This is a genomic window from Paenarthrobacter sp. TYUT067, from assembly GCF_023656375.1.
In the GTDB taxonomy this organism is placed as follows: Bacteria; Actinomycetota; Actinomycetes; order Actinomycetales; family Micrococcaceae; genus Arthrobacter.
Window position 1 is genome coordinate 57,672 of record NZ_JAMOIT010000004.1, and the last position, 57,302, is coordinate 114,973.

The window sequence follows — 57,302 nt, forward strand, 5'->3', positions numbered from 1 at the left end:
GCTACTCAGGGTTGAAAACAGGTTAGGACTTATCCCGGCGAGGGACCGGTTGAGGCGGAACGGCAGGGTCCGACGCCGGTATACAGAACCTCAGCCCGTCGCCCCAAAATCCGCTATTGGTGCAGAACAGCGGCACCGCCTCGTCGCCGACGAGGAGCGTGGGATTCCGCATGCGTTTGGATGATGAGTAGCTCAACTCAACTGCGCCGTCGGCTGACTTGCAGCTATAGGCACCGTTCCACGGACTCAGGTCTTCGCAGGCGTTGAGTTGCCTGGATACGCCGTCCCGGTCCACGTACTCCCAAGTCCTGTCCGACTTCTCGCCCACCTGAATCACAGAGTTTGGAACAGAGCGGGCATAGTCGCGGGTAAATGGGCGCTCGTCACAGCCCGCGGCCGTCAGAGTTAGCAGCGCAAGCAGAGCAAAGCCTATTTTTGTTTCACGACGCATTCCGTTGTCCCCCAAGGCAGGTTTTGATTAGTGCTCCGACGGTATGTCAACCCTGCCGGTGGAACTCGGCTTAGGTGAACCCCGTAGCGTTCGGAGCTGCGAAGCCCGGAACTCCTGAACGGACAGGGTGACCGCATAGAACGTGAAGCCACCAGCCAAAGCAGTCAGAAACAGCGCACCCAACATTGGTCCCTGTCCTTGCCCCAGCGGCGCCAGCAACAGCACAACAGAGAAAACCGTGAGCATGGCGGCAACCACGGCCAGAATCCCCATGCCCCACCACGTGCTGACCTGCGCATGACCGCGGCCAGGCGCAAAACCAATCTCGTCCGCAGGGTAGCTGTGAAGTTCGCCGGTTTTGGTGTTGAGAAGGACCCGCTTCTCCCCTGCTGCAACCGCCGCCTTGTGCTCGGCATACACGGCGTCATTGTGGCGCTCGCGGTCTGAATACATGGTCCGTTTCCTAAATTGCTCTCGAACAGGGTGTCACAACAACCGGGCAATTCCCCGCCTCATTCGCCCGAGCTTGGCGTTGGCCACTTCCAGCGACCATCCTCAGTGATCTCGTAGGCCACCTGACCAAAGAGGAAATCACTCGTGCCGGCCGGGTTGCCACCATGCGCCCGGTAAATGACCTTCGTGGCCACACCTCGCCGCCTCAGGGTTGTGACAAGCCACCAGACCGCGCCACCCGTGCACAGCAGCGGGATGATGACCAAGGCCCACTGACGTACCCCAACCCAGTGCAGGACAAACAACGGGAGCGCATATGCGGCGCCGCCAACGAGCGCTACCTGAAACCCGATCCAAAAGCGAAGCTCACCATTCGATGGCCGATCATCAATGTCGAACAGATAGTCATCCAGTGATTTCACGTAGTCAGTAAACCATCCACCAAGGTGGCCAGCGAAAGTTTTTGGCAGACGTGTAATCAATCGGCCCCTGCCGGAAACAACATGTATGAGCAGGAGAACTGCTCCATCACTCCGTGGGGGAAGGAACCCAAAATGAAGTACCGTCGATCCGGACATGCCAAGTACGCCATTCTCGCAACGCTGACCCTGGCACTTACGCTCGCCGCCTGCGCACCGGCTACCCCGGTCGCCAGTAATTCATTCACCACTGCGGCAGCAGAAACCAGCAGCCTGGTGGATCTCCCCGCAGTCCCTTTGGAAGAAGTAGTTGCTGCTCCGGTTTCCGAACACAACCCCTCCGCACAAGTCAGCAAGCCGGAAGTCGCTGTTCCCCTGGCCAATGCTCCCGTCGTGATCACTCCCGTGCAGGAAGTAAACGTTCCGTCTCCGGCAGCACCGACAACTCCCGCCGAGTCCGCGCCACCTGTTGTACCCGCGCCGCCGGTGGAACCGGCACCGCAGGCAACCAATCCGCCGTCGACCGTTGCTCCTTCCGCGCCAGAACCAGCGCCGATAACACCCACCGAACCGTCAACCCCTCACGTCTCGCCCGATTACCCGCAGATCGGCTTGTACACGTTCCCGGACGGGCACATCTCCTTCCTGCTGCCGGCGGACTGGACCGCTCAAACCGAGCGACTGCCCTTCAACTTGAACGGTAAGCACTACGAAACAGTCACAGCGCACATCCATGACGAAACGGGCGCTGAGGTTGCGCAGATCACCAGCGGTATTTACGGCGGCGTGGTGGGCGGGCCCGTGAACCGCACCATCCTGGACTCCCAGCCACTGACCGGCTTCAATAGCCGACACGGAGCCTCCCACTTCGCCTTCTTCAAGGACGAATATCCCTTTGACACCGAATACACCCGCTACTTCATGGGTGTGGTGACAGATGACTTAATGACTGAGGGCCCGGACAGCACCTCGGCCAGCAGCTTCCTGATCATGGGCAACGGCGGAGCGCAAGCCACCACCAACATCGAAGTTTCCATGACACCCGAAAGCGCTGCGGCCTGGATGGAAACCGAGCAGTACAGCAAGCTCAAGGCCCTCCTGACGAGCCTGCAGTACGCCGAGTAACGGCTCAGGCCCCGCCCGATACCCGCACGCCCGCAGAAAGGTGTACGGGTATCGCGGTGGCCATGCTGGCCGCCGAGGAAACGCTGGAGTCCTCAGGCCGGAATCGCGCCATAGCCCAAGTGCGGAAAGCTCGCGGTATCAGGACCCTGCGCGGCAGGTTGAGGTGTCATGACACCCCTGTAGAATAGGACCGAAGAGGCCCCTGGAGGGAGGTCACCATGTCGGCAGGTACGCCCAGACGTTCGGTCCGTATTGAGGACGAGCTATGGAATCAAGCACACGCCAAAGCGGCCAGAGAAGGGACGACTGTCGCTGAACGAGTCCGCGCCGGCCTTCGAGAGTACGTCCACGGACCAGAGGCCAGACACACCATCGCCGATTCCCTCTTCTACCTCGTCCCTGATTCCCTTGAAGAACTGAACGGCCCATCATCCGGTGTTGTGGAACTACCCATCCACTTGGACTGGGGACCCGAGCGTCACTACGACGTCGCCGATGACGCCCGCTGCAGAACGCTCTACCAGCTGACGCTGCAGAACTCCGGCTCCACCCAGGAGATGGCCCGGATCATCAACGCCGGCAGACTGATCACTTTATGGTCCTCCATGCGCCTCCCGAACCGCTGCCGGCAGCTATGGAATGACGCGTTTGCCCAGCTGCCCACCCACCGCGAAAGCAAGGAACATCCGGCATGGACGACGCTCAACGCGCAGCAACAGAAATAGCCCTTCCGTTCTCGCCGCTGACGGGTTCATCCTCGCCGGCGGTCAGGCACTTGCCGAACACGGTGTCACCAGCCGGATGTCCGATGACATTGATCTCTTTGCCCAATACCGCAGCCACACCCCGGAGACCTTCGCAGCCTCCGTGGACAAGATCACGGATACGCTAGCTGGGGCCGGGTACCTGGTGGAGGTCACTCGCCAATACCAAGAGTTCGCCAGCCTGACCGTGACCAAGGCTGAAACGACCGTAGTGATTGATCTTGGCCACCGCACCCTCGACCCCACGGAGTTCACCAAGTACGAGCTGCCCCAAGCTGAGCTCCCACAGCTGGACCAAACCCTCACCGGCTTCGCAGAGAACATAAGCCAACACCCCCGGTCGGGATCACCAGCAGAACCCGTGGATCTCATAGGACCAGCGCCCCTGACAGGAAAGACACAAACCACTCGTTGCCTGGCCCTAGTCGATGACGAGCAGGTCGCCGACCTCACATTCAAGTACCCGGCAGATGGCTGCCAAGGTGGAGAAACGGATAGCCCTAGCCCTGTCATTTTTTAGGACGGAGAGATTTGCGAGAGTAACCCCTACCTCCCGGCTCAAGTCTGTCAACGTCATACCCCGCTGCTCCAGAAGCTCATCGAGCCGGCAATGAATCATGTCCTCGTCGGCTTGTTTAGCCGGAGCCATCGCTATACCAGCCCCTCGGTGTCGCGCTGCAGTTGCGCACCCTTCGCGAACACAGCGGCCAGGAGCAGAAGGGCGACCCCCAATACCACTGGCAGGAGGTCGACGCTGAAGACTATGTAGTAGTCGAGATTGCCCTTGCCAATTGGACTCTCGACAGTGAGCACATTGTCCAAGCTGTCTACGATCAAGAGTTTGCTGAATCCCAGAAGAATCGGAACAACCACCCCGATCAGGACAAGCACCCCACCCATGATGGAGATAGAACGAGTTAGTGTCGGTGCGAACGGCACCCCACGCAGCAAACGCCAGCACAGCATGATCACGGCCGCACACACCAGCAGAGTGGTTAGCTGCCCGAGGACCGCGGCTGCGGTATTCAGGACCAGCGCGTCTCCAGGAAGGTCGTGGAGGACGAGGTCGATATTGCCTCCATGGAGAACCTGCTGAACTTTGGGGCCAAGAATGCTGGGAGCGGAGGGATCTGTCCTGCTGATGCCCAAGGTTGGCAATGCCACCGTGGTCACCCCGGCAAACGCATATCCAATTGTGGACACAAGCCTAAGGATCGCCGCCACAGCGACTCCACAGGCAGCTACAAGCAGGAGCCACAAGCCCACCTTTGCCACCACGTTAACCGACGTTTTGGTCGAGAATGCAGTTTTCACGCGCCCGCTCCTTATCGTTTATCAATATATTGATAAACGATAACACGTCTGCTTGCCGCATGTCCTTGGAATCGGAAAGTCCGCATCGAATACGCTGATCCAAACGCCAGCTGCCTAGAAGCACTGGAACTTTCATGCGCTGAAACCTCAAGGAGTCCTGTGCCGACTGACATCCCCTGGAACCGCGGTGAGTGGACCAACCAGCCAGCCGCCGTCGTCGAGCAGGAAGGCGACCTCCTGGTCACCGCCGCCGAAGGCAGCGACGCTTGGCGCGTCACGTCTTACGGTTTCATCCACGACACCGAACACGCCCTACTGGCCCCCTTCGCGCAGGAGAGCGCTATGGAGGTTGAGTTCACGGCCGCGTTCTCCCAACAGTTCGACCAAGCGGGCATCTTCGTCCGCATCAGCGCCGAGCATTGGATTAAGGCTGGCGTGGAATTCGCCGACGGCGCCGCTCAACTGGGCGCGGTGGTTACCCACCGCTTTTCGGACTGGTCCCTAGCACCTGTTCCGGGGTGGAACGGTGGCCGGGTCCGCATTCGTGTCAGCCGCTCCGGCGACGCCCTCACCATCCGTGCCGCTGCAGGCAGCAACGACCTCCAACTGGTGCGGGTTGTGCCGTTGGCACCCGAATTGGTGGCCGCTGCCGGGCCGTTCACCTGCGCACCAACACGCTCAGGGCTGACCGTCCCCTTTCACTCCTGGCGGGCTACGCCCCCGGACAGCCAGCTCCACTGAGGCCACCCAGCCCGGCGAACTTGCGGGCTTCACCGTTCATGAGATTATGGAGTTTCCGGCAGCCTGGCATTGACAGTGCTGCGACTCAGTTGGCTCCATAACAAGCCTATGGGGGGCACATCACGGTGGAAGATACTGCAAGTCTTTGGCGCACTGACCCTACGACGTTCCGCGACGTGGTGATCAACCGTCAAGCCTTGGAAGCTGCGCTGGAAGGCGATTGTCCGCCCGTTGAACGAGTCAGGTACTTGGCATTACTCGGCCGGGACGCTGAAGCCCTGGACCAAGGCTTCAAGCTGCTACCGAACTCGCCTGACCGCCGGGAGCTGCTGCTGGTGCTTGCCCACATCCATCAGCGCCAGTACCGCTGGCATGATGCCGCCGTGCTCCACGAAAAAGCCTTGCGAACAGTCCGGTCCCCCGAAGAGGAAGCCTACGTTCGTCACCACATTGCCCGGAGGCTCTTCGACGAGGCCCGCTTCCGTGCTGCCGCCGATGAGTTTCAATGGGCGGCAGACCTATACCGCGTCGCCGGTCAACCTGACCTTGCCGAAGAAAACCGCCAAGCCATGCGGCACGCCCTCCATGTTCACAGTGCCGATCAAGGCGCAGGACGATCCGCGTACGAGCTCTCCTAGCCTGACACGCTCCACAGCGCTTTGCTCCGCTCTGAGGCCACCGACGGACTGCTATGCTCAGCTCAAATCGGAGCCTGAATGGGCGGAGCTGGGGAATCTTGGGGACTTTTGCATCTGCCGTGAAATCGGCTGTACTTGCCGCAGTGTTGGTGGGACCCGCTGCCGTTGCCGGAGTAGCACCAGCCGCAGCCACAGCGCCATCAGAGCCCACACCGCCATACGTTTTTGTGCCGCCCCTTGTGGGTTTGCCTTACGTGGGTTCCGAGCTGACCTTGGGCATCACTCAGTTCCAAAAGTGCAAGACCGAGGAAGCACCTAACGGATTCATCCTTGAGTGGCTCAGTAACGGCGTTCCTCTGCCAACCGAGCGGCAAGGGGAATTCCTCACGCTAACCCCGGAGGACCGGGGCAACCGAATCTCCATGAATGTCCACACCCCGTGCGAAACACCGAGGGTCTTCCACAGCAGGGAGACGCGTCCCGTCGCCGCGTCCAACCGGGCCATGGGGTGGACGGGCCGCGGCAACTTTGAACTGCTGGGACGGACTGACGACGGCGACCTTGTTCTCTATCCGCGGACATACGAGCCGAACTGGGTCTATTGGGGACCTGGCATGGAACTTCTCCAATTCCCCAGCTCCTGGGATGAACCCCGGGTGGTGGGAACGGGCTGGAATATCTTCAACATCGTCTTCTCCCCCGGCGACTTCGATGGAGACGGACACAACGACGTCCTGGGCCGTGACAGCACCGGCAACCTTCATCTTTATCCCGGTGATGGCGAAGGCGGCTGGCTGGCGCTCTCTCAAGTCGGTGCCGGCTGGAATATCTTCGATTCGATCGTGGGACCGGGTGATTTCGACGGTGACGGCATCAACGACGTCCTCGCTCGCGACCGTCAAGGCAAGCTTCATCTCTACCCCGGCGACGGCGAAGGCGGCTGGCTTGCCCCCTCTCAGGTGGGCTCAGGCTGGCAGATCTTCGACAAGATCATTGCCGCCGGAGACACCACCGGTGACGGGACAGCGGACATCTTCGCCCGCGACCGTAACGGCATCCTCTTCCAGTACCCCACGGATGGACAGGGCGGCTGGAGTACACCATCGAGGGTGGGCCACGGCTGGGACGAAATGCCCGAAATCAGCAGCGCCGGCCCCTTCATTAAGTCATACAACATTTCCCGCAGTGACCTCCTCGCTTACAACCGGGACGGAAATCTCTACAGCTACGCCAACCTCGGCGTGGAAGGAGACTACTCGCTTTTCAACCAAGGTCAGATCGGCAACGGCTGGAACATCTTCAGCAGCCTGATCTAAGAAGCCGCGGGACCCCATCGTTCACCGCCACGTCCGATTGCAGCACAGGCCTAATGTAACCTAGTAAGCAACCTGACTATTCGGAAGCGTGGGGGTGCCTGAGTGCCTGATATGGAACGATGGCCAACCAGCCGGCTGCTGTCCACTGCGGCGCGGCTTGTGGAATTGGCATGGAACGACAAATTACGTCCGCTGGGGCTGACCTATCCAGCGGTGCTGACCCTTGACGCCGTGGCGACGGCAGGACCCATTACGCCCGGGGATCTTGCCCGGAGCGTCCGCGTGCAGGCCCAGACCATGGGCCCGCTACTGACCAGACTCGAATCGCGTGGGTACATCAGCCGTCAACCCAACAGATTCGACCGACGCAGCCAACTGATATCAATCACTGACCTGGGCCTGTCACTGCTGGAGCAATCCCACCAACAGGAGGACAACGTATTGTCCGTGATCAATCTGGACTCCGAGGGGCTCCGTGAAGAATTGCTGGCAATCGTGCGGCATACAAACTTCAACTAACGGTTGAGGATAGGCTGCGTAGACGAAACTCCGCCAAACAAGGCAGTATTGAGTCAACCGCTGATGAAGCCCGGCGATCCGAGGGGACAATTCTCTTCCCCACCCCGGGCTAGCCATAAAGAGCGTGATGCCCGGACAAGCAAAAAGGGCGTCATGAGTGAACTTCAAATAGGCGACAGCCTTCCAGTGGAACTTCTGAGTTTCAGGGCCGCAGAATGCCTGGTATCAACAAGCGCCAACGAATCCGAGCACGTATGCGTCCTGGATGCAGGGCACACCGGCAACCATTTGTCTGCAGGGGCAGACATGGTGGTTCGGGCAGCCTGGAGCTGAGCAAGCCGACGGCTAGCGACCCGGCCTGGCGGCTGCGTCGCTAGCCTGTCAGCAGCTTCAACCGCCAACCGCCCTATGTACCGCAGAAAGTCCGGTACGGGCCAAAGCTCTCCGGTGCAGGCTCGGCGAACTTTTCCAAGCCAGGGCGTTCGCTGTAGGGGTCAGATAAAGCTGCGAGCAACTGTTCCGTTGGGCGCGTGTCCCCCGCGGTTGCAGCAGCAAGAGCTTCCTCCACCAGGTGGTTGCGCGGAATGTAGATCGGGTTGACCCGGTCCATGGCATCGGCGTCCGGGACGGTATCCTGCCAACGAGCCAGCCACGAATCGAAGGCAGCCAAATCCAGGACCTGACGGCGTGCAGGTTCAACATCCCCGCGGGCCGCCTTGCCGAGACTGCGGAAGAACGACGTGTAGTCTGCGCGCGCCTCCTGGACCAGCTCAAGGAGCTCATCCACCAAAGGCGAGGCAACGGCGTCGTCAATTCCCTCAGCCAGCCCAAGCTTGGCCTTCATACCGTTGAACCATGTGGCGCTGTATTCCGTGCGGAATCCGCCCAGGGCATCAACGGCAAGTGCCACCGCCTGCTCCTCATCCTCATGGATCAAAGCCGCGATTGATTCGGCAAACCGGGCCAGGTTCCACTCCGCAATCAGCGGCTGGTTACGGTAGGCGTAGCGTCCCATTTCATCAATGGAGCTGTACACCGCCCCCGGATCAAAGCCGTCCATGAAAGCGCACGGGCCGTAGTCGATGGTCTCGCCGGACACAGTCATGTTGTCCGTGTTCATCACGCCGTGCACAAACCCAACCAGCATCCACTGCGCCAGAAGTCTCGCCTGGACAGAAATCACGTCCTTCAGGAGCGCGAGGTACCGGTTACTCTCACCGTCCGACGACGGGTGGTGGCGTTCGATCGCATGATCAGCCAGGCGCCGCAGCAGATCCATGTCATTGCTGGCCCTGGCGTACTGAAAACTGCCCACCCGCAGGTGACTGCTGGCCACCCGCGTCAGGACGGCTCCCGGCAAAAGAGTCTCCCGCTGAACCTGCCGCCCGGTGGCGACCACCGCAAGGGACCGGGTGGTGGGGATGTTCAGTGCAGACATAGTCTCGCTCACGATGTACTCCCGCAGCATGGGCCCCACTGCGGCCAGACCATCCCCGTTCCGGGCAAACGGCGTCCGCCCCGAACCCTTGAGATGGACATCGCGGAGCTTCCCGTCAGCGCAGGCAACCTCACCGAGCAAAAGCGCGCGCCCGTCCCCCAAACGCGGAGAATAGAAACCGAACTGGTGACCCGAATACCCCTGGGCCACAGGTGTAGCTTCCTCCGGGATGGCATTACCGATCAGCAGCCGTACGCCCTCCGGGCTCCGGAGAAAATCCGGATCAAAACCAAGTTCGACGGCGAGCGGCTGGTTGAGCACCAGAAGCTGCGGATCCGTCGCTTCCTCCGCCTGCCAAGGAATGGCCAGCTCCGGGAGCTCCCGGGCGAAACGGCCCTCAAAGGCGACAGTGGAATGCGCGACTTCACTCATCTCTCAAGGATATAGATACTGTACCCGGCGCGAAATGATGGTCCATCCCCGGCTAGCATGTGAACCACTGCCACATGGCGGGAGATCAATGGGGGGCGGTTTCCGCCAAAAAGTTAGGCAATAAGTGGCTTCATCTGCGCAAGTGCGTCGTTTTCCAGCAACAAGAGGGTGGGCCGTGGGGCTTGCAGCCACGTCCTTGCTCGCATTCCTGGGCGGTATGGCCCTCTTCTTCAGTAACACCTTCCATCTCCCATGGACAGGCCCTGCCCGCTACATACTGACGGGATTCGTCGGCCCTATAGCGGCGAGTTTTTCCGCCGTCGTGCTGTTGCGCTTGGCCGGGCGCTTGCCGGCCGGTGGCGCCCGTTTTGTGGCGCTTGCCGCGGTGCCTGCGTGGGCGCTGGCGGCGACGGCCGCAGCGAGCTGGGCCGTCGGCTTTGACGAGGCGGACGCGAATCAGGGCTACAGCTGGTTTGGATCCTCCACGCTGCTCTTCATGATTCCGGGGTGGATCGCCGGGACCGCGTGCCTGGCTGTTGCCCTGTACTCCTTGATGGTAAGCCGGCGTTCGCATCCCGTCCGACGCTTACAAGCCGTTGTCCTGGCGGCACCGCTGGCTCTCATTCTCGGGGCAATCATGTTCATGCCTCCCATGATGGGAACATTGGGAGCCATGGTGCTGCTGGTGGTGGCCTTGAGACAGGGCATGCCCGCCGCCTCGCGGGACGTGGTCCCTCCACGCGTAGTTCCCCGGAAAGTGGTTGCACCGGGCCGCCGCGTTGTGGGCGGAGCGGCGCTGGGACTGCTGGTGGTCGGGCTGGCGTGTGCGGTCTTTGCCGTTACGGGGAGTACCTGGGCACCCATTGCCACGGATTCCACCCACGCCATGAACCTCGGGTTGGCCTACGGCGCGTTCGCCAGCATCCCTTTGCTGGTTCTTGCGGGGCGGGTACTTGCCCCTCGCCTGGGGCCCACTACGCCGTGGTCTGTTCTTCTTGGATGCGCGTCCATGGTGGTCCAAGGGTGCGCGCAGCTCCTGGGAGCCGGCCACACCTTGCAGTGGAACGGCATCCTCATTGCAGCAACCCTTATGGGTTTTGCCATCGCACTGCCGTTGGGTGGTTTGGTGGCTGGCGGCCGACTTACGCGCATCACTGTGGTGGCAATGATGGGTCTTGCCGCTTCCGTGGTGGGGCTCCCCCTTGTGATGATGTCCGCGTTCCTGGCGCCGATTGGGTCCGCCGTCCTACTCGTCCGGGCTCTCATGGCCGGTAGCGTGCGGCAGCCGCGGCTCAGCTCTGAGCAGATGTGAAACTATCCACCCATTCGCGGAGCCTGGATGGAACCCGGCCCCGCGATTTCAATCAGTTTGTCCAATGATTCGGGGCTCGCGGCGAGTTCTATTTTGTTTGTCTCTGTCATCAGGGTTATGGCCCGGAACCCGTGCGCTGGCATGTACTTGCGGTCCTTGCCGGTCACTTTCCGGCGCTCCGGCAAAACTTCCACCACGTTAAGCTCCGTGGACCTACCCGACAGTTCCAGGTTGTCGTACACAGCAGGCTGGAAACGCAACGACCCCGGAGCCGGTGTTGCAATACCTTGGTTCCATATCCCGCTGAGTGACCCCGGCAAAGAGTCGGGATTACGGATGAATGTCCTGAACTGGCCGGCTTCATCAAGCCGTTTCTGTGTTTTACGCAGATTTTTGATCTGGAACAGCGCCAGTAGAACGTAAATCAAGGTACTCATGAACGCTTTGGACAGGGAATCCGCCAAGTCATTCGAGCCCACAATGAGCCAGACACAGGTTGTGAACGCAAAGACCAAAAGGTAGCCAATGGCCAGTGCTAAATAGGGATGTTTGCGGACCCACATTTGTCCGCGATAACTGCCCGCCACGCGGTCCATGAGCCGCGACGTACCTTGTCCAAGACGTGTCTGCGGGTAGCATCCCAAAGAATGCGCTGCTCAGAGCGCACAAAATCGAATATGGGGAACCCAGATGCCCAAGGCACTTTCGTGGTTGGCGATCCTTTCGCTGACCGCGTCGGCGGCTGTCTTCATGCCGCAAACCGCGATGGCCTCAGATACGGCCAGCGTTTCAACTCTTTTCTCATCGTTATCTGTCGCTTCAGAAACGAACACCGGCTATAACCGCGACCTCTTTCAGCATTGGATAGATGCTGACGGCGACGGCTGCGACACACGCTCCGAAGTGCTCCAACAGGAGTCCCTGACGCCGGTGACGTTCGCCTCGGGATGCACCGTAGCTGCGGGGCAATGGAACTCCTGGTACGACGGCGGCACCTGGACTGTAGCGTCCGACGTCGACATCGACCATATGGTCCCCCTCGCCGAGGCGTGGGGTTCCGGCGCGAGCGCCTGGACGGCCGAGCAACGGCGCGACTACGCCAACGACCTCACGTTAAACGTGGCCTTGGAAGCTGTGACAGACAATGTGAACCAGTCCAAAAGCGACCGCGATCCGGCAGAGTGGATGCCTCCACTGGCTGGGACTGCTTGCCGATACGTCACGGACTGGGTCCTCGTAAAATACCGTTGGCAGTTGACTGTGGATGCGGCTGAATCGGCGGCAATTTCGTCCACATTGCTGGGCGGCTGCGGAACCACCACGGTTGCTGTGCCAACCATCGCGGTTGAAAGCACACCCGTTGACCCAGGCCCCGTCACTTTCAGCGACGTCACTGGGTCCACACAATTCAACGTGGAAATCGCATGGCTCGCCTCGCAAGGCATCTCCACCGGTTGGGTGGAAGCGGACGGGAGCCGAACCTACAGGCCACTTACTGCCGTGAACCGTGACGCCATGGCGGCCTTCCTCTATCGACTGGCCGGCGAACCTGGCTTCACACCCCCGGCGACGTCGCCCTTCGCCGACATCACGCCGTCGAGCAAGTTCTACAAGGAAATCACCTGGCTCGCAGCGAGCGGCATTTCCACGGGTTGGACAGAACTGGATGGCTCCACAACCTATCGCCCACTCAGCCCGGTCAATCGCGATGCCATGGCTGCCTTCCTGTACAGGTTCGGGGGCAACCCCGCCTTCACTGCTCCTGGCACTTCTCCATTCGTGGACGTCCAGGTTGGAAGCCAGTTCTACCAACAGATCACGTGGCTGGCGTCCAAGGGCATCTCCACCGGCTGGGACATCGGATACGGCTGCCGCGCCTATAACCCGGTCCAGCCAGTGGCGCGTGACGCCATGGCAGCGTTCATGTACCGGTTCGTCAACGGCGGCAACGGTGGCATCACGGGCAGCACCTGTTCGCCTCCGCCGCCTCCCGTGACGCCGCCGCCGGTGACGCCGCAGCCTCCGGTCACACCTCCGCCGCCGGTAACACCGCAGCCACCGGCAAATCCGGGTGACAGCGTAAACTGCACGAGTTTCAGTACGTGGCAGGCCGCCCAGGCATGGTTCGACAAGTACTACCCGTGGTACGGGGACGTCGCGAAGTTGGACTCAGACAAGGACCGCATCGCCTGCGAGACCTTGCCCGGCCACCCGTAAGGGGCCACCAAAAAAGCGGGTCCGGCTCACTATGAGCCGGACCCGCTTTTGCGACGCCTTAGCGGGCCTTGTCCGCGATTCGATATAGAAACGCCGCCATTGCATCACGTGTGATCAAAGTCAGGGGACGATATGTCCTCTGCCCGGTGTTTTCCGTCCAACCCGTCGAAATGCCTCGTGCGGACAGCCAGGCCATCTCCTTGTAGAACTGTTGTTGCGGGGCTACGTCCTGGAAAGGGGACACGGCCGACGGAGTGTAGGCCGGATAGCCTGATGCCCGGTAAAGGAACGCAGCCATCGCGTCACGGGCGATTGGTAGGCCTGGCCGGAAGCTGCTGCTGCCGTCCTGGTTCTCCCATCCGGTTGAAATGCCGGACATGGCCAGCCACGCAATCTCCTTGTAGAACGGGTGGCTGGTTGGAACGTCCACATAGGCGGACGTCTGAGGAGGTGTCCATGGAGGTGAGCCAGCCATCCGGTAGATAAACGCAGCCATTGCCTCACGGCTGACCGACGTGAGCGGTCGATATGCGGAAGATCCGTCGTTTTCCTTCCAGCCGGCCGAGATGCTCTTTGCCGAAAGCCACGTCATTTCTTTATAAAACTGCTGGTCGGTTTTGATGTCCTGAAACGGGGAAGCAGCGGGCGCAGCGAATGCATTGGCGGCATCGATATAGGCGAAATAGTCATCCACTGTGGTGAAGACCGTTGACGGAGCAGAACCGGTGAATTCATAACCAACCACCTGCATCCTGAGGCTTCCATGCAAACCGGGGGCCACCCCTACCCCCAAAGCGTAAGCGGACTCGGTCGATGCCCGTTTCATGGAGTCACCGTTGTACTCAATCCAGGCTTTAACGGCCTCGGACTCTTGACCGTCCATGCAGGCATATGACAAGTAGCCTGCCCAGCGGAGGCCCGGTAAGTCCTCCGTTGTGTCAGCTGGCCGGATTCCCAGACGCTGCCAATCATTTGTCCATCCCTGTGCCTGGTCCGTCCCAGCAAGCGTCAGAACAGCCGGCTTCAGCCCATTGGCTTTGCGGTACTTGTTGATGCCATCAAACATTGCCCTCACCGATGGGCGGTTCGAGTAAAGCAAATTCAGGTCTGTGACGGCATGAGCAGTGGAAGAAGCGCTCGCCTGCGTTGGTGCGTGGAGTGTGCCGAGTAAAAGCCCGAAACTGAGAACGACGACAGCGGTCACAGTCCGCCAGGACACCCCGCGATTATTTTGGATGGCTGTTTTCATGAAATCCCCATTTATATAAAGCGCGACAACCGAGCCGCAACATGCTCAATATATCTGAAAGAAGCATACTTATGAGTAATCTTGCTTTGAACGGCTGCCACTAGCCGTCTTTGATGTAAACGTAACTTGGGGGAATCAATGCACTCACGGATATCTGCCGTGCATGGGCCTACGCGCCAAAAATCTACTGCTCTGGCGGTCGCAGCCGTCGGGGTGTCTCTAACCCTGGGGGCATGTACTGCTCCTGCATCTACTGGAACCCCCTCTCCTTCCACCAATGTGCTGGACAGGAGCGCTACAAGCGCCGGTGCGATCTGGGAAGTAGCCCTCAGCCCTATCGCCCAACCAGAAGTGACCGACGGCGTCGCCTTGGTCTACGCAAAAACTGCCAGCAGCGTGACTGCCCACGCCGTCTCCGTCACTGACGGGAAGGAATTATGGACCCAGGCGGTTCATCCCGGCATAGGTGCCCCCGGCGTTAGTCTGACTCCTGCCGTAACCAAGACCTCCACAGGCGAAAGCGTGGCAGTGTTTTTACAGGAGTCCGCTGCCCCAAGCACCGACGGTGGCACCTCGTGGTGGACCGCTCCGGTGGCCGTCGACTTGAAAAGCGGCAAAGAGCTTTACCGGGGAGACCCGCAGCTGATCGAGTCCCGTCCGGCCGCCTGCGACGATGAGAAGGACATGTGCTTCACGTCGTTAAACGCCCAAACCCGCCTGACAACGCAGCACAGAGTTGACTTGAGTACTGGCGCGGACTCGACGGGTCCAGAGGTGAATCCCCTTACCGGCAATTTCAGATTGGTGGGCGACGGGCTTTATTCCGTGGTGGAAGGCGGCAAAGAACGGCTTGCCAGAGTTTCCGCTGGCGACAAGCTGTGGGAAGCCGACGTGGAGTCTATCTTTGGGCCGGGCGCAACTACCAACCTCGGATGGTCTTTTGAATACTCCAAGAAACTAGACCTCTACATCGGCTCTGTAGGCATCAATCCAACTTCGGAAACTGACTACGTCAGACTCATGGAACAAACCTTTACAGTAGACCTGACCAAACATAGGACTGTAGGTTTCCGCGCCTCTACCGGGGAGAAACTGTGGACAGCTGAGGGCTCCGAAAAATGGTGCTCCAGCGGTGTGGGAAAGACCGAAACAACGCTTATGGATGGCAATGCGTTCCCGGTTCGCTGCGAATACACCCAAGGAACCATGGCTGTACCAGGCGGAACTTACCAAAATGCTGAAGGCAAGCTAGTGGGCTATGACCCGGTCTCGGGCGAGGCAAAGTGGCAGACAACATCCACACCCATCAAAGCAGCAGCGGATTTGCTGGTTCCTTCGCCGAGCCGGGGAGACGTGGTGCTGACCGGCGGCCCTGATGGCATGACCATGGTTAACACCCTTAGCGGAGAGAGCCGGGCGGCGACAAACGATGACGTGTTCCTTTGCTCCGAATCGGCCACGTACCCCCTGCCAGCCGACGCCCCTTTCCCCTTTCAACCCGAAGGAAACCTGGGAACCGGGGGGTCAACGCTCTACCCCTGCGATAGGAGCGCGAAGGCCGTACCAGCGCTGACCATGGGCACACTCCGCGACATTCCTACGACTAACGAAGGCGTTGCCGTCCTCGCCCGGAATGGCGCCCTCTCCGGCTTCAAGCTTCCCTGACTCAGGGTGGCAGCGGAAACGGACGCAGTGGGTGCCCAGGCTGACGGGCAACCAGCCGTTTGCTGGAAATTAACATCTACCGCCCTTATGGACTTATTTACTAAAAAGCCTTTATGATCACCGCACCAGCGTACTTACACACCCAGTGAAAAGATGCTGATACCAGCCCACCGCAATAGCTCAGTATTGCAACTAAAGCAACATAAAAATTTCCGTTCGCACCCAGGTCCATCACCAGTGAGGCAATTGGTGACGGGCACATGACGTTTTATGAGAGAGCGCCCCTTGAGCAGATCGCCTGACCCCACCGCGCCCATACCCCCTGCGGGGCATCACAAAAGACAGCGCTTTTCCCGATCCAGCCGTACCGTGATGGTTGGTTTTTTCTGTGCTTCGTTGGTCCTCACAGGCCAGACAGCAGCTACCGCCGCTGGTGAAACCGAAAAAGCCGTTACCTTCACCGATGTCCCCGCAGGCATGATGTTCGCTAAGGAAATGTCGTGGCTGGCAAATGAGGGAATCTCCACCGGCTGGTCCGATGGAACATACCGCCCCCTCACTGCCATAAACCGTGACGCGATGGCGGCATTCCTCTACCGGCTAGCAGGCAGCCCTGAGTTCACGGCACCCGGCACCTCGCCGTTCCAAGACGTCAGTCCGGGCCAGCAGCATTACAAGGAAATGGCTTGGCTGCATCAGCAACAAATCTCCACTGGCTGGGACGTGGGAAACGGCAAACGGGAGTACCGGCCCACATCCGCGATTAACCGGGATGCGATGGCGGCCTTCCTCTATCGCTTTGAAAATAAGCCTGAATTCCAAGCACCAACCACGCCTCCGTTCTCTGACATCAGCAGCACCACGCAGTTCTACACTGAGATTTCCTGGCTCCATGCGAAGGGAATCGCTACGGGTTGGGACAACGGAGACGGTACTGCTTCCTACCGTCCCCTTTCGCCCATCAATCGTGATGCCATGGCGGCCTATCTTTACCGGTTGTCGTTGCCACCAGCCGAGGATGGCGTGGTCACCTCGCCGGATACGCTCATCATTGACAGCGCCACCTTGGCACAGAAGTACGTTCAGGGCGATACCACCATCACCTTCAACTCCGTAGGAGCGGGTGCCCCGGATATCGATCCCGGAAACGTACTTGTATCCGGATTCTCAGAATTCACCCCTGACGGGATGCTGGTTCGGGTCCAGCAGGTCACTAATGCCCCCGACGGCAAACAAACAGCCGTTGTTCAACAGGCCACCCTGCCTGACGCCATCTACGACACCAACGGCCTGGTGACGCCAACCACCACCATCGTCAAGCAAGAGTTCCTTCCCGCCGACGGCGTCGAAGTGATCGACAACGCCCAGGCATCCGCTGCTCCTTTCAACCGCAATGGCGGGCGAATTCCGGCAGATGAACTGGCCACAGCCAGCGACGTGTCACTGCCCATTTTCGAAAAGACCTTCAAGTTCTCCGACACCCTGAGGAAATCCGTAACCGGCACAGCGTGGAAGACTGTGGATGTAGAAGGCACCGGCACGCTGGCACTCAGCAGCGAATTCGGCGTCAGTTCCGATGTCAACGCGGAAGTAGATATCCACTGGGCCTCACTAAAGCAGGCTAAATTCACGCTGGACACGGGCTTGTCCGCTGAAACGACAGCCAGGGCAACGGGTACTTTGACCGGAACGGCCGAGAAGAACCTGGGAACCGTCAACACCTGGGCTCACGTCCAAGTGGGTCCTGTGCCTGTGGAAATCCAGTTCATTTCCTCCATTGATCTCAAGGCCAAGAGCGAATGGACGGCAGATACGTTCGTCACGGCGGCGGCATCTGCCACCACCACGGTTGGTATGTCCTATAAGGACGGCAACTTCCAGCCTGTAGCTGAGTACGGCGGCAACGCTGAGGCAACGTTCCAAGGACCGCAGTTGACCAGCGAGTCTTCCGTAACCATCGGCCCCACACTGACTGCCAAGTTGTACGGAATTGCTGGCCTCACGGGTGGTTTCGATGCCTATGCAAAGTACGCCACCGGGCCTGAAACGTGCGCCCACGAGGTAGGACTGGCAGGGCGGATAGGCGTGATTGCCGGCGTCGAGGTCTTTGGCATGAAGCTGACAGATGAGTGGAAGAAGGAACTCACCAAGAACCTTGTCCTCTGGCAAGGCGACCTCTGCAAGCCCGTGACGCCGCCGGTTGACGACGTCACCGAAGAAGTCTTCGGTGACGGCATCGCCGTACAGGAAAAGGGCGGCGCCGGGGACTCATCCCAGTGGGGCCGGGCCACTGACTACGGCCCTGGTGGTGCTGCGTGGATCCTGTCAACAGGCAACATGCAGAACTCTGTGGGAACACCCGGACAGGAGGCTTCCAGCGATTTGGGAACCCCTGGTAACACCACGTTGTCCGAATTCATTGGAGGTCTGCCCACGTTCGATGCAGCCTCGTACTGGGCAAAAGTTGTTCCGTCCGGTGACACCCTCCACGTTCGGTATTTCTTCGCCAGCGAAGAATACCCGGAGTATGTAGGCAGCAACTATAATGACGTCATGGGCGTCTTTGTCAACGGCACCAACTGCGCGTTGGTACCCGGGACACAAACCCCGATCAGCGTCAACAACGTCAACGATCACACGAACCAAAGCTATTACATTGACAACACCGCCGGAGCAAGCGGATTCAACACCACCATGGACGGTATGACCACCGCCCTTACGTGTTCAGTTCCGGTGCAACCAGGCGTTCCTGTCACCGTGGAAATTGCTGTTGCTGACACCAGCGACGGCATCCTCGACAGTGCCGTGGCATTGCTCGACGGAGGCATCTGGTCCGACTAGATCCGATCAACAAAACAGGGCCTTCCGCCATCAGGCGGAAGGCCCTGTTTTTTTGATAAGCCTCCGTAAATCGACTACCGCAGTGAAATTCGACGACGGCGGTCCGTCCCGCCGCGGAGGTCACGGTTAAGCCGGCGGTCACCGTGGTAGAGGATGGATTCCCAATCCACTTCCTCGGGAGTCTTGGGAACAACCAACGATTCCGGCTTGTCCTTCTTCTTCGGTTCAACGTAAAGCCAGTTGACCGCCCCCAGGACAACATCCACCACGGAGTTCCACAAGCCGATGTATGCCTGGATACACCACATGGCCAACACCGCGTTCAGTGAGGCGAAAGCGACGTTGCCCCAATTGCCCTGTTGGGCGTCCCGCCAAACCGTCAGGACAGAGAACGCGACGATTGCGTACGGAATCAGGACGTAGATGGCGGGGGCAGCCGTCCGGTCCTTGACTTTGGGCGTTCGGACAAAGGGAATCTTGTCCCCTGTGAGGCCTTGCTGGAGAGACTTCAAAACACCGGCCAGGTTGACCGGCAGCAGGATGAGGTTGAAGCCATAGATGCGGAAGATGTCGCTGAAGCGGTGGCCACAATCGCGGAGATCGGATCCCATGCAGAGGAAGTACGGCAGGGCGGCAATGAAGACTGCAGGGCTGAGGAGCCTACTGTCATAGGGGTACGCCAAGAGGAATAGAAGCCCAAAGCTGGCCCAGGTAATAGACGCCATGTAATTGACGCGCAGGAGAACCTCGCGGATCAGTATCCGTTGGCGTTGACTTCGCCGCTGCGAGAGTTGGTTCCAGAGCTTGGGAAGGATCAGCAGTCCGCCATTTGCCCAGCGTCGACGCTGCACCACCAGGGAACCGAAGTCCGGCGGCGTGGCGCTGTAACTCAAACGCTCCGGATAATTCACCAGGGTCCATCCGTGGGTTCCCAGGTCAATGCTGGATTCCGTGTCCTCAATGACGGTCCGGTCCTGAATATAGGTTCGAATTTCGAACCCGCCAACCGTTTCAACTTCAACGATGTCCTCAATGGCGCATTTGCGGATAATCGCGTTGGCACCCACCCAGAAAGTGGCTCCATGGAACGTCATTCCTTGATGGAGGATGTGCTGAATATCCGTGGTGGCACCGGCAATCCTCTCGATGCGGGTGGGCGCACCGCGGAACGACGAATACGGGGTCTGCGTAACTGCCACACGCTCGTTGCCCGCAGATTCCAGGAAATAGACCAACCGCAGGCAGTAGTCCCGCAGCAGTAGAGAATCGGCGTCCAATGTCAGCAAATAGGTGCTGTCCGGAACCAACACATCGTCTTCACGCGGAACCAGGGACGGGCGAAGCACCACGCTCCCGGCTGTCTCTTCCCGCCGCCACCGCTTACCCATGAGGGAGATGTAGGCGTTGAGGTTCATGGCCTTATTCGCCTCGTGGGAAAGGCTGGCGTAGCGCTTACGTTCAAAAGTCTCAGTGCGGACATTGAAAATCCACGTGAGCCGTAGGTAAAGCTGCTCCATCCGTTCGGGGCTGGGCGCCGTGTTTTGGGCTTTTGCGGCGTCCAGCGCCAACAGAACGAGCCTCAGTTCACGTGCCAGTCCCATGATGACCAGGTCCACAAAGAACTCGTCCACATGGTCTTCTACAGTCTCGGCTTCAGCCATCGCTTCCAGCCACTCCACGGCCGCTTCATATTCCGCAATCAGGAGACCGAGCTCATGGGCTTTGTCTGCTTGATTTACGCCCCGGCTCCCCTCTTGAAGGAGCAATCCGCGCCTCTCCCGGAAGGTATTCAGGGCTTTGTTCGCACGTTCCGCCGGGGAGGACAAAGCATCCGCGATCTGACCCGCCAGCGCCCTGGTCTGTTCAAGGCGGTGAATCTTTTCCGGCTCAGTAGGGTGCGGTGGATCGTCCAAGAGCAAGACCACCCGCAAATCCGGAAACTCCTGGAGTGCAGCCGACCACAGCGTTCCCCTGACCACCTGCGGTTCTTCGGCATAGGAGGGCACCAACACCGTCACGGCCTCTTTATAGTTGGCAAAGTGGGCGTCAAGTTCGCCTCGGGGTACCCTGCGATGCTCCTTGAACCGGTACAGCGCCCCTTGCCGCGCCATAAGGTACATCAAGGCGGAAAAGGTCAAGAACGTCACAACAATGAGGTAGGAAATGGACTCAAATCCGAATCGGAATCCCGAGTTCGGGTTGTCAACAAACTGCCGAATAATGGTGGAAACCACGTAGTAGAGCCAAGCCCCTACCGTCACAAGCATGGCGAGCCTGCCGAGCACGATCTTCCGGGAAGACGGCGTCGGATGAACAATAGCCAACGGTTCAGACCGCCGCTCAGACCCCCATTGCCTCTTCCTACCTGCATTTTCCGGACGGTCCGAAGGATGCTCTTTGGGATCCCGCTCGACGTCGGATAAATCAACCAACTGGTCCGTCATTATTCCCCATCAGACTGCGAAACGCGCCTTCCGGCCGCATAGCCGGTTGAACGTCCGCTTCCGTGTCAGAAGCGTCGCCAATTGCCCTTATAGTAATCGATAACAGGAGCCTTGGATTCCAATGCGGTCTAGGGAAATTTATTATGTTGGGGGAATAATGTCGAAGCACTTTCCTGGGCGAAAGTTGTCCTGGGTTCGGCTCTCCGTGCTGCTGGCCGTCATAGCGGTAGTTGTAGGTGCCGGCGTCGTTTCCTGGCGTAATTACACCGATACCCGTGCCGCGGCAGCGTCACCATCGCATTTCATGGGATACGTTGATGTGACGGCAACACCCCGGTACGCGTTTGAGCAACCGGCCGGCGCCACCAGCAAATCAGTAGTCCTGTCCTTCATCGTGGCCGATGCCAAGGACGGATGCACCCCCTCCTGGGGATCCTTCTACAGCCTGGACGCAGCCGCTTCAGACCTTGATCTTGACCGGCGCATAGCCCGCCTCCGGCAAACCGGCGGCGATATAGCTGTTTCCTTCGGCGGGTTATCCAACCAGGAACTCGCCACCGCGTGCAGGGACGACGAACGGCTCCAGCAGGCCTATTCGACTGTGGTTGAACGCTACGAGCTCAACACCATTGACCTGGACATCGAGGGCACCGCCCTGGCAGACAAAGCCGCCCTTGCACGGCAAGCCAAAGCCATCTCCGCTCTACAGAAAGACCGGCAGGCCGAGGGCAAGAGCCTGTCCGTTTGGTTGACGTTACCCGTGGCCCCATCGGGGCTGACCGCGGACGGGACGGCCGCCGTCGCTCAGATGCTCTCCGGCGGCGTGGAACTGGCCGGTGTGAACATCATGACCATGGATTATGGCGAAAGCAGGGTGGCCGGGCAGTCGATGTTGCAGGCCTCCATCGCGGCCGCCGAGGCAACGCATGCCCAGTTGGACGATGCGTACTCGGCGGCGAAGCAGAGTCTTGGTGCACAGACCCTGTGGCGCAAGATCGGCCTGACTCCCATGATCGGCCAGAACGACATTGTGGCTGACGTGTTCACCCTGTCCGACGCCCAAGGTTTGCACGACTTCGCGCAGAGCAAGGGTGTTGGCCGCATGTCCATGTGGTCCTTGAACCGGGATGCCGAATGCGGGCCTAACTACCCCACCCTGACTGTGGTGTCCGACGCCTGCAGCGGTGTGCCACAAGGCGCCGCGCGTTTCTCCGACGTCCTGGGTACAGACATTGGCTCCAAAGCAACATCCTCACCCAGCCCGATGCTGCCAACCACCACTGCCACCGCCGTAGTGGATGACCCAACCACCAGCCCCTACCCGGTGTGGTCGCCGGTAGCCACATACGTGCAGTCGGACAGGATCGTGTGGCAAGGCAACGTCTACGAGGCCAAGTGGTGGACAAAAGAAGACGTTCCCAATGACCCCGTCCCGGACCGGGCAGCGGCCCCCTGGAAACTAATCGGGCCAGTCCTACCCGGCGACCGGCCCAAGCCTGAGGTCACTGTGCCCCCAGCAACTTACCCTGCGTGGTCTGCCACAACCGTCTACCACAAGGGCGACCGGGTGATGCTGGACCAGCGAGTCTTCGAAGCCAAATGGTGGGTCCAAACGCAGAGTCCGGAAGCCGCATTGCAGGGCTCAACGGATTCGGCGTGGAGGAAACTAAGCACCGAAGAATTGGCCAAAGCGCTTGCCGGCCAAGCAGCAAAATAGGAGCAACACACTATGAGGAAGTACCTGGCTGCGGTGGCATTGCTGGCGGCGGCCACTCTTGTCCTGAGTGGATGCGCTCAGGGGCACGACGACGCCAAAGCCAGCGATCTCGGCACCACCTTCGCTTACTCATTGGCGGGTCACAACGGCAAATTCTGCGAGCACCTGGACAGTTCCAGTGAACAAAGCGTGGAGGACTGTAAGAAGAGCGAAGCGGAAGCAGCTGCCAAGCAAGAGGCCAACCAAGAGCCAATAATGTGGGTGCCCAAGATCTACCAGCTGATCCCCGGGAAAGAAAAGATTCTCGGAATAGTGGTGGAGTTCAACCGGGCAGGAAACCAAGAGTTTGTTGCCATTGAAGCGATACAGCGGGGAGACGAGTACAAAATCCTTCGCTGGGCCTATCCGGATAAGGCCGACTACAAGACCGACCGTGCAATCACCAACACCTTCAGTTGGTGAATCCGAACCTTCTCAGCGCATGAAGAGTTTCGGTAGTCGCGGCCACGGCCACCAGTCACCCCTTGAATACGGGCGCCCGCTTCTCCTGGAACGCACGGAAACCTTCGGCGTAATCGTCGGTTTTGCAGAGCCGTGCCTGTTCCGAGTTTTCCTCGGCCATGGATGCCCACAGGCCCAGGCGCTGATCGCGAATGTGGGCCACCAGTTCCTTGGAAGCATTGAAGGCCTCAGTGGCGCCAACGGCAACGCGCGCAACAATAGCCCGCGTCTCGTCCAGCAAAACATCCGCCGGCATTGCCCGGCTGAACATTCCCTGCTCCACGGCTTCCGCCCCGGAAATAAGGTACGCGGTGTAGATCAGGTCCAGCGTGCGGTGCATGCCCAAACGTTCCGTGAAGTACCAGTGCCCGCCCGAGTCCAACGTGGCCCCAAGCTTGGCAAAGGGTGAACCGAACTTGGCGTTGTCCGCCACGTACACCACGTCCGTGGCCAGCAGCAGTCCCAGCCCAACCCCCAGGCAGGCGCCGTGCGCGGCGGCAAACGTGGGCGCCGGGAACGCAGCCATCTTCCTCAGCAGCGGTTCAACAAGTCCGCCAAGATAAGCCTGGGCATCATCGGTTTCCGGTGTCACCCCTGAAATGTCGCGCCCGGCACAGAAGGCGCGGCCTTCTCCGCGAAGCAGCAGCGCCCGCACCTCACCGCGTGAGGCGGCGGCAGCAGCGTCGTCGTACGCTTTGTCCAGCTGGGCAAGCGCGTCCTCGTTCAGTGAGTTCAGCTTGTCCGGGTAATTGAGGACGATTTCGGCAATGCCGTTGGCAAGGGAGAGCTCGATCATGGGACTCCTTAGACGTCGAAGTCGACGGTAACTTCTTCGCTGGTGGGGTGGGACTGGCAGGTGAGGACGTAGCCTTTGTCCAGCTCGTCCTGTTCAAGGGCGTAGTTCTCATCCATGGTCACCGTACCGGTGATCAGCTTGGCACGGCAGGTGCCGCAAACGCCGCCGGCGCACGCGAACGGAACGTCCGGGCGGACGCGCAATGCAGCGTTGAGGATGGACTCGCGGGCGTGGGTAGGGCTGGCAACATCACCGGTCAACCCATCCAGGGTGAAGGTGATCTTGTAGGTGTCCTGCGACTCGTCCTCCACAACCGGGCGGCCGGCGTTGCCCTCGGGACGATCCGGACGGCCCGTGGTGAACAGCTCGAACCGAACATGCTCGGGCTCCACGCCGCGGGCAGCGAGGGTGTCGCGGCACAACTGGACCAGCTCGAACGGCCCGCACAGGAACCATTCGTCCACGTCCTCGGCACGGATGGCACTGCTGAGCAGGGCCTGAAGTTTCTCGGAATCGATACGTCCGGTCATCAGCGGCGCAATGCGCTGCTCGCGGGACAACACGTGGTGCAATGCCAGGCGGGACGGGTACTTGTCCTTCAGGTCCGCCAGCTCTTCGAGGAACATCACGTCCATGGCAGCCTTGTTGGCGTACACCAGGTCAAAAGTTGTCTCCGGATTGGCGGCCAGCAGCGTCCGGGCGATGGCGATGACCGGCGTGATGCCCGAACCCGCGGCGATCGCCACGAAGTTGCCCGGCTCCCCCGCCAGCTCCTCCGGGTGGTTCATGGAGTTCATGACGTTGTGCTGAACCGAGGCGCCGTCTCTGCCGTGCCGGGAGATGAACGCTCCCTGCGGGCTCATCACATCCAGGACATCCCCGGCTTTGAGCTCGGCGTTGGCCCACGTGGAGAAAAGGCCGCCCAGGTCCTTTTTGATGGCCACGCGGATCTCGCTGCTGCCGTCCTCAAAGCTGCGCGGCTCTGCGCAAATCGAGTAACTGCGGCGGACCTCGTGCGGCTCACCGTTCTCATCCGGCAGCGTGGCGCGCAGGGCGACGTACTGCCCCGGGAGGTAGTCGTACTGCCCGGCAAGCTCGGCCGGAACACCAAACGTGACCTCAATGGCATCGTCCGTGAGGCGCCGGACTTCCGCGACGGTCAGGTTGTGGAAAGACGCACGACGGCGGCTGGCCGTCTGGGTTTCGGTGGTCATGGAATTCCTTAGAGGACTTTGAAGTAGTCGAACGGTTCCTTGCAGTCCTGGCAGACGAACAACGCCTTGCAGGACGTGGAACCAAAGCGGGTGATTTCCTTGGTGTTCAACGAGTTGCACTGGGGACACTTGACGGCGAGGCTCAGCCGCACAGGACCGGAGTGGCCACCTGCGGCAGCCATGCCGCTGGGCGGAGCGATCCCGTACTCCTCCAACTTGGCCTTGCCGGACTCGGTCATCCAGTCAGTGGTCCACGCCGGAGACAACACCAGGTTGACGTGCACACTCGCGTAGCCCTCCTTAACGAAGGCCGTCCGCAGGTCGTCACCAATGGCATCCATCGCCGGGCAACCCGAGTACGTGGGCGTGATGGTGACCTCGACGGCGGTAGTTGCGGTGCCGCCGTCGTGCTGGCCATCTGCGGTGGCCGCCTCAGGCGACTCAACAACCCGCACGCCTCGAAGGATCCCCAGGTCCTCGATGGTGAGGACCGGGATTTCCGGATCGCAGACCGTGGACGCGATGTCCCAGGCCCGCTGCTCAGCTGTCTTTGACTGCGTCGCCATGCTGGTCACCAGCTCGCGCCTGGATGCTCGCGGGCCAGGACCTGCATTTCAGCCAGGATGTAGCCCAGGAACTCGGAGTGCTTGCCACGCCGCCCGCCGCCCAATGACTGCGGGACACCGGGAACTTCCAGCTCTGCCTCGGCCATGATGTTGCCAGTGAGGCGATCGAATTCCGCACGGAGGCTGGAAGGCTGAACAGTAACTCCAGCTTCAGCCAGGCGGGTGGTGAGCTCGTCATCCTCGAAGAGTTCGTCCACATACGGCCACACCAGCTTGAAGCCTTGGATGATGCGTGCACGGGACTCATCAGTGCCGCCGGCGAGCCGAAGCACCCACTGTGCGCTGTGGTCGCGGTGGTAATCCACCTCTTTGACGGCCTTCGCGGAGATGGCAGCGATGGTGGGATCGGTGGACTCCATGAGCTTGGTGTAAAGCTCGAACTGGTAGAAGCTCACAATGAACTGACGGGCGATGGTCACCGCGAAATCGCCGTTGGGCTGCTCAAACAGGTGCGCGGAACGGAATTCGTGTTCGCGGCGGAAGTACGCGAGGTCGTCCTCGGACTTGCCCCAGGCGGCACCGGCATAGGTCAGGAATGACCTTGCATGGCCCAACTGGTCCAGTGCGATGTTGCCGAGGGCAATGTCTTCCTCAAGCTCGGGGGCACGGGAAATCCAGTGGCCCAGGCGCTGGGCGAGGATCAGGCCATCGTCGCCGATGCGCAGGGCAAACTCTGCAACATCGTCGGTGGGCTTGACCTGTCCCCGGCTGATCTCAAGGGCAATGTCCTCCGGGCGCAATGCGTTGCCCGGCGTGATGCGGGTGGCGCTTGCCGAACCGTCACCGGACGCACCTGCTCCGTGCACGCCAACGGAGATGTCGCCGTGGCCTTCGATTGCGAAGTCAGTATCTTTGGTAGTCACGTCTTTGGTGCTCACGTCTTCGGTAGTCACAGGTGCTTCACGCCCTCACTCTTGGTGTAGTACGTTGCGTGGCGGTAATCCTTGCCCTGCGGAGATTCGAAGAACGAACCCTTGGAGTCGGGATCGCTGGAGGAAATCGCCTCGGCCGGGACAACCCAAATGGAGACACCTTCATTGCGGCGGGTGTAGAGGTCCCGGGCATTCCGGAGGGCCATGGCCGCATCCGGTGCGTGCAAGGAACCGGCGTGCACGTGGGACAGGCCGCGGCTGGAGCGCACAAAAACCTCCCAGAGGGACCAGGGAGACTCTTCCTTTGCCCCATGCGAGGCGACGTCCGGGCCTGAGGCTGGTGCCGTCGTCGTGCTTTCAACGTTGGTGGTGGCCGCAACCTTGGGGGCCTCGCGTTTGATTTCGCTGGCGGCGCTGGCCGGTGCTTCCGGGTTACCGTGAGGAGCCATTATGCTGCGTTCTCTTTCTGTGCTTGCTTGCGGGCGTAGGCCACGGCGGCTTCGCGAACCCAGGCACCATTTTCGTGTGCCTCGCGGCGGCGCTCGACGCGCTGCGAGTTGCAGGGACCGCGGCCGGCCAGGACTTCCTTGAACTCGTTCCAGTCCAAAGGTCCGTGCTCCCACTTCTTGGTTTCTTCGTTGAAACGGATGTCCTTATCAGGCAGGGTCAGGCCGAGTACCCGGACCTGCTCCACCATCATGCCCACGAACCGGCTGCGCAGCTCGTCATTGCTGAAGCGCTTGATGTTCCAGGCCATGGATTGCTTGGAGTTAGGTGAATCGTCATCCGGCGGGCCGAACATCATCAGAGATGGTGCGTACCAGCGGTTCACTGCATCCTGGGCCATCTGCTTCTGGGCAGGTGTGCCGTTGGAGAGTTCAAGCAGGATTTCGAAACCCTGGCGCTGGTGGAACGACTCTTCCTTGCAGATGCGCACCATTGCGCGACCGTAAGGACCGTACGAGGCACGGCACAAGGGCACCTGGTTGCAGATGGCAGCGCCATCAACAAGCCAACCGATGGCTCCCATGTCTGCCCAGGAAATCGTGGGGTAGTTGAAGATGGACGAGTACCGGGCCTTACCGGCGATCAGGTCTTCCATCATCTGGTCCCGGGACTGGCCCAGGGTCTCAGCGGCCGAATAGAGGTACAGGCCATGACCGGCCTCGTCCTGAACTTTGGCCATGAGGATTGACTTGCGCTTCAAGCTCGGCGCCCTGGTGATCCAGTTGGCTTCCGGCTGCATGCCGATGATTTCCGAGTGTGCGTGCTGCGAGATCTGGCGCAGCAAAGTCTTGCGGTAAGCCGCCGGCATCCAGTCGCGCGGTTCAATGCGCGAGTCCTCCGAAATGATGCGATCAAAATACGCCTGACCGGCCGCCTCCCGCTCCTGCTCTTCCGGGGACAGCTCAGCGGGCACTGACTGCAGATTCTGCGATGCCATGGTTGCTCCTAATAAATTACCGACCGTTCGTTCAGAATATGCGGAGCGGGTGATTTCAGTCAAGCGTTCGTTCCCGCGTTTGGACTTGACTCAGCGGCTCCGCGTTGTTGACAAGATCCGCGCTGCCCGCCGTGTTAACTTGGGGTGGGACCTCAGTTGTCCCCCATCAACGCTAGAAAAGAGCCTTACGTGGAATCGCCCCAGCCGTTCAGGATTCTCACCGTCTGCACAGGGAACATCTGCCGCTCCCCCGTGGCCGAACGGTTGCTGCAAACGGGGCTCAACCAGGTAAGCCCCGGCTCCTTTGAGGTTCGCAGTGCCGGAACGCGGGCCATGGTGGGAGAACCCATCCAGCCGCTCTCAGCCCAAATCATCAGCACATTCCGCGGCAGCCCGGACGACTTCGCAGCCAGGCAACTGACCCCCCGGATCCTCAAGGAAACCGATCTGGTGCTGGCCATGACATCCAAGCACCGCGGCGAGGTCCTTCAGCTGGATGCGTCCCTGTTGAAGCGCACCTTCACCGTCCGCGAATTTGCCCGCATGCTGGCTGTGCTGGAGAACCGTGGCGATACTCCCCCGGCCGAAGACATCACGGACTTTTGGCGCGCACTTCCCAGCCGCGCGGCCTCCGTCCGCCACCTCGCGTTGCCCTCCGATCCTGCAGACAACGACGTGGTAGACCCCTACCGACGATCGGAAGAGGTCTACCACCAGATGGAGGATGAGCTGGCCCCGGCCATCCTGGGCATCCTCCGGTTCGCGCGCCTGACGGCGCCGGCCTAGTATTTCCTGATTAGTTGAGCGCAATCACCAGCATCTGACTGGTGCCCGGGATGCAGGTCTGCAGGACCACTGCGGGAAATCCGCCGAAGACTGCTGCCACGTCATTGGTGCTTCCCGGATTGGGTACCTGGCCCCTGCCGGTGGCCGTGAAGGTTCCGTAACCCGGAATGGAGACGGTTTCCCCCACGCTGATGCCGGAGAACCGTCCCCAACCTCCGCAGAAATCGTGCTCCGTGATGAACGTGGCGTAGGCGTTGGTAGGCGTGTAGTGAATCGGCCCGATGCAAGCATCCACCATGGATTGCCCGCCGGCTCCTGCTACGTAGATGGTCCTGACGGCGGGCGCCGGAGCGGGAGCGGGTGCCGGAGCTGGGGCTGCAGCAGCGGGAGCGGCCGCGGCTGGTACCTGGACAGGTGCAGCCTGAGCGGCTGGAGCCGGTGCTGGTGCTGGTGCTGGTGCGACTACCGCCACAGGCGGTCCGGTGAGCTTCAAGACCTGTCCCGGCACGATCACCGAATAGGCGCTGAGGCCGTTGGCAGCCAACATGGCAGTAACATCCACACCGTAGCGGGAAGCTATGGAACCAACCGTGTCCCCCGAAGCAACCGTGTAGAGGTTGGGGTCACCAGCCGGCGCTGCAGGGACGGCCTCCACTATCGGAGCCTCCACAGCAGCCGGAGCCGGCGCTGCAGGTTCCGGCGCCGGGGCTGCGGGTGCAGGAACCGCTGCGGGCACTGCAGCTGCGGGCGGCGCAGCTTCTGCTTCCACGTCCTGGACAGGCAGAGCCGCAGGCGGTTGGGCCCCGTCGCCCTTGGAGAACGGGACCTGGTCCTGCGAAACAGCTTGGTCAACATCACCTGCCGGTTGCGTCGCCCAGTTCACCACGCCGAAAAGCAAGGGAATCAGAGCTAATATCGCGAGCACTGCGCCGGCAATCAACAGCTTGGATTTAGTGGACTGCTGCTGACGAACACCGCCACCGCTCTTGGTTGTGAGGGAAGTTTGAAGATCTAAGTCATTCATATTCATGGGAAACCCCGGAATCCATGGCTCTGGACCGCGCAATGCAGGCCGATCTTGGCCCAAATGAGAAAGCGCAGCTACGTATTGGGAGGAGCACCACCCACAAAGGGCGGGGGTGCAGTCCACCGCTGAGCCGGAGGAACGGAAGTGCAATAACCCTACGAATTTCAATAGTAGGAATGGGCTGTTCCCGGTGCACGAGTAGGAACTACTCGACTTTCCTCCCAAGGGCCGGAACGGTTACTTGGGCATTACGCAGTTTCCGGAAATGGACTACTTGCTCCAACCGGCCCGGAACGTCGTCCAGCAGGCAGTAATCGTTGATTCCCGGGCATGGATCAAACGGATCAGCAATCGGCTCGTCAGCGCTCCGCCGCAGTACGTTGGGCCAAGCCCTCGCTGCTGCTGCCAACACCAAGGAACACATGACGCTCCCCACCCCTGCCCAAAACCGCTCCGCGGGACGACGTTCACACAGTCCAAAGAGTAGGAAGACCGCCAGGAATGTGCTTTTAGGATTCGCGGCGGCAGTGCTTGTTGTTGGGCTTATTGCCGGGGCCTATGTATTCACGCTGGTACAAACTTTCAACTCAGGCTCTACCAAGATTGAGAATGCCTTTCCTGAAGAGTCCACCCGGCCGCAGAAAGCCGACGGCAACACGGCAATGAACATTCTTGTGATGGGCAGTGATACACGCGGTTCTGACGTGGACGTTGAAACCAATGCCGCCACTAACCAGCGCGCCGACACTCTGATGTTGGTCCACCTTCCCGCCGACCGAAAAAAAGCCTATGCAATATCCCTGATGCGGGATCTGTGGATAGATATTCCCGGAAAAGGCGAATCAAAGATCAACGCCGCCCTCGCCTACGGTGGTGTCCCCCTGATGGTTCAAACTGTGGAGACGCTTTTTGATCAACGCATCGACCACGTAGCCATGATCGATTTCGAGGGCTTCAAGGGCCTCACCGATGCTCTTGGCGGCGTGGAGGTGGACGTGAAGATTCCGTTTGCGCCAAGCTCAGGACCCATGGCCGGACAGGCCTATAAGGCTGGCAAGCAGACCTTTGATGGAGATGAAGCCCTCGCCTTTGTCCGTGAGCGATTGGCGTTCAGTGACGGCGACTACCAACGTGTGCGAAACCAACAGGGATACCTCAAGTCCGTGATGGGCAAAATCATTGCCCGCGAAACACTGACCAATCCGGTGACCATCAGCAACATGGTCACGGCGGTGTCCCCGTTCGTGAGCGTGGATAAGAACCTTGATGCTGCTGCGATCGGCAGTCTCTCCCTGTCCATGAAGGATGTCCGGGCCCAGGACATAGTGATGTTTACCCTTCCCACCCTTGGCACGGGAACCTCAGCGGACGGGCAGTCGATTGTCCTGGCTGACACCACGGCGATCGCGGACATCGCCACCGCACTCTCCAAGGACCAATTGGGCACGTACATCGTGGCGCATACCCTTGATAAAGGACAGTGAGCAAATCGGGCCCTCATCGCTGGGCGCTGGTGAGGGGCTGTGTGATGGTGTGGGCGCTTCCCCACTTGGTGAACGGAAACAGGAATCCGTCCACACGGCCAACAATGTCTGCGCGGCCGGCAGTCTTGACGCAGCTACCCGTTGACCCCGCGGCCCGGCAGGCGGTAACGGAATCCTCGGACCGGGAGCGGTGGTCGCCCAAGAGCAGGTACTGATCCTCGCCAAGAAGGATGGGCCCGAAGCAGCGCGTCGACCTCACCGTCGTCGAACAGTCCGTGCTGCCGGTAATGAACGCGAGATCCTCGAAAACGTAGGGTTCCGCAACGGCCCCACCATTGACTGTGACGTGTCCGCCGACGTCACAGCATTCCACAGCATCGCCGGGCAAACCGACCACCCGCTTGGCCAGGTATTCGGTGTTGGCGGGGCCGATTCCGGTCACCTCACCAAACCAGCCAACTCCTGTGCGCAGGGTGCCGCGTTGGGGCGCTGGCCCCCATCCCGCCGGTTTCCTGAAAACAACGACGTCGCCGCGTTTGGGTTCCGAGCCGGTGTAAGCGGTGCGGTTGACCAGCACCCGGTCACCGACGTTGAGTGTCTGTTCCATGGAGCCCGACGGCACCGAGTAGACCTTCACAAGGAATCCCTGAACCAGCGACACCGCCATCAGTGCGAGCAGGACGTGAATCCATGGCGAGCGGAGCAGCGTACGGGCTTTCACCGTCTTGGGAGTCATGTTTGCGGAAAGGATCAGCGTTGAAGGTCTAGAGGATGCCCGCACCGATCGGAACGGAGATGCTACTGGTTGCGATCAGGGTGCGACCCCCAATGACCACGGTCACGGTGACCGGGAATAAGGCCAGCAAACTGACGGATACGCCGGTGCTGGTGCCTGCCAATCCGAAAACAATCGGCAGATTCAGTGTGCCGTTGCTCGCCACCGTAATGGGGACGCTGTTGCTCCACGTGGTGGAGGGAAAGCCGTACTGTCCGATGACCGGCGCGGACTGGTACGTCGTAGTGCGCTGGCCGGCGGTGGTGGCTGTCCCGTTGAAGGAGTACACACCGAATCCGCGAGCCCGGCCAACCGGGATGTTGATGCCGGTAGGGCGGGAAATCGACACTGTCACCAGAGCGTTGTCCGTGACCGCTCCGGGGCCGTTGGTGAGGGTAAGGATGGTGGGGACGGTGACCAATGACTGGGCCGTGAGTGCACTGGTTCCGTCCAGTAGCCGGAGGCTGAGCAGCGATGTGGAGGAAGCTGTGAAGGCAAGGCCCAGGGTGTTCACGGAGGCTACCGCAGCGGGGGCCGCAACGGCGGCAGCAATGACGGGCATGGACCATGCCACGCCCTTAACCACAGCGCGACGGGCATGCGGCTTGGAAACGGTACCTTCGTTGCTCATCGCTCTTCCTTCGCTCATTTTGAGCCGACGTTACGATACCCGGGACGCAGGGCAACAGCTGCTGTAGTAGGAAGGGCTAGGCTGTCCCGCCCACTTCTACCGGATAGTGGACGCGAGCTTCTTGGCTACCACCAGGCCCGCCAAGGCCCCCAAGGTGTTGGCAACGATGTCCGACCAAGCAGTCACCCGCCCAGGTATCAGCAGTTGAACGACTTCGATGGTCCCGGACGATGCAGCAGCGAGAAGGGCAAGCGGCCACCACTTCCACAGCGTTGGTTTCAGCAGCCGGACAAACACCCCAAAAGGGACAAACATGACGATGTTCGCCATGAATTCCACTCCGACGCCCGCCGCCTCCTGTGGAATGCCGAGAACCGAAAGCCAGCCGGCAATGACCCCCACAAAACCTGTGACCGTGCTGGCTTCGCGTGCGGGCAGGAAGACAACAAATGCGAGCGCAACCAGGTAGGCGACGAAAAGGGTCTTTAGCCACCACGTGGCGTACTGCCGTGCAAGCACTTCTGGCCTTTCCTGAGGCTTCCGGCGCCGTCTGGGGTTTGCGGCAGTGAACTACACCAACTATAGGAGTGAACGGACTGCCGCCCTGGTGGCCCAACACGTATGGACTATAACTGTGATCTATCCCTCAACCGGGCTTTTCGGCGTATGCTCTCCTCAGCGCTGGATAAACGCGTTTGTTCGCTTTTGGTGGGGCCACTTTTGAAGGCGGGGGTTCAGTGGCAGGAGTGAAGCACGGGGTTATTCCTACGCGCCCGGCTTTGCGGCACGGTTGGCCGCTCTTCCTGGTGCCTGTTGGGGTCTGTTTGGTTTTACTGGCTTTCGGTCTGGCAAGCGGATCAGGAACCACGACGGCGCAACTCGCCGGCGACCTGGCAATCCTTCTGGCTGCACTCACCGCGCTCTCAACCCATACCCTCGCTGCCCTTGCTGGCCGGAGAAACCCGGACAACAATCCGGGTCGCTGGTTCATCGTGGCCGGCCTGGCCATCTGGAGCGCCGGTCAAACAGTCTGGACCATCAACGGCATCACCCTGAACCACCAGTACCCTTTCCCGTCCTTCGCGGATGTCGGCTTTGTTTGGTACGCGCTGCCCACATCCATCGGATTAGTGCTGCTGCTAAAAGGCCAAGGGCGCCGCATCCCGCTGCGTCGCACCATCCTGGACGCAGGAGTAGTGGCAAGCTCCACGTTCTTCATTGCGTGGAGCTCCGTGCTGGGACCCTTGGCCGGGGCCACCGGCCAGGACGCTTTTGCCCAGGCCACACAGATGGCTTATCCCATCGCAGACGTCTTCATGGTCTCCGTGGTGATCGTCCTGACCATGCGCGCAGCCCGGGGCCGCAGGCTTCCCTGGCTGAGCCTGGGAATTGGCTTCTGGGTCCTCGCCATCACGGATATGGCGTATATGAGTTTCACGCTCCAAGGCGTATCCGGTGTCACGGGATCCCCTTTGGCGTTGGGGTGGGTACTGGCCTTCCTGTTGGTGGCCCTGAGCCCCTTGCTTCCGGAAGCCGGCACCACGCAAAAAGACGGGCGGGTTTACGCCGCAGCCCTTGAGCTGCTTCCCTACCTGCCCGTGTTCAGTGCCGTGTTCTTCTCCCGCAGCCGCCCCATCGGGGAGGACCGCGTCCTGCTGCTCACCGGGCTGGTGGTGATTGTCTTTGTGATGGTGCGGCAGGTGCTGATCGTCGTCGAAAATGTGACGCTGACCCGTGACCTCGAATCGAAAGTGGCCGAACGCACCGCAGAGCTGGAGGGGCTGGGGGCGATCGTGAATTCCTCCGGCGACGCCATCATCGGCGAAACCCCCGACGGCGTGATCACTAGTTGGAACCCCGGTGCCGAGAGGATCTTCGGCTACCCAGCTTCTGAAGCAATCGGACGGAAGGGAGACTTCTTCGTTCCGCAGGAACTGATGGAGAACGAACGCCTCGCCTTGGAAAGCACGGCACAAAGCGGTGAGGTGCAGAACTACGAAAGCCAGAGGCGACGCCTCGACGGCGAAGTCATTCCGGTGTCCGTGACGTTGTCCCCGGTGCGGGGTGAATCCGGCATCCGCGGCGTGGCCACCATCTCCCGCGACATCACCGAACGCAAAGCTGCCGAGAAAGAACTCCTGACAGCCCGCGAGGCAGCGTTGGAGTCCAGCCGCCTCAAGTCCGAGTTCCTGGCCACCATGAGCCACGAAATCCGGACCCCACTGAACGCGGTGATCGGCCTGACCTCGCTCATGATGGACACGCCCCTCAGCGAAGGGCAAAGGCAGTACGCCCAAGGAGTCAAAGGCGCCGGCGAGGTCCTGCTGACCCTGATCAACGACATCCTTGACTTCTCCAAGCTGGAAGCCGGGAAAGTGGACCTGGACATCAACGTCTTCGACCCCCGGGCGCTGGTGGAGGAAGTAGCGGGGCTGGTGGTGGAAGCTGCACAGGGGAAAAACCTGGAGCTCATTTCCTACTGCCACCCGGACGTGCCGGCACGTCTGATGGGCGACGCCGGCCGCATCAGGCAGATTCTGCTGAACCTGTCATCCAATGCCGTCAAGTTCACCCCCACCGGCGAAGTGGAAGTCCAGGTCTCAGTCCTCGCCCAAGACGCGAACAACGCATCACTGCGCTTCGAGGTCAGGGACACCGGCATTGGCATCAGCGCCGAGAATCATCAGAGGCTCTTCGAATCCTTCGCCCAGGCAGACGCTTCCACCACCCGCCGCTACGGAGGAACCGGACTCGGCTTGGCAATCTCCCGGCGCCTCACCGAAGTCATGGGTGGCAAGATCGGACTGGACAGTGAGCCCGGAGTGGGCAGCCGGTTCTGGTTCGACCTTGAACTGCCCCTTGGCCCGGCCTCCTCCGACATGGAAAACCTACCTGCCACGCTGGCCGGCCGCCGGGTGTTGGTGGTGGACGACAACGCCACCAACCGTCTGGTGCTGGAAACACAACTGGCCAGTTGGGGCATGCTTCCCGTCTCCGTTGCCGACGCCGCGTCCGCCCTGGACGAATACCGTGCCGCTGCCCTAACAAGCCACCCGTACGACATCGCGGTGGTGGACATGTGCATGCCCGACACCGATGGGCTCCAACTTGCCCGCAACATCAAGAACGACGCCAACGGCTCCGGCGGCCCGGGAATCATCCTGTTAACCTCCACCATGCAGGTGGAAAGAAGCGACCTCACCTCAGCCGGAATCCGCGAATACCTCACCAAACCCGTCCGCAGCTCTGAGCTCTACAACCGCCTCCTGCGCGTGCTGGCCACCAAGAGCGCTGGTGCGGCTTCACCGCCGGTGCTTGCCGTTGTTGAAACTTCGGATCCCAGGCCCCGCCTCGGGACGCTGTTGGTGGCCGAAGACAACGAAGTAAACCAGTTGGTGGCGCGCGGAATGGCCAACCGCCTCGGCTACGAAGTACATATTGTGGACGACGGCGAGCAAGCCGTGTCCGCGGCACTGTCCGGCAAGTACGCAGCGGTCCTCATGGACTGCCACATGCCGGTCATGGACGGCTTCGACGCGACCCGGGCCATCCGTGCGCGCAACGGCCACGCCGCCAGAATCCCCATCATCGCCATGACGGCCGGCGCCCTGGACGAGGACCGCGAGCGCTGCTTCGCTGCTGGCATGGATGACTACATCAGCAAGCCCGTGGATCTGGCCAAGCTCTCTGAGGTCCTCTCGCGCTGGGTACCGCAACAAGAGCAAGAGTCGACGGCGGCTGGCGGGCTGGACGCTGTTGCGGCGCCGGACGCCGTGGTGGACGCTGTTGCGGCGCCGGACGCCGTGGTGGAGGCCGCGCAGCAGCCGGACGCCGTGCTGGAGGCCGCGCAGCAGCCGGCGGAAGCACCGGCGTCGGGCTCTGTTGTCCTTGACCTGGCGCGACTGGAGATCCTCCGCGAGCTCGGGCCCGCCGACGGTTTGGGTTTGTTGCCTGAAGCCGTGAAGGCTTTCCGGCAGGATTCCCAAGGAGCTTTGGACACCCTGCGATGGGCGCTGGACACCGGGCACGCCGCAAGGGTGGAGGCCGCAGCGCACAAGATTGCCGGTGCGTCCGCCAATATAGGAGCAGCCGGTGCCGCCGGCCTGTGCAAGGAACTGGAACGGCTGGGCCACGTTGCGGGACCAGACCTTGGAGCCAGCGGATTGCCAATACTGGACCAATTGCGCGCCGAACTCACGCGCGTGGACGAAGCACTGGAACGAACACTAACGGGGGCACACGTGCGGGAAGCACCACTGCGGGAAACGTCATGAAAATCCTCATCGCTGACGACGACCAGATCTCCAGGATGATCACCAAAGCCGCCGTGGAACAGTCCGGCCATGAGTGCATCGTGGCCGTGGACGGCGACTCGGCCTGGGAACTCTACAAGGAACACAGCCCCGAAGCTGTGGTGACAGACCTCATGATGCCCGGCCTCAACGGGCTGGATCTTTGCCGCGCCATCCGTGCGGCCGAGGCCGACAGCTACACCTACGTGATCCTGGTGACCTCCCACGGTTCACGGAAAGACGTTCTGGCCGGAATGGAAGCCGGAGCTGACGACTACGTCACCAAACCACTGGATCCGTTCAGCCTTCACATCCGTCTCCTTGCGGCCCACCGCATTACCTCCTTGCACGCGGACCTTGCCCGGTACCGTTCGGCGCTGACAGAGCAGGCACGGACCGATCCCCTCACCAAACTGCACAACCGCCTGAAGCTGGCCGAAGACCTCGGCACGCTGCACGGCGGGGGCAACAAGGATCACGACTATTGCCTGGCCATGGTGGATGTGGACAATTTCAAAAGCTACAACGACATCTACGGCCATCAGGCGGGCGACGCCGCACTGATTGCCATTGCGTCGACGCTGGCCGGCGCGGTACGAAAGTCCGATGCCGTCTACAGGTTTGGCGGCGAGGAATTTCTCCTTGTCCTGCGCGATCAGCATGTGGACGGCGCAAGGACTGTCATGGAGCGTGTCCGGTCCGCAGTGCAGGACTTGAGGATTGAACATTCCGGCGATCCCGACGGCGTCCTGACCATCAGCGCTGGAATCTCCGCCTTTACCGCCGGTCACCGGGCAGGAACCGAACAACTCCTGCGTGAAGCTGACCTGGCGCTCTACGCGGCAAAGGCCTCCGGCCGGAACCGGGTGTCCTTGGCTGGTGCCCTCCGCTCAGAATGACCGCGCCCTAGGCCCGCCACGGCCGGGCACAAAGTATGTTTCCGGTTTCAGTGGGATCACTCCGCCGGGAAACAGTGCATCTACCTGTGTGGGGTATTGCCTGATGCGCCCGGGTTTTGCGTCAAGGCCCTCGTCCCAGGTCCACGGAACGAATCCCATAGCGGACAAGTACCGTTCATCCGGGCCGGCCGTCAGATCGTAGGGAAAGTCTGAATACATCACCATGTTCTCAGGGTGTCCTTTGCCTACCTCGCGAGTGATGAGGTGGTCCACGTGCTTCCCCACACCCGCCGGGCAAAACAACAGCTCGGCTTGGGTTTGCGCCATGAGAACTGCGACGTCGGTGCGGAGCTGGCGGATGAGTGTCCGATCCCCTTTGGCGACCCTTCCGTGCGCGATATCAAACCTGTAGGTGGGGTACCGGTGCGTCAGCTCCGGGAGCAGCCGGTCCCATGCGCTGCTCCCCATCGCTAGTGGCTTGCGTCGGCGTCGGAACAGTGCGTCCACCTCCCCCAAATGTATGGATTGCACTCCCATGTCCTCCAAGACGGCGCGGTCCTCGGACTGTCTCGCCTGGAACAGTTCCCCGGCGTCCGGAACGGTGCATTGGCGCATGAAGGACCGTGCTGCGCGCGTAAGCGGTGCCGGTGTTGCCTCGGTGAAGATCGTGGCCACGATAATCTCGCGTCCTCGGGCCTGTGCTTCAATCAGCGCACCGCATGACAACACAGCATCATCAAGGTGGGGTGACAAAAACAGCCACGGCGCGTCGCCCGCCATGGAACGTTCAACTCGTGTCGGGAACGGCATTCAGGACCTTTCAACGTGGCGGACAGGCTGCTGCCGGGTTGGAAGTCCATTGAGGTCGGCAAGCGCGCTGTGGTAGGTCCGCGCCTGCATCCCGGCGAGCGCATCCCAGTTGTAACCGGCGGCAAATTTTCGTCCCTGCTCAGCCACGTGCGCCAACCCTGCCTGTGAATAGCGGCGGGCAATCTCTTCTCCGAAGGCCTTAACATCGAACGCTTCCACGATCCACCCCGTGCCTGGCGGGACGATCTCCTTGAGGCAGGGAATATCAAAGGCGATCACCGGAGTGCCTGCCGCAAGGGCATCGATGGCCACCAGTCCAAAGGTCTCGTGCCGGGACGGAACAACCAACAAACGGGCGTGGCTGAGAGCTTGAAACTTCTTGTCGCCGGACAGCCATCCGAGCATCCGCACGCGATCGGAGAGGCCCGCTTGCTGAATGGACGTGCGCAACCGTTCTTCGTCCGGGCCCGTACCGGCAATCAGCAAGTTACCCTCCACCTGCTCGCAGGCGATAGCCCAGGCTTCCAGAAGGAGGTCCAGGCCCTTGTGCCCGTACTCCAAGCGCCCCAGAAAGAGGACGTCTTCTCCCAGGTGCGGCTGAGTGTTCCATATACCTGGGTCCACGCCGTTTCCGATCACATCCACCCGCACGTCCGGGTTCAGTTGTTTGAGCCGGGCTGCGATGCCCTGGGACACGGAGATGAGCCTGCGGTATTTCCGGACGCCCAGCCGCTCTATCCAGTGCAGAGGTAGCTTGTACTGCCGCGCCTTGTCCCTCGCGTGAAGCCATTGGACAACGCCGATGGTGGGGCGTTTGGTCCAGAGGGGTGCGGCCATGGTGGAAAAGGGCGCAAAGAAATCCTCCACCACCAGCTCGGCAGCCGGACGGCGTTTCCGTACCTCCAACGGCAGCCGGACAACATAGGCAACCAACCTGGTCAAACGGTTCTTTCCCGATCCGATGCCGATGGGGACATAATGCACGCCGTCCTCCACACGCTCCTGCCAGCCGGGATACCGGGTGGTCAGGACAGTGATGCGGAAGCCCTGTGCCGCCAGGCGGCGATTGATTTCGTGGGTCCTCACAGACCCTCCCCCTGCCCCGGGCATGCGGGGATCCTCGAAGCCCAGATGCAAAACTTTCATCGCTATTTTTCCGTCCCGAATTCTTTCGAAGGCTCGCCGATGCCATCCGCAGCTGCCACATCAAGGGCTGCGGGATCCACCAACCAGATAGTGGTTTCCCCATTGGTGGGGCCAGCCGTTGTGACCATGGGCGTCGCATGCTCCTTCAGCCAGGCCAGCATGGTGGGGTTTGCATAGCCGTAACCCTGGCTGGTGGGCTTGGACTGGGTGAGGATGTAACTCACGCCGTTCTGTTTCATCAATGGTGCGGAGGGCCATATCCCGAACCGGGAATCATGCATATACGCAAAGTGACCGGTGCTGTTGGTAACACTGATCCTGGCGTCGGCAGGAAGGTTGGTCTGGATCCAATCATTTGCCCGGACGAAGCCGTTATCCAGGGTTAGTGCCGTGCGAAGCCCCAAGAGCACGGTCAGCACGACGTAGCAGACACTGATAACGGCCAGGGTTCGACGGGTTTTGGGGTACCTCTCCCGGATTTCCACCACCACCAGCACTGAACAAATGGCTCCGGCCACCATGACGCCGTAACCGTACTGTTCCTCAAAAGTGCCGAACACTGCGCTGTATACGCCCGCTGCACCGAGAGCCGCGCCGGCCAACCCCATGAGACGGCGGCCGGGGTGGTGGCTGAAGCACAAGAGCAAACCCACCACCGGGCAAAGACCCAACAAGAAATAGCTGGTCCCAAAATGCCCGCTCTGTTCGATGAGCCTGGACACGATGCTCGGCGAGCCCTCGGAAGTGAACCCGGTGGTCTTCTCCACGCCGGACATGCGCACCAGACCATTGCTCTTGGCCCACACCCAGCTTGGAAAGTGCCCGTGTGCGGCCACCACCACCAGATATGCCACGTAAGGCAGAAAGCCAAAGCCCGTGACCATCAGACCCTTCCGCCAAGGGAACGACTTCTTCCACACCATTGCCGCAACCACCGGCGCCACCGTGCAGATCAAAAAGAAGTCCTTGCAAAGGATGGAATACCCCAGCAAGAGCCCAGCCGTTGCGAGCCTGAGGAAGGAAAACGGTTTGTGCTGCGAACCCCGGGGTGAGACCAGGAGCAACAGCCCAGCCAGTCCCGGCACCATGGCCGTGGTTTCAAGGAATGCATGGCTGTTGTTCCGCAAAATAAACGGCTCGAACGCCAGCAGCACCGCCGTGAGCCAGGCGGCGGTAGGAGTTGCCAGTTTCCGGACCAGCAGGAAGCCAAGACCCACTGTTACAGCACCCATCACCGCATTGAGCCAACGTAACTGAAGCGTCACCTCAATGATCTGGCCGGTAATCCCAAAAATCTTCACCACCCCGGCTTCAAGGAGGAAGTACCCGGGCGGGTGGAGGAAGAAAGGCCCGTCCGGCAAAGTGGGGAACTCTCCGGCGGCCACGGACTCACCGAGCCGGACGTACAACATCTCGTCCACCCACAGCTCGAAGCCGTGCTCGAGTCCCAAGGCACGGACGCCGAACGCCACAACAACCACAGCGATGAATGCTGTCAGGTTGCTGGAACGCCCCCGGCGCCTCCACCCGCGCACAGGGCCAGGGGACAGCGGTTGAGGCTTGGCCCGGCGGCCTGAAGCCTTGCTGCGCCTGCCAACCTGACGCCGTCGGGAAATCCTTAAGTCATTCCTGTGCGGCAAAATGCCGCGCTGGTAGGCAAGAACGGTGATGCCACTGATGGCGGCGACAGCAAACCAGACCAGGGGCTGCACCTTCCCGATCAACGCCAGGATCACGATCAGGACGCCGGCCAGGACCAGGAACGTGGCGGCACCACGTCCGGGGCGGGCCGCAACCAGGACAGGACGCGCCAGGACTGCGAGGACCACGCCAGCCATCGCCGCCCCAACAGCCGAGCCAACGGCCATGCCCGTGACAGCGTTCAACTGCCAACCAATCCACAGCCCGCCAATCACCAGGGCACAGGCACACGCCAGACCTATTTGGCAGCGACGGTAAGCGCGCATGGCAAGGAGGATGGTGGAAAGCACCATCAGGACGGCGTAGCCGAGGCCGGAAGCCGCCAGCCATGGCAGGAGGTGGAGCGATCCGTGGTACTTCAGCGGAACAATCAGCCCGGACATCATGGGCGGAGCAGTAGCGATGATGGCGAAGGCCACCACCGCAAGCTGCCCGAAGGAGGCAAAGGAAGCACCAAGCACCTCGCCAGGCTTCACGCCGGGGGCGCGCAAAAGCGGGAATGCTACCAATGCCGTGCCCGCGGCCACATAGACGGGGCCCTTGGCGATGGTGGCGAGCGCTTGGAATCCGGCCGCGTCAACAGAGCCGTTATCCAGGAAGCCGACCACCACCACATCCACACCCACCAGCACGGACACCACACACAGGACCGACGCGATATCACTGGTTTCAGCCCATCGCCACTTCTGAAGCAACACCCGGGGACGCCAGCGGAGATCCTGATAGAAGCCCCACGGCACCACCAACGGTGCCAGGCAACCCACCACAAAGCCGAGGACCGCTCCCCCTGCGCCCCATGCCATCACAATGACCAGCAGGCTGAAGAGCAACCGCAGGACCACCTCGCCCATGGTGGACACGGCGTACCACGTGAAGCGCAGCTCCCCCTGAAGCCAACCGGCGGGCGCGTTCACCACGAAAATGGCAAAAGCGGCGAGAGCCACCGCAGCAGCCAGCTCCGGCGTAGCAATAGCTAGCGTCACGCTGCCTGTGATGGTGGCGGCGACCAGTCCGGCCAGGCAGGACACGAACACCGAGAAGGCCACGCCGTCCTGCCGCTCCCGGGACCCCTGCCGGTGTACGGCCACCACATGTGACAGAGGCAGCGGCACCAGCGCGTTGGCAACGATTCCCACCACGCCAAGGATCATGGCGGCGGCCGCAAATTGTGTGTAGTCCGCTGTCCCCAGCATGTTGGCCATGAGCAGGGAACACGCATAGCTCACCACTCCCACGAGGCCGGCTGACACAGCAAGGAAGCCACCGTTTTGGGCTATGTTGACGTCCTGATGCGGAGTCCCCTTCCTACCTTCCGCCCTGGGTCTCAAGCTCACTATCGGGGTCATTGTCTGATCGGATACAACCACTGATCAGTTACCGTTGCCGACCATCGAGGGCATCGGCCGGGGCGAAGACACTCCCTGGCCCGGCAAGCAGGGTACCGTGTCCCGCGGAGTGGATCTCCGCGGAAACCACCCCGAGCCGTTTCATCGCAGCGGAGGCCTCGAATTCATCGCGGCCTTTCATGATGATGGATACGTTGCCGTCAGCCACTGCATACTCATCCGTCGGCCTAAGTGCTGCGGCGAAATGGGCATCGCCGAATTCCTCAAGCTGAACCGGTAATTCGAACTGAACCAGAGTGGAAAGATCCGAGTGGCGGGCAAGGAGGTCTCCGCCGTCCCGCTGCATCATGATTTCCTCCAACAGCACCCCGGTGAGCAGCTTGGTGCTGCGATCCCATGTAAAGCAACGAGCCCATTCACGGCACTCACCGGAGACGATGATGGCGGCCTCCGGCGCAGCCAACTCGGTCATTGCATCAACTATGGCGGCGCCAAAATCCTTGGGATGGTCCACCAGCCATCCGGTACGGCCATCCACCACGGAATCCCTGATACCCGGAACCCTCAAAGCCAAACAGGGCACTCCCCAGGCTGCTGCTTCAATCACCGAGCAACCCCAGCCTTCGGAAGCGGACGTGGAAGCCGTCATCCAGGAGCGGCTCAGCAAAGCATCACGGACGTCGTCGGATTGGTATCCGTGGAAGGTGACGGCGTGGACCAGGCCGAGATCCATAGCCAGTTGCTGCAGCCGTGCCCGCTCCGGCCCGTCACCGACGATGTCCATGCGCAGGTGCGGAAGCTTCCGCGCCGCAACAGCAAACTGGCCCAGCAGGAGGTCCAACCGTTTGTGGGGCACCAAGCGGCTCACGACGGCGATGGTGGGCTCAGCGGCCCGCGTGGAAACAGCCGGCGGGATATCGATGGTTCCGTTCGGCACCACATGGATGGGGGCCGAGAATCCGAGCTTCCGCAATTCCATGCGCGTGGAAGGGGATACTGCCACCATGGCTCGCTGCCCATAGACCGTCTTGGCGCCGGTGCTTTCGAGAAAGCGGCCCACGGCGGCCATGGGCGGAGAAAACCGGGTGCGGAACTGATCCTGGTGAACGTGGTGGACCAGCTGGACGATCGGGATGTCTCTGCGCAGGAACAACGGAGAGAAGAACGGGATTCCGTTTTGGCAATCCACCACAGCATCGAACCGTCCGTTGGTGCGCAGGAGCCTCAGTGCTGCCTGTCCATAAAGGGAGAGCGCTCCGCCGCCGCGCAGAACGCGAATGCCGTCAATGATCTCCTCGGCCGCCTGACCGGCATCGCGCCCCGTAAACCACGTGACACGAACTCCGCTGTTCACCCATCGGCGTGAGATTTCATGCATGTACTGCTCGGCACCGCCGGCCTGGGAGTGCATGACGTCGCGCCAATTCAGAACCAACACGTGCTTTCCAGCGAGCATGGTGGGTGAATTCATGTCATTTGGGGAGTCCGTCATGATGCTGCTTTCTGAAGTTGGATCACCGAGGCAAAGCTGGCAACTCCGTCCTGGAAGGGGCGGAACGTGGACTCTGCCCCATCGGTCCATGCCACGGGCAGTTCCACAATGCCGGCGTCGTTGTCCTGAAGCCTGAGGAGCAGTTCAACATCGAAGGCAAATCCGGTACTGCGGCACTGCACCATGGCAGCCGTGAGCGCGTCACGTTCAAAAAACTTGAACCCGCACTGGGTGTCCTGGATGCCTTTGACCTTTGACTTGGTCAGTGCCCGGAAAGCCGTGCCACCCATTCGGCGCCCAAGGTGTTGAGGCACAACAAGGGTGGAACCCGGGGCGTAGCGGGAGGCGATCACCGCCGCCGCGCCGCCGGCAAGGTAAGACATGGCCAATGTGAGCGTTTCCAAAGGAGTGGCGAGGTCGGCGTCAAAGAAACCCGTGTACTTGGACGTCCCGCTCAGGAGACCGCGCCGCACAGCCGCCCCCTTTCCGCGACGGGAGCAGCCCACCAGCGAGATAGGCACAGAGTCTCCCTTCTCCCGGGAGATCCGGCGGACAACCGCAGCGGTGTCGTCCACACTGCCGTTATCAACCACCACAACGCGCGAAGACCATGGCTGAACTGCCAGGAAATCCACGGTTTGAGTCAGGGTGCCGGAGATCCTTGAGGCCTCGTTGTAAGCCGGGATAATGACTTCGAGATCTACGTAGGAGCGACGCAAAGAGTCTGGATGCCGCGTTGCCTGAAAACTTTCCCTCCTGCCGATCTGAACACTATGCGCGTGAAGCGGAACCATTTGAATCTCCAATATCCGGGAACGGGGCGTAAATCGTGCTCGCACTATGGAGTGTTGCCACCAGGCAAGTCATGACGCTGGTCCGGCGCGTTGTGCTCCAAGTCATGGGCCACTCTCACAATTCGCCCGCACCCCGGCCGCTCTGAGCGAAATTGCTGGTTCTGTGTCAGAGCCCGTCTATAGAGTGGCCACATGAGCCACACTTCTTCCGTCCCTGCCGCTGCCAAGGAAACTACACTCCAGCCTCCTGTCGCCCAGCAGATCCCCACCCGCCGCGAACATCACGGCGATGTCTTCGTGGACAACTATGAGTGGCTCAGGGACAAGGAATCAGCCGAGGTTGTTGACCACCTCAAAGCAGAGAACGCCTACCAGGAAGCGGTCACGGCGCACCAGGAGCCACTGCGTGAGGCCATGTTCCAGGAGATCAAGGGCCGGACCCAGGAAACGGATCTTTCCGTACCCAGCCGCAAGGATGGCTGGTGGTACTACAGCCGTTCGGTGGAGGGCAAGGAGTACAGCATCCAGTGCCGTGTCCTGGCCAACAACACCGGCGATCCTGTGGCGGACTGGACTCCCCCGGCAGTTGACGCAGGCGTCGCGCTTCCCGGTGAGGAGGTACTCCTGGACGGCAATATCGAGGCAGAAGGCCAGCCGTTCTTCAGCGTCGGCGGTGCCGCCGTGACCGTCGATGGCAACCTGTACGCCTACGCGGTGGACAACTCCGGAGACGAACGCTTCACCTTGCGGATCAAGGATCTGCGCACTGGCGAGCTCCTCCCGGACATCATCGAGGACATCTTCTACGGGGTTGCTTTCTCCCCGGACGGAACCCGCCTTTTCTACACCGTCGTGGATGATTCGTGGCGCCCCTACCAGGTGAAAGCACACCGTCTGGGTACGCCTGTGGCCGAGGATGAAGTCATCTATCAGGAGGACGACGTCGCCATGTGGCTCGGCTTCGACCTCTCCTCCGAACGCCGGCACTTGGTGCTGAGCGTCGGCTGCTCCGAGTTCAGCGAAACGCGGCTGCTCCGCTTCGAGGACTACGACGCCGGACTCACCACCGTCATCTCCCGCGACCACAAGGTTCTCTACGAGGCTGAGCCCTTCCTGCTGGACGGCAAGGAAACACTGCTCCTCACCCACAACAAAGACGCCATCAACTCGATGGTGAGCCTGGTGGACCCTGCCAACCTCACCAAGCCGCTGGCTGAGCAGGACTGGCGCACCGTCGTCGAGCACTCCGACGCCGTTCGTGTCAACGGCGCGGGAGTGACGTCCACGCACCTGGTGTTGTCCGTCCGCAAGGACACCATTGAGCGCGTGCAGGTGATCCCGCTGGCAGGCTTGGGCACGGCGGCTCAGGGGACGCCCGTGGAGCCTGCCTTCGATGAGGAGCTCTACACTGCAGGTGTTGCCGGCTCTGATTACGAAGCCCCGGTGATCCGCATGGGTTATACCTCGTACTTCACGCCGTCCCGCGTCTACGACTTCGTCCTGCCTACAGCCGAACAGCCCCGTGGCGAGTTGCTGCTCCGCAAGGAAAGCCCTGTGTTGGGTGGCTACTCGGCAGCGGATTACGTCGCCACCCGCGAATGGGCAACGGCCGACGACGGCACCCAGGTCCCGCTGTCAGTGCTTCGTCATGCTTCGGTCAAGCAGGATGGCACCGCCGCTGGTTTGGTATACGGCTACGGCTCGTACGAAATGAGCATGGATCCCGGCTTCGGCGTGGCCCGCTTGTCCCTTCTGGACCGCGGAATCGTCATGGTTATTGCCCACATCCGCGGGGGCGGTGAACTGGGACGCACATGGTATGAGGATGGCAAGAAGTTCACCAAGAAGAACACGTTCACCGACTTCATTGCGGCCACGGACTGGCTGGCAGGCTCCGGCTGGGTTGATCCTTCGCGTATTGCTGCAATGGGTGGATCCGCCGGCGGACTGCTCATGGGTGCGGTGGCCAACATGGCGCCGGAGAAGTACGCTGCCGTGGTGGCGCAGGTACCGTTCGTGGACGCTCTGACCACCATCCTGGACCCTGAGCTTCCGCTGTCAGCCTTGGAGTGGGAGGAATGGGGCAACCCCATCACGGACCCCGAGGCCTACGCGTACATGAAGTCCTACACTCCGTACGAGAATGTGAAGGCTGCGGCCTACCCCAAGATCGCTGCCGTGACGTCCTTCAACGACACCAGGGTGCTGTACGTTGAACCGGCCAAGTGGGTCCAGGCACTGCGCTCCGCATCCACCGGTTCCGAGCCGATCGTCATGAAGATCGAAATGGATGGTGGCCACGGCGGCGCATCGGGCCGGTACGTTCAGTGGCGCGAGCGGGCTTGGGATTACGCGTTCATCGCCGATTCCCTCGGTGCCACAGAGCTGCTCCCCGGGGCCGGACTCAAGTAAGAGTTTTAGTACAGCTGATGCCCTCATGAAGCCTGTCCGGGGGCATCAGCTGCGCTAACCTCAGCTTTGGTGCGCCCTGAGCAGTGCGTAGTAGCCAGGGATGAGATCCGGAGACGTTGGGTTGCTCAACGGGCGTGTCTCGATGCTCGCTGAACCGTCCCGCACGAGGTTCCAATCCGCCGTCGGGAAGGCCTTTGCCCGTTGCGTAGCACCGAAGCGGCCAGGCATAGGCAGTCCCCGGATGGCTCCCTCAAGCGGAGCCGGAATGAATTTCCGTGTGGCCCCGAGGTGGCTGACATAGTCCACGGGGGTGCCCGGGAAGTTGGTCTCGGCCAGGAAAACGCCACCGCGGGCCCCGACGACGGGCAGCAGGTTTGCGGCCAAAGCGGCTTGGCCATTGCGGTCCAGTACGTGCAGAACACCTCGGATGAACACGTTTGCGTTTCCCGTCCAGCCCGCAGCTTCAAGGGCCTTTCCCACCGTCTGCGCAGCGTCAGGTGCCGTCATGTCGCACACGGCGAACGACGCCGTCGTGATTCCTGCTGCTTCCTGCCGTGCGCGGTCCACTGCGTTGGCGGAGTAGTCGAGCCCCAATGCGTGCGGGAAATGCTGGGCCAGTAGCCGGGTGAAACTGCCGTTCCCGCACCCAACATCCACTATGGGGATCGTAGGATCCAACAGCTGCAGGTGGGGAAGATAGCTGTTCAATTCATGAGCGCTTCCCGAGTCCCACAGGACATCGCCGGCGGCACCGGTGGAACGGATTCTGCCCCAATACTGGTCCCAGGCCGTGAGCGGATCCTTGGGGGCGGCCGAGGAAAGCCTGATGAGCCGGGGTATCAGCAGGTACTTTCGGAGAGCGGAGATCATGCTCCAAATATATGGGGCGCTACGCCTCCACCAGCCACTCCAACGCTTCTGTTTCGGACGTGAAGAACTTGGTAGGGCATGGCGGCTTCATGATGCCCAGGAAGAAATTGGCAATAACCCTGTCCACCGGGGATGAACCCCAGAGAGCGATCCGGGACGCCTGGCAGGGTTTGGCAAAAACTGATCGGGCACCCCTGGTGACATCGTCCGTTGTTGCCATGTCAACAATCATGGGGTGCCTGTCCGTTCCGCAGAGTTCGTTGACCTTGTCCATGGCCCTCTGCGCGTCCCGTTCCTGGATCCGGGCGCCACGCGGCCATGTCAGGCGCAGTATCCCTGGCTGTTCGAGCTCCAATTCGAACATCACTTCCTGGTGGTCTTGCGGTGTAGCTGGGTGGTCCACAATTCTCCTCGCAAATTCAAGGCAGCTGCAGGGAAACCCGGAATGGATCGCCCCTCGCTCATTCCCTCAAGGCTGTCTAATCCCGGAGCCAAAGTAAAGGTGTGACCCGCGACTCAAAAGCTCATTTCCGGTTGGGCGGCCGCTGGCCGCGATGCCGCTGATAGTGTGTTGCCAAATCCTGAAATAATGCGCACCAGTGGTGGAACGGAAGGGGCTCAGTGGGCGAGACCGTTGCCGGGGAACAGCATGCCTCGCGTTCGGCAGTCGTAGCGGACTCCAACCATGACCGCATGGCGGCCACTACATCCGCGCTACACGCCGCGGGTTTCCAGGTTTTTTCTGCCAAGGATTCTGCGTCCATGGCCCACCACCTTCAACAGCAACACCCCTCGGTGGTGGTGGCGGAGAACGCTCTCGCTCATGGACTGGGCATCCTTGGAGCTCCCGTGCTGCTCCTTCTTGATGAGCAGGAGTCCGTGGACCTTGAAGAAGTGGAGTCCTGGCGCGTAGCGGACTACGTCATCAACCCCCCGCGTCCAGGGGAACTGGTCCACCGGGTGGAGACCCTGATTGGCCGGGCACGGGAACGCTCACGTTCCCGGGGCGAAGTCGAAGCGCTGCGGGAAAGCCTCCGCAACGTCTCTTCGGCAATCCGGCAGACCAACGATCCGCAACTCATCGCAGAGCACGTGGTTCGAGGATTTGGTGAGGCCTTGGACGTGGACCACGTCTGGTTCGCCACTTTCCGTGATGAACGGGTACCCAGTATCCGGGCACAATGGAACCGGCCCGGTCTGCCGCTCCTGCCCGCCAAGTTAGGCGAGAGCGGGGACATCATCACCCAGACGGCCAACAAGCTATGGTCCGACGCCGATGTCCTGGCTGTGGAGGACCACCGCGAATTCCCCGACTCGGAAATCGCAAAGGCACTGAGGGGATGGTCCGGAGAGCTCAAGCCGGTCTCCACTGTGCTGCTCCCCGTGGGCGAAGGCGCCTCCGCCATGGGAATCATCCTCTTGTCCACGGTGAAGGAGCGGCACGACTGGACCCGCCCGGAAATCGCCTTGATGCAGCACGTCGCCGGAAACGTAGCCCACGGGCTCATCCAAGGCCACCTCATCAGCGCCCAACAGCGCGTCCTGCACCAGCTAAGGCAGCTCGATAAGGCCAAGACTGACTTCCTGGCCACCGTAAACCATGAACTGCGGACGCCCCTGACGTCCATCACCGCCTACTTGGACATGATCCAGGACGGTTCCGGCGGCCCGGTTCCCGACGGCATCAGGAAAATGCTGGAAGTCATTGCCCGGAACTCAAACCGCCTGCGCAGGCTCATTGAGGACATGCTCACCGTCTCCATGCAGGACGGCAGCAACTTGGACCTCAAACCGGTTGATATAGACAAACTCCTCCAAGTGGTGGTGGCAACGCTCCGTCCCCTGGCCGAATCCCGCCACGTTTCCGTGTCCTTCACGGAGGCCGCCGAGGACATTGAGGTCACGGCAGACGAAGCCAAGCTGGAACAGGTGTTCACGAACATCGTGGCCAACGCCATCAAGTTCACCCCCGAGGGCGGCCGCGTTGGCATCACCAGCGCCATGTCCGCGTTCGAGGATGGCGGCCCCGCAGCCCTCGTCCGGATAGCGGACAACGGCCTTGGCATCCCTGAGCACGACCTCCCCCACATCCTGACCAGGTTCTACCGCGCTTCCAACGCCACCTCAGCGGCAGTGCCGGGGAGCGGACTGGGGCTGGCAATCGCCAATGACATCATCAGCCGTCACATGGGACGTATGGCCTTCGACTCCATCCTTGGGTCCGGGACCACGGTGTCGGTGGAGTTGCCGGTGGGCGGGCCGTAGTTGTGAATTGCGAGCCAGCGGCTGTGACATCCGAGTCAACGCGGGGCCCAAAAGATTTGGGCCCCGTCACTAATAGTCGACATCCGGCGAAACAAAACTGATGCCCCGGGCAGCAGCCCGGGGCATCAATTCAGCTAATGAGGCCTTGAGAGGCGCTCCCCCAATGTTTAGTTCGGCCACCAACCGATGCTGGTGGTGTTCGTCTTACCTGTGGTGGTGCTGTTCGGCCACCAGCCAATTGCCGTGCTGTCCTGCGTAGGCTCGGCATTGGCCGGGGCAGCGAAACCGGTGACTGCCAGAACCGCCGCCATGAGCAGGGTTGCCGCAAATTTTTTCATCCGCTATGCCCTTTCGTACTGATGCGAATTTGTTGACCGTGACTTGAATAAAGTCACGGGGCAAACTATACGAGCTTTTCTTCCGCAATGACATGGATAATGGGCATATGCAAAGTCCACACCTGGCCCCCCACCTTGTTGCCGGACTCAATGCACGCGCCAAATGGAAGGTGCGGGACTTTGACGAGGCCTTCAGTCTGGCTGCAGAGGCTGCCGAACTGGCCCGCGACGCCGGCGACGAAACCGCTTGGTGGAACATGCGCTACTTGCAGGCGGAGTGCCTACGCGATCAAGGAAGCATCGAAGAATATCTGGCACTGGCCATCACACTGAATGAGCACAGTCTTACCGCTACCTCCCCCGAGCTCGGGGCCAAGGCTGGAACGATGGTGGCCATCGGGTTGCAAGGCCTAGGCCGGCTTGCCGAAGCTGCAACCGTGGCAGCAGACGCGGCAAAACTCGCTGCCGCGGACCCCGATCTCCTCTACGTCCAGGTCCTGGCCCAGCGCGCCCTGATCGCGGCCTTGGCGGAGAGCCGGCTGCTGGATGATGCATGGCGGGAATGTCTTGTCCTGGAGACCTTGATTACCGACGACGTTGATGAAGACACAGCGGGCAAGGGTTATTGGGTGATCGGTAACGTTGCTTTTCTGGCGGATCGGGTAGCGGATGGGGGCCGGTACCACGATCTGGCCGCCGAAAGGCTTTCACCGTCCAAAGATGTTGATTTGTGGGCACGTTTCAACCGCGCTTCAGCCGAAATGCGCCTGCAGGCAAAACTCGGTGACGCGGCCACACTTCGCTGCATTGAGCGGGCAGAACTGGCTACCGACATTGTGGGTGGATCCGAGCGGGACCACCTGGAAATGTCCTTGGTCCGCGCTCATTGGAATTACCTGGCCGGTGATATGCATGAAGCTTTGGCCATCCTGGAACCGCTGTGTGCCCGCTCCTCTATTTTGGCTACGCAAACATCCGCCGAAGCGCATTTTCTTTTTGGGCGGACTTTGCTGGAATCACAACGACTTGAAGAAAGCCTCACGGCATTCGAAGAAGCAGCCATACTCTTCGAACAGGCCGCCTTGCCGGAGCGCAGCGCAGCCGTCCGCGAACACCTTCGGCAAAGTGTCAGTCGCCGGGGCGGGCCACACGGGGAGTGATCATGCCTGACGCAGAATCGTACTCCGCGAACGACCCCCGCTTGGGGCTACTTCTTGAGGGCATTGTGAGGTTGGCCGCGGGTGACCTGCACACCAGGATTGAAGTATCCGATGCCCGGGACGAAATTGACGCCGTGATCATGGGGACCAACCTCTTGGCCGAAGACCTGCAGATCGTCTACGAAGAACTCGAGCAAAGGGTGCAGGCCCGCACACGGCAGCTCAATGAAGCCCATCTGGCAATGCAGCAGATGGCAATGACCGATCCCCTGACAGGCTTGAGCAACCGCTCCGCTTTCGCCAACGCCCTGAGCGAGGCCCAGGCTCATGGCGTGCTGGGCAACCAACGGCCCGCAATCCTGTTGCTGGACATGGACGGGTTCAAAGCCATCAACGATTCCCTGGGGCACACCATCGGTGACAAGGTCCTGGAAACAGTAGCCACGCGTATCAGCGGCGCGGTTCGCGAACAGGACATGGTGGCGCGCATGGGCGGCGACGAGTTCGCTGTCCTGCTTCCCGGCGTGACGCCTTCGGAGGCCAGCGCCATCGGCAGCCGTATCCTCACCGCTGTGGCGGATGTGATGGAGATTGAGGGCCAACACCTTCGCTGCGGGGTCAGCATGGGTCTTCGAATGGCCGATCCTGGCCATCGTGCGGAGGAACTCATGATGGAAGCGGACATTGCCATGTACGAGTCCAAGGCCAACGGACGCGGCAAGCTCAAGGTGTTCGAACCTGACATGCTGCTTGCCCGGCAAATGCGGAATCAGATGGTGGGCGAACTCAAAGAGGCGATCGCCGGTTCTCAGTTGGTGCTCTATTACCAGCCGATCATCAGGCTGGACACCCGCGGGATTGAGGGCGTGGAAGCCTTGGTCCGGTGGAACCACCCCACCCGTGGGATCATCATGCCCGACGAGTTCATCCCCATTGCCGAGGAAACGGGCATGATTTCCGATCTGGGCGGGTGGGTGCTCCGCACCGCCGTCGAGCAGTTGAAACAATGGCGCAGCGACCCCCTGACCTCGGCCCACGACTTCAGCATGCGCATCAATGTTTCAGCGGCGGACCTGCAGCGGCTGGAGTTCATTGAGGACGTACGCGAGGCCCTCTCTTCAGCCGGACTGGACCCGTCGCTGCTGGTCCTGGAGCTGACCGAAAGTGCTGTTATTCAAGGCAACGACCTGGACCGTTACACGCTCAACAGCCTCCGGCGCCTCGGAGTGGGGTTGGAAATCGACGACTTCGGCACGGGCTACTCCTCCATCAGTTACTTGCGCCAACTGCCCGTGGACACGGTCAAAGTGGACCGGACGCTCCTTTCGGCCTTGGGCAGCGACCCCGCGCAACCGGCTCTCCTGGCTGCTGTCCTGCAATTGATCCGCGCCTGCGGACTGGCGGCAGTGTGGGAAGGCATCGAAAGCGCTGAGCAAGCGGAGTATCTGCTGAGCATCGGTTGCACCAGCGGCCAGGGATACTATTTCAGCCGTCCGCTGCCTGAGGCGCAGTTGACCGAACAACTGAAGCACCACAAGACCTGGCCCGTCAGCTGATGGTCCGCGTCCAAGGGTGGTGCCGGGTGCGCCATTCGGAGTCCAGGATCGCGTAGATGTTCTCCGTGGCCCACTTGCCCTTGTAGTGCCAGTTGTCCACCAGAGTTGCTTCAAGCCGCATACCCAGGCGTTTGGCGACGCCGGCAGATCCTTCATTGAGGGCATCCAGCTTGGCATCCACGCGGTGGAATGACAGTTTCTCAAAAGCCAGCCTTAGCACGGCCTCCGCTGCCTCAGTGGCGATTCCGTGGCCCTGGGCATCAGGGTGGAGGATCCAGCCCAGCTCAGCTTGCCCGGTTCCTTCAAGCCACTTCAGCACAACCTCGCCCATCAGACCCGGATGGTCCTGGCGCTCGATGGCCAGACACACCCAGTCCCCTTCCTGCTGGAACTCGAAGTTCGCGTAGCGGCCAAGGACTTCCATGGACTTGGTTTTGCTCAGCTCGTTACGTAGGAGGAACCTCGCAGTTTGGGGAAGGGACTGGTATCCATGGAACCGCTCAAGGTCCTCAGCCTCAAAGCGCCGCAGGATGAGTCGATCGGTGGTGATGGGAAGCTCAATTTCGGGCATGCTTCCGAGGCTACTAGGTGCAGGCGATTCGTGGTCCAGCCTTGACACGTGGCGCGATCTGGGATTACCTAATGAACATTCGGTAAATAAAGCTGGAGGCAATGACGCATGGTTGAAACAACCCTCTCCGGTGCACAGCACCACATCCTGACGAACGACTACGCGTCTGAATGGATGGGCATTGAGGTCCTCAAACTCGACGACGGCCACGCCACCATCCGCATGCACCTCCGTCAGGAAATGCTCAACGGATTCGGCATGGCCCACGGCGGAATGATCTTCGCCTTCGGTGACACAGCCTTCGCCCTGGCCTGCAACCCGGCCAACCCCACGCCCAAGCAAGCCGCCAACATCACGGTGGCGTCCGGCGTCGACATCAACTTCATCAAGCCCGCGTTCCAAGGCCAGGTGATCACCGCCGTCGCCAACCGCCGTGCGAGCACCGGCCGAAGCGGCCTCTACGACATCCAGATCTACGCGACCAACGCCGACGCCGCCCCCGACACCGAGCCCGGAGAACTCATTGCTGAGTTCCGTGGCCGCAGCCGCACCATCTCCAAGAAGTAGGAATCCCATGACGCAGAACACCGTGGCCGCACCCGCAGCTTCCTCTTCCAAGGAGGCCGACGCCGTGCTGGACCGTGAAGAAACCATCTCCCGCGACGAACTCGAGGCCCTGCAGCTCACGCGCCTCCAGCACACGGTGGCGTACGCCTACGATCGCGTGCCGCTGTACAAACGGAAGTTCGATGAGGCCGGCGTGCACCCCTCGGACCTCCGCGAGCTCAGCGACCTTGGAAAATTCCCGTACACCACCAAGGAAGACCTCCGCCTGGAGTACCCCTTTGGCATGTTCGCCGTCCCGCAGGACCAAGTGGCACGCATCCACGCCAGCTCCGGAACCACCGGCCGGCCCACCGTTGTTGGCTACACCAAGAACGACCTCGCCAACTGGGCAACCCTGGTGGCCCGTTCCTTCCGCGCCTCCGGTGTCCGCCCCGGCATGAAGGTCCACAATGCCTACGGCTACGGCCTGTTCACCGGCGGCCTCGGCGCGCACGCAGGCGCTGAAGCGCTCGGCTGCACCGTCATTCCCATCTCCGGAGGCCAGACCGAACGCCAGATCCAGCTCATCCAGGACTTCAAGCCGGACGCCATCCTGGCCACACCCACATACCTGCTGACCATCGCCGATGCCATGCTGCACCAAGGCATCGACCCCACGTCAACGTCGCTCAAGTACGCCGTTCTGGGCGCCGAACCGTGGACTGAAGAGATGCGCCACGAGCTGGAAACCACCATGAACATCAAGGCCTCGGACATCTACGGGCTCTCCGAAGTCATGGGCCCTGGCGTGGCCGGCGAAGCTGTTGAGACGCAGGACGGCTGCCACATCTGGGAGGATCACTTCCGCCCGGAAATCATCGATCCGTTCGACCACTCCACAGTCCTGGCCGACGGCGAACCCGGCGAGCTCGTCTTCACTTCCCTCACCAAGGAAGCGCTTCCGATCATCCGCTACCGCACCAAGGACCTCACCCGCCTGCTCCCCGGAACCGCACGTCCCGCGCACCGCCGCATGGGCCGCATCACCGGCCGCAGCGACGACATGATCATCCTTCGCGGCGTGAACCTGTTCCCGTCACAGATCGAGGAAATCGCGCTCCGCATCCCGGAGCTCAGCCCGCACTTCCAGCTGGAAATCACCCGCCCCGAAGGCAAGCGCATGGATTCGCTGACCGTCAAGATCGAGCGCCGCGAGAACGTCCCGTCCGAGGCAGGCACGACGGCGGCACACACCTTGCGCGAGCAGATCAAGATTCACGTTGGGTCATCTTGCGTAGTAGACGTTGTAGAGCCCGGTTCCCTGGAACGGTCCAACGGCAAGCTTCGCCGGATCTACGACATGCGACCCAAGGGCTGAGCACCTTCCACCACTGAGATCGTGAGAAAATGCCAGCATGCCTACTGAGACCACCACCAAGCGCGGACGGCCCGGTTATGACCAGCAGTCGGTGCTCCGCATCGCCGTCGACGTCTTCAACCGCCACGGGTACGACGCAACGTCCATGGGCATCCTGGCTGAGAACCTCGGGATCTCAAAGTCAGCCATTTACCACCACGTGCCGTCCAAGGGCGATCTGCTGAAGCTCGCCCTGGACCACGCGTTGGGTGGCCTGGAAGCCATCCTGGAGGAGCCGTCCGCTACATCCGGGCCTGCTGATGCGCGGCTGGAGTTCGTGCTTCGCCAGACCATTGCCGTGCTGGTGGACCGGTTGCCGTTCGTGACCCTGCTCCTGCGTTTGAGGGGCAACACGGAGATCGAGCGCAACGCCCTGGAACGCCGCCGCGCCTTCGACCACAAAGTGGCCGAGCTGATTGCCGCTGCCCGGGAAGACGGCTCCCTGCGCCAGGACATTGATCCGCGCACCGTCACAC

The 57,302-nt window shown here is 61.1% G+C and carries 53 protein-coding genes (1 of these 53 only partly in view); 25 read left to right on the forward strand and 28 right to left on the reverse strand.

What is annotated here, in order from left to right; all coding sequences use genetic code 11:
• Positions 1-22 precede the first annotated feature (22 nt).
• Genes MOD31_RS04570 through MOD31_RS04580 form a run of 3 tightly spaced genes read right to left on the reverse strand, consistent with a single transcriptional unit; the run spans position 23 to position 1,326 of the window.
• Positions 23-451: a hypothetical protein gene (locus tag MOD31_RS04570; protein ID WP_250819976.1), complete on the reverse strand. Its 429-nt coding sequence runs from the start codon at positions 449-451 to the stop codon at positions 23-25.
• Positions 452-478: 27 nt separating this feature from the next.
• Positions 479-904: a hypothetical protein gene (locus MOD31_RS04575; protein WP_250819977.1), complete on the reverse strand. Its 426-nt coding sequence runs from the start codon at positions 902-904 to the stop codon at positions 479-481.
• Positions 905-963: 59 nt separating this feature from the next.
• Positions 964-1,326: a hypothetical protein gene (locus tag MOD31_RS04580; RefSeq protein WP_250819978.1), complete on the reverse strand. Its 363-nt coding sequence runs from the start codon at positions 1,324-1,326 to the stop codon at positions 964-966.
• A 132-nt stretch (positions 1,327-1,458) separates the two neighbouring features.
• Between MOD31_RS04580 and MOD31_RS04585 the strand changes: the two genes are divergently transcribed.
• The 3 genes from MOD31_RS04585 (at position 1,459) to MOD31_RS04595 (ending at position 3,732) form a co-directional block, all read left to right on the forward strand.
• Complete coding sequence (locus tag MOD31_RS04585) at positions 1,459-2,448, forward strand: hypothetical protein (RefSeq protein WP_250819979.1); 990 nt, start codon at positions 1,459-1,461, stop codon at positions 2,446-2,448.
• Positions 2,449-2,666: 218 nt separating this feature from the next.
• Positions 2,667-3,173: a hypothetical protein gene (locus MOD31_RS04590; protein WP_250819980.1), complete on the forward strand. Its 507-nt coding sequence runs from the start codon at positions 2,667-2,669 to the stop codon at positions 3,171-3,173.
• Positions 3,088-3,732: a nucleotidyl transferase AbiEii/AbiGii toxin family protein gene (locus MOD31_RS04595; RefSeq protein ID WP_250819981.1), complete on the forward strand. Its 645-nt coding sequence runs from the start codon at positions 3,088-3,090 to the stop codon at positions 3,730-3,732. Before MOD31_RS04590 ends, MOD31_RS04595 begins: the two co-directional genes overlap by 86 nt.
• Here MOD31_RS04595 and MOD31_RS04600 read toward each other — a convergent pair.
• Positions 3,634-3,861: a helix-turn-helix transcriptional regulator gene (locus MOD31_RS04600; protein WP_142938172.1), complete on the reverse strand. Its 228-nt coding sequence runs from the start codon at positions 3,859-3,861 to the stop codon at positions 3,634-3,636. The two genes, MOD31_RS04595 and MOD31_RS04600, sit on opposite strands and share 99 nt — an antisense overlap.
• A 2-nt stretch (positions 3,862-3,863) precedes the next feature.
• Positions 3,864-4,526, reverse strand: coding sequence for a hypothetical protein (locus MOD31_RS04605; RefSeq protein ID WP_250819982.1), 663 nt, complete (start codon positions 4,524-4,526; stop codon positions 3,864-3,866).
• Between the two features lie 159 nt (positions 4,527-4,685).
• On the opposite strand from MOD31_RS04605, the gene MOD31_RS04610 reads away from it, so the two are divergent.
• The 5 genes from MOD31_RS04610 to MOD31_RS04630 all read left to right on the forward strand — a co-directional run bounded on the left by MOD31_RS04610 (position 4,686) and on the right by MOD31_RS04630 (position 8,073).
• Complete coding sequence (locus MOD31_RS04610; RefSeq protein WP_142938170.1) at positions 4,686-5,267, forward strand: DUF1349 domain-containing protein; 582 nt, start codon at positions 4,686-4,688, stop codon at positions 5,265-5,267.
• Positions 5,268-5,392: 125 nt separating this feature from the next.
• Positions 5,393-5,905, forward strand: coding sequence for a hypothetical protein (locus tag MOD31_RS04615; protein ID WP_142938169.1), 513 nt, complete (start codon positions 5,393-5,395; stop codon positions 5,903-5,905).
• Positions 5,906-6,003: 98 nt separating this feature from the next.
• Entirely contained in the window at positions 6,004-7,221 is a 1,218-nt protein-coding gene (locus tag MOD31_RS04620; protein WP_250819983.1) for a VCBS repeat-containing protein, read from the forward strand.
• Between the two features lie 111 nt (positions 7,222-7,332).
• Positions 7,333-7,740: a MarR family winged helix-turn-helix transcriptional regulator gene (locus MOD31_RS04625; RefSeq protein ID WP_238703360.1), complete on the forward strand. Its 408-nt coding sequence runs from the start codon at positions 7,333-7,335 to the stop codon at positions 7,738-7,740.
• A gap of 153 nt (positions 7,741-7,893) precedes the next feature.
• A complete protein-coding gene (locus tag MOD31_RS04630) occupies positions 7,894-8,073 on the forward strand; it encodes a hypothetical protein (RefSeq protein WP_142938166.1) in 180 nt (59 codons plus the stop codon).
• Between the two features lie 73 nt (positions 8,074-8,146).
• Here MOD31_RS04630 and MOD31_RS04635 read toward each other — a convergent pair whose 3' ends face one another.
• Positions 8,147-9,610: a YdiU family protein gene (locus tag MOD31_RS04635; RefSeq protein WP_250819984.1), complete on the reverse strand. Its 1,464-nt coding sequence runs from the start codon at positions 9,608-9,610 to the stop codon at positions 8,147-8,149.
• Positions 9,611-9,785: 175 nt separating this feature from the next.
• Between MOD31_RS04635 and MOD31_RS04640 the strand changes: the two genes are divergently transcribed.
• Complete coding sequence (locus MOD31_RS04640; protein ID WP_250819985.1) at positions 9,786-10,922, forward strand: hypothetical protein; 1,137 nt, start codon at positions 9,786-9,788, stop codon at positions 10,920-10,922.
• A 2-nt stretch (positions 10,923-10,924) separates the two neighbouring features.
• Here the strand turns inward: MOD31_RS04640 and MOD31_RS04645 are convergent, their stop codons facing one another.
• The gene (locus MOD31_RS04645) at positions 10,925-11,518 is read right to left on the reverse strand and encodes a hypothetical protein (RefSeq protein WP_250819986.1); all 594 of its coding nucleotides are present in this window, start codon (positions 11,516-11,518) and stop codon (positions 10,925-10,927) included.
• Between the two features lie 94 nt (positions 11,519-11,612).
• On the opposite strand from MOD31_RS04645, the gene MOD31_RS04650 reads away from it, so the two are divergent.
• A complete protein-coding gene (locus tag MOD31_RS04650; RefSeq protein WP_250819987.1) occupies positions 11,613-13,139 on the forward strand; it encodes a DUF1524 domain-containing protein in 1,527 nt (508 codons plus the stop codon).
• Positions 13,140-13,197: 58 nt separating this feature from the next.
• Here the strand turns inward: MOD31_RS04650 and MOD31_RS04655 are convergent, their stop codons facing one another.
• Positions 13,198-14,388 carry an S-layer homology domain-containing protein gene (locus MOD31_RS04655; RefSeq protein ID WP_250819988.1) on the reverse strand — a complete coding sequence of 397 codons (1,191 nt, stop codon included), beginning with the start codon at positions 14,386-14,388 and terminating at the stop codon, positions 13,198-13,200.
• A 279-nt stretch (positions 14,389-14,667) separates the two neighbouring features.
• Here MOD31_RS04655 and MOD31_RS04660 point away from each other — a divergent pair, with 279 nt between their 5' ends.
• Both MOD31_RS04660 and MOD31_RS04665 read left to right on the forward strand, forming a co-directional pair.
• Entirely contained in the window at positions 14,668-16,053 is a 1,386-nt protein-coding gene (locus tag MOD31_RS04660) for a PQQ-binding-like beta-propeller repeat protein (RefSeq protein WP_250819989.1), read from the forward strand.
• Between the two features lie 372 nt (positions 16,054-16,425).
• Positions 16,426-18,894 carry a choice-of-anchor L domain-containing protein gene (locus tag MOD31_RS04665; RefSeq protein ID WP_250820065.1) on the forward strand — a complete coding sequence of 823 codons (2,469 nt, stop codon included), beginning with the start codon at positions 16,426-16,428 and terminating at the stop codon, positions 18,892-18,894.
• Between the two features lie 74 nt (positions 18,895-18,968).
• On the opposite strand, the gene MOD31_RS04670 is transcribed toward MOD31_RS04665, so the two are convergent.
• A complete protein-coding gene (locus tag MOD31_RS04670; RefSeq protein ID WP_250819990.1) occupies positions 18,969-21,338 on the reverse strand; it encodes a glycosyltransferase family 2 protein in 2,370 nt (789 codons plus the stop codon).
• A gap of 157 nt (positions 21,339-21,495) precedes the next feature.
• On the opposite strand from MOD31_RS04670, the gene MOD31_RS04675 reads away from it, so the two are divergent.
• Complete coding sequence (locus MOD31_RS04675; RefSeq protein ID WP_250819991.1) at positions 21,496-23,055, forward strand: chitinase; 1,560 nt, start codon at positions 21,496-21,498, stop codon at positions 23,053-23,055.
• A gap of 12 nt (positions 23,056-23,067) precedes the next feature.
• Entirely contained in the window at positions 23,068-23,517 is a 450-nt protein-coding gene (locus MOD31_RS04680) for a hypothetical protein (RefSeq protein WP_250819992.1), read from the forward strand.
• 55 nt (positions 23,518-23,572) lie between these two features.
• Here MOD31_RS04680 and MOD31_RS04685 read toward each other — a convergent pair whose 3' ends face one another.
• The 6 genes from MOD31_RS04685 to paaA are packed head-to-tail and all read right to left on the reverse strand — an operon-like array spanning position 23,573 to position 28,508.
• Complete coding sequence (locus MOD31_RS04685; protein WP_250819993.1) at positions 23,573-24,352, reverse strand: enoyl-CoA hydratase/isomerase family protein; 780 nt, start codon at positions 24,350-24,352, stop codon at positions 23,573-23,575.
• Between the two features lie 8 nt (positions 24,353-24,360).
• Positions 24,361-25,566 (reverse strand): 1,2-phenylacetyl-CoA epoxidase subunit PaaE, encoded by a 1,206-nt coding sequence (gene paaE / locus MOD31_RS04690; RefSeq protein ID WP_142938157.1) that lies wholly within the window; start codon positions 25,564-25,566, stop codon positions 24,361-24,363.
• 8 nt (positions 25,567-25,574) lie between these two features.
• Positions 25,575-26,132 (reverse strand): 1,2-phenylacetyl-CoA epoxidase subunit PaaD, encoded by a 558-nt coding sequence (paaD, locus tag MOD31_RS04695; protein WP_250819994.1) that lies wholly within the window; start codon positions 26,130-26,132, stop codon positions 25,575-25,577.
• Positions 26,133-26,137: 5 nt separating this feature from the next.
• The gene (gene paaC, locus MOD31_RS04700) at positions 26,138-27,055 is read right to left on the reverse strand and encodes a 1,2-phenylacetyl-CoA epoxidase subunit PaaC (RefSeq protein ID WP_250820066.1); all 918 of its coding nucleotides are present in this window, start codon (positions 27,053-27,055) and stop codon (positions 26,138-26,140) included.
• A 26-nt stretch (positions 27,056-27,081) separates the two neighbouring features.
• Complete coding sequence (gene paaB, locus MOD31_RS04705) at positions 27,082-27,513, reverse strand: 1,2-phenylacetyl-CoA epoxidase subunit PaaB (RefSeq protein WP_250819995.1); 432 nt, start codon at positions 27,511-27,513, stop codon at positions 27,082-27,084.
• The gene (gene paaA, locus MOD31_RS04710) at positions 27,513-28,508 is read right to left on the reverse strand and encodes a 1,2-phenylacetyl-CoA epoxidase subunit PaaA (protein ID WP_024817856.1); all 996 of its coding nucleotides are present in this window, start codon (positions 28,506-28,508) and stop codon (positions 27,513-27,515) included. Before paaA ends, paaB begins: the two co-directional genes overlap by 1 nt.
• A 189-nt stretch (positions 28,509-28,697) precedes the next feature.
• Here paaA and MOD31_RS04715 point away from each other — a divergent pair, with 189 nt between their 5' ends.
• The gene (locus MOD31_RS04715) at positions 28,698-29,294 is read left to right on the forward strand and encodes a low molecular weight phosphatase family protein (RefSeq protein ID WP_142938154.1); all 597 of its coding nucleotides are present in this window, start codon (positions 28,698-28,700) and stop codon (positions 29,292-29,294) included.
• Between the two features lie 10 nt (positions 29,295-29,304).
• Here MOD31_RS04715 and MOD31_RS04720 read toward each other — a convergent pair whose 3' ends face one another.
• Positions 29,305-30,324: a LysM domain-containing protein gene (locus MOD31_RS04720; protein ID WP_250819996.1), complete on the reverse strand. Its 1,020-nt coding sequence runs from the start codon at positions 30,322-30,324 to the stop codon at positions 29,305-29,307.
• Positions 30,325-30,743: 419 nt separating this feature from the next.
• Here MOD31_RS04720 and MOD31_RS04725 point away from each other — a divergent pair, with 419 nt between their 5' ends.
• Positions 30,744-31,805: an LCP family protein gene (locus tag MOD31_RS04725; RefSeq protein ID WP_250819997.1), complete on the forward strand. Its 1,062-nt coding sequence runs from the start codon at positions 30,744-30,746 to the stop codon at positions 31,803-31,805.
• A 13-nt stretch (positions 31,806-31,818) separates the two neighbouring features.
• Here the strand turns inward: MOD31_RS04725 and lepB are convergent, their stop codons facing one another.
• The 3 genes from lepB to MOD31_RS04740 form a co-directional block, all read right to left on the reverse strand.
• Entirely contained in the window at positions 31,819-32,541 is a 723-nt protein-coding gene (gene lepB, locus MOD31_RS04730) for a signal peptidase I (RefSeq protein WP_250819998.1), read from the reverse strand.
• 28 nt (positions 32,542-32,569) lie between these two features.
• The gene (locus MOD31_RS04735) at positions 32,570-33,211 is read right to left on the reverse strand and encodes a hypothetical protein (protein WP_250819999.1); all 642 of its coding nucleotides are present in this window, start codon (positions 33,209-33,211) and stop codon (positions 32,570-32,572) included.
• A gap of 96 nt (positions 33,212-33,307) precedes the next feature.
• Positions 33,308-33,730 carry a VanZ family protein gene (locus MOD31_RS04740; RefSeq protein WP_250820000.1) on the reverse strand — a complete coding sequence of 141 codons (423 nt, stop codon included), beginning with the start codon at positions 33,728-33,730 and terminating at the stop codon, positions 33,308-33,310.
• A gap of 218 nt (positions 33,731-33,948) precedes the next feature.
• Here MOD31_RS04740 and MOD31_RS04745 point away from each other — a divergent pair, with 218 nt between their 5' ends.
• Entirely contained in the window at positions 33,949-37,485 is a 3,537-nt protein-coding gene (locus MOD31_RS04745; RefSeq protein ID WP_250820001.1) for a response regulator, read from the forward strand.
• Positions 37,482-38,402 (forward strand): diguanylate cyclase, encoded by a 921-nt coding sequence (locus tag MOD31_RS04750; protein WP_142938147.1) that lies wholly within the window; start codon positions 37,482-37,484, stop codon positions 38,400-38,402. Before MOD31_RS04745 ends, MOD31_RS04750 begins: the two co-directional genes overlap by 4 nt.
• Here the strand turns inward: MOD31_RS04750 and MOD31_RS04755 are convergent.
• From MOD31_RS04755 to MOD31_RS04775, 5 genes are read right to left on the reverse strand one after another with little or no spacing between them, the layout of a single operon-like run.
• Positions 38,394-39,212 (reverse strand): PIG-L deacetylase family protein, encoded by an 819-nt coding sequence (locus MOD31_RS04755; RefSeq protein ID WP_250820002.1) that lies wholly within the window; start codon positions 39,210-39,212, stop codon positions 38,394-38,396. The genes MOD31_RS04750 and MOD31_RS04755 overlap by 9 nt on opposite strands.
• A complete protein-coding gene (locus MOD31_RS04760) occupies positions 39,213-40,358 on the reverse strand; it encodes a glycosyltransferase family 4 protein (protein ID WP_250820003.1) in 1,146 nt (381 codons plus the stop codon).
• Between the two features lie 2 nt (positions 40,359-40,360).
• Positions 40,361-43,393 carry a glycosyltransferase family 39 protein gene (locus tag MOD31_RS04765; RefSeq protein WP_250820004.1) on the reverse strand — a complete coding sequence of 1,011 codons (3,033 nt, stop codon included), beginning with the start codon at positions 43,391-43,393 and terminating at the stop codon, positions 40,361-40,363.
• A 40-nt stretch (positions 43,394-43,433) separates the two neighbouring features.
• The gene (locus MOD31_RS04770) at positions 43,434-44,897 is read right to left on the reverse strand and encodes a glycosyltransferase family 4 protein (protein WP_250820005.1); all 1,464 of its coding nucleotides are present in this window, start codon (positions 44,895-44,897) and stop codon (positions 43,434-43,436) included.
• Positions 44,894-45,616: a glycosyltransferase gene (locus tag MOD31_RS04775; RefSeq protein WP_250820006.1), complete on the reverse strand. Its 723-nt coding sequence runs from the start codon at positions 45,614-45,616 to the stop codon at positions 44,894-44,896. The genes MOD31_RS04770 and MOD31_RS04775 overlap by 4 nt, the downstream gene beginning before the upstream one ends.
• Before the next feature lie 267 nt (positions 45,617-45,883).
• On the opposite strand from MOD31_RS04775, the gene MOD31_RS04780 reads away from it, so the two are divergent.
• Positions 45,884-48,103 (forward strand): S9 family peptidase, encoded by a 2,220-nt coding sequence (locus MOD31_RS04780; RefSeq protein WP_250820007.1) that lies wholly within the window; start codon positions 45,884-45,886, stop codon positions 48,101-48,103.
• Between the two features lie 60 nt (positions 48,104-48,163).
• Here MOD31_RS04780 and MOD31_RS04785 read toward each other — a convergent pair whose 3' ends face one another.
• Both MOD31_RS04785 and MOD31_RS04790 read right to left on the reverse strand, forming a co-directional pair.
• Positions 48,164-48,973: a class I SAM-dependent methyltransferase gene (locus MOD31_RS04785; protein WP_223940805.1), complete on the reverse strand. Its 810-nt coding sequence runs from the start codon at positions 48,971-48,973 to the stop codon at positions 48,164-48,166.
• Between the two features lie 19 nt (positions 48,974-48,992).
• Complete coding sequence (locus tag MOD31_RS04790) at positions 48,993-49,376, reverse strand: STAS/SEC14 domain-containing protein (protein WP_166841768.1); 384 nt, start codon at positions 49,374-49,376, stop codon at positions 48,993-48,995.
• Between the two features lie 218 nt (positions 49,377-49,594).
• Between MOD31_RS04790 and MOD31_RS04795 the strand changes: the two genes are divergently transcribed.
• Positions 49,595-51,238, forward strand: coding sequence for an ATP-binding protein (locus tag MOD31_RS04795; protein WP_142938140.1), 1,644 nt, complete (start codon positions 49,595-49,597; stop codon positions 51,236-51,238).
• 167 nt (positions 51,239-51,405) lie between these two features.
• Here the strand turns inward: MOD31_RS04795 and MOD31_RS04800 are convergent, their stop codons facing one another.
• Positions 51,406-51,576: a hypothetical protein gene (locus MOD31_RS04800; RefSeq protein ID WP_017199100.1), complete on the reverse strand. Its 171-nt coding sequence runs from the start codon at positions 51,574-51,576 to the stop codon at positions 51,406-51,408.
• 107 nt (positions 51,577-51,683) lie between these two features.
• On the opposite strand from MOD31_RS04800, the gene MOD31_RS04805 reads away from it, so the two are divergent.
• A complete protein-coding gene (locus MOD31_RS04805) occupies positions 51,684-52,736 on the forward strand; it encodes a hypothetical protein (protein WP_142938139.1) in 1,053 nt (350 codons plus the stop codon).
• 2 nt (positions 52,737-52,738) lie between these two features.
• Positions 52,739-54,292, forward strand: a complete 1,554-nt coding sequence (locus MOD31_RS04810; protein ID WP_250820008.1) for a bifunctional diguanylate cyclase/phosphodiesterase — start codon at positions 52,739-52,741, stop codon at positions 54,290-54,292.
• On the opposite strand, the gene MOD31_RS04815 is transcribed toward MOD31_RS04810, so the two are convergent.
• The gene (locus MOD31_RS04815) at positions 54,285-54,863 is read right to left on the reverse strand and encodes a GNAT family N-acetyltransferase (protein WP_142938137.1); all 579 of its coding nucleotides are present in this window, start codon (positions 54,861-54,863) and stop codon (positions 54,285-54,287) included. The genes MOD31_RS04810 and MOD31_RS04815 overlap by 8 nt on opposite strands.
• 108 nt (positions 54,864-54,971) lie before the next feature.
• On the opposite strand from MOD31_RS04815, the gene MOD31_RS04820 reads away from it, so the two are divergent.
• The 3 genes in view from MOD31_RS04820 to MOD31_RS04830 are tightly spaced (at most 37 nt apart) and all read left to right on the forward strand, a layout consistent with a single transcriptional unit that may run on beyond the window.
• A complete protein-coding gene (locus MOD31_RS04820) occupies positions 54,972-55,430 on the forward strand; it encodes a hotdog fold thioesterase (RefSeq protein ID WP_142938136.1) in 459 nt (152 codons plus the stop codon).
• 7 nt (positions 55,431-55,437) lie between these two features.
• On the forward strand, positions 55,438-56,787 hold the full coding sequence (gene paaK, locus MOD31_RS04825; protein ID WP_250820009.1) for a phenylacetate--CoA ligase PaaK: 1,350 nt from the start codon (positions 55,438-55,440) through the stop codon (positions 56,785-56,787).
• 37 nt (positions 56,788-56,824) lie between these two features.
• On the forward strand, positions 56,825-57,302 hold the 5' portion of the coding sequence (locus MOD31_RS04830; protein ID WP_062071921.1) for a TetR/AcrR family transcriptional regulator. Its footprint extends 125 nt past the window's final position; only the first 478 of its 603 coding nucleotides appear in the window; it begins with the start codon at positions 56,825-56,827; its stop codon lies off the right edge, out of view.

What these genes read in the sequence shown, in the direction of transcription:
- MOD31_RS04570 (WP_250819976.1), bottom strand. Translation starts at nt 451, where the DNA reads ATGCGTCGTGAAACAAAAATAGGCTTTGCTCTGCTTGCGCTGCTAACT.
- MOD31_RS04575 (WP_250819977.1), bottom strand. Translation starts at nt 904, where the DNA reads ATGTATTCAGACCGCGAGCGCCACAATGACGCCGTGTATGCCGAGCAC.
- MOD31_RS04585 (WP_250819979.1), top strand. Translation starts at nt 1,459, where the DNA reads ATGAAGTACCGTCGATCCGGACATGCCAAGTACGCCATTCTCGCAACG.
- MOD31_RS04590 (WP_250819980.1), top strand. Translation starts at nt 2,667, where the DNA reads ATGTCGGCAGGTACGCCCAGACGTTCGGTCCGTATTGAGGACGAGCTA.
- MOD31_RS04595 (WP_250819981.1), top strand. Translation starts at nt 3,088, where the DNA reads ATGACGCGTTTGCCCAGCTGCCCACCCACCGCGAAAGCAAGGAACATC.
- MOD31_RS04600 (WP_142938172.1), bottom strand. Translation starts at nt 3,861, where the DNA reads ATGGCTCCGGCTAAACAAGCCGACGAGGACATGATTCATTGCCGGCTC.
- MOD31_RS04625 (WP_238703360.1), top strand. Translation starts at nt 7,333, where the DNA reads ATGGAACGATGGCCAACCAGCCGGCTGCTGTCCACTGCGGCGCGGCTT.
- MOD31_RS04630 (WP_142938166.1), top strand. Translation starts at nt 7,894, where the DNA reads ATGAGTGAACTTCAAATAGGCGACAGCCTTCCAGTGGAACTTCTGAGT.
- MOD31_RS04635 (WP_250819984.1), bottom strand. Translation starts at nt 9,610, where the DNA reads ATGAGTGAAGTCGCGCATTCCACTGTCGCCTTTGAGGGCCGTTTCGCC.
- MOD31_RS04645 (WP_250819986.1), bottom strand. Translation starts at nt 11,518, where the DNA reads ATGGACCGCGTGGCGGGCAGTTATCGCGGACAAATGTGGGTCCGCAAA.
- MOD31_RS04650 (WP_250819987.1), top strand. Translation starts at nt 11,613, where the DNA reads ATGCCCAAGGCACTTTCGTGGTTGGCGATCCTTTCGCTGACCGCGTCG.
- MOD31_RS04655 (WP_250819988.1), bottom strand. Translation starts at nt 14,388, where the DNA reads ATGAAAACAGCCATCCAAAATAATCGCGGGGTGTCCTGGCGGACTGTG.
- MOD31_RS04665 (WP_250820065.1), top strand. Translation starts at nt 16,426, where the DNA reads ATGGTTGGTTTTTTCTGTGCTTCGTTGGTCCTCACAGGCCAGACAGCA.
- MOD31_RS04670 (WP_250819990.1), bottom strand. Translation starts at nt 21,338, where the DNA reads ATGACGGACCAGTTGGTTGATTTATCCGACGTCGAGCGGGATCCCAAA.
- MOD31_RS04675 (WP_250819991.1), top strand. Translation starts at nt 21,496, where the DNA reads ATGTCGAAGCACTTTCCTGGGCGAAAGTTGTCCTGGGTTCGGCTCTCC.
- MOD31_RS04680 (WP_250819992.1), top strand. Translation starts at nt 23,068, where the DNA reads ATGAGGAAGTACCTGGCTGCGGTGGCATTGCTGGCGGCGGCCACTCTT.
- MOD31_RS04685 (WP_250819993.1), bottom strand. Translation starts at nt 24,352, where the DNA reads ATGATCGAGCTCTCCCTTGCCAACGGCATTGCCGAAATCGTCCTCAAT.
- paaE (WP_142938157.1), bottom strand. Translation starts at nt 25,566, where the DNA reads ATGACCACCGAAACCCAGACGGCCAGCCGCCGTCGTGCGTCTTTCCAC.
- paaD (WP_250819994.1), bottom strand. Translation starts at nt 26,132, where the DNA reads ATGGCGACGCAGTCAAAGACAGCTGAGCAGCGGGCCTGGGACATCGCG.
- paaB (WP_250819995.1), bottom strand. Translation starts at nt 27,513, where the DNA reads ATGGCTCCTCACGGTAACCCGGAAGCACCGGCCAGCGCCGCCAGCGAA.
- paaA (WP_024817856.1), bottom strand. Translation starts at nt 28,508, where the DNA reads ATGGCATCGCAGAATCTGCAGTCAGTGCCCGCTGAGCTGTCCCCGGAA.
- MOD31_RS04720 (WP_250819996.1), bottom strand. Translation starts at nt 30,324, where the DNA reads ATGAATATGAATGACTTAGATCTTCAAACTTCCCTCACAACCAAGAGC.
- MOD31_RS04725 (WP_250819997.1), top strand. Translation starts at nt 30,744, where the DNA reads ATGACGCTCCCCACCCCTGCCCAAAACCGCTCCGCGGGACGACGTTCA.
- lepB (WP_250819998.1), bottom strand. Translation starts at nt 32,541, where the DNA reads ATGACTCCCAAGACGGTGAAAGCCCGTACGCTGCTCCGCTCGCCATGG.
- MOD31_RS04735 (WP_250819999.1), bottom strand. Translation starts at nt 33,211, where the DNA reads ATGAGCAACGAAGGTACCGTTTCCAAGCCGCATGCCCGTCGCGCTGTG.
- MOD31_RS04750 (WP_142938147.1), top strand. Translation starts at nt 37,482, where the DNA reads ATGAAAATCCTCATCGCTGACGACGACCAGATCTCCAGGATGATCACC.
- MOD31_RS04755 (WP_250820002.1), bottom strand. Translation starts at nt 39,212, where the DNA reads ATGCCGTTCCCGACACGAGTTGAACGTTCCATGGCGGGCGACGCGCCG.
- MOD31_RS04760 (WP_250820003.1), bottom strand. Translation starts at nt 40,358, where the DNA reads ATGAAAGTTTTGCATCTGGGCTTCGAGGATCCCCGCATGCCCGGGGCA.
- MOD31_RS04770 (WP_250820005.1), bottom strand. Translation starts at nt 44,897, where the DNA reads ATGACGGACTCCCCAAATGACATGAATTCACCCACCATGCTCGCTGGA.
- MOD31_RS04780 (WP_250820007.1), top strand. Translation starts at nt 45,884, where the DNA reads ATGAGCCACACTTCTTCCGTCCCTGCCGCTGCCAAGGAAACTACACTC.
- MOD31_RS04785 (WP_223940805.1), bottom strand. Translation starts at nt 48,973, where the DNA reads ATGATCTCCGCTCTCCGAAAGTACCTGCTGATACCCCGGCTCATCAGG.
- MOD31_RS04800 (WP_017199100.1), bottom strand. Translation starts at nt 51,576, where the DNA reads ATGAAAAAATTTGCGGCAACCCTGCTCATGGCGGCGGTTCTGGCAGTC.
- MOD31_RS04805 (WP_142938139.1), top strand. Translation starts at nt 51,684, where the DNA reads ATGCAAAGTCCACACCTGGCCCCCCACCTTGTTGCCGGACTCAATGCA.
- MOD31_RS04810 (WP_250820008.1), top strand. Translation starts at nt 52,739, where the DNA reads ATGCCTGACGCAGAATCGTACTCCGCGAACGACCCCCGCTTGGGGCTA.
- MOD31_RS04815 (WP_142938137.1), bottom strand. Translation starts at nt 54,863, where the DNA reads ATGCCCGAAATTGAGCTTCCCATCACCACCGATCGACTCATCCTGCGG.
- MOD31_RS04820 (WP_142938136.1), top strand. Translation starts at nt 54,972, where the DNA reads ATGGTTGAAACAACCCTCTCCGGTGCACAGCACCACATCCTGACGAAC.
- paaK (WP_250820009.1), top strand. Translation starts at nt 55,438, where the DNA reads ATGACGCAGAACACCGTGGCCGCACCCGCAGCTTCCTCTTCCAAGGAG.